This window comes from Haemophilus haemolyticus (assembly GCF_003352385.1).
Classification (GTDB): domain Bacteria; phylum Pseudomonadota; class Gammaproteobacteria; order Enterobacterales; family Pasteurellaceae; genus Haemophilus; species Haemophilus haemolyticus_I.
In genome coordinates this window covers 643,187-700,857 of the sequence record NZ_CP031243.1, presented here as the reverse complement: position 1 = coordinate 700,857, position 57,671 = coordinate 643,187, and the positions used below count along the sequence as shown (strand labels likewise).

Annotated in this window: 53 protein-coding genes, 2 pseudogenes and 1 riboswitch (2 of these 56 running past the window's edge); of the genes and pseudogenes, 31 read left to right on the top strand and 24 right to left on the bottom strand. The window is 37.0% G+C overall.

Features of this window, described 5'->3' with window-relative positions:
- The 5 genes in view from rppH to tadA are tightly spaced (at most 9 nt apart) and all read left to right on the top strand, a layout consistent with a single transcriptional unit that may run on beyond the window.
- Nucleotides 1-174, top strand: partial view of an RNA pyrophosphohydrolase gene (rppH, locus tag DV428_RS03625; protein WP_111696429.1) — the end only. 417 nt of this gene lie to the left of the window's left edge; 174 of the gene's 591 nt are visible here — the last part of the coding sequence; its start codon lies off the left edge, out of view; its stop codon occupies nt 172-174.
- Nucleotides 174-971 (top strand): sulfite exporter TauE/SafE family protein, encoded by a 798-nt coding sequence (locus tag DV428_RS03620; RefSeq protein ID WP_114908719.1) that lies wholly within the window; start codon nt 174-176, stop codon nt 969-971. Before rppH ends, DV428_RS03620 begins: the two co-directional genes overlap by 1 nt.
- 8 nt (nt 972-979) lie before the next feature.
- Nucleotides 980-1,786, top strand: a complete 807-nt coding sequence (gene lgt, locus DV428_RS03615) for a prolipoprotein diacylglyceryl transferase (protein WP_114908718.1) — start codon at nt 980-982, stop codon at nt 1,784-1,786.
- A gap of 9 nt (nt 1,787-1,795) precedes the next feature.
- Nucleotides 1,796-2,647 (top strand): thymidylate synthase, encoded by an 852-nt coding sequence (locus DV428_RS03610; protein WP_114908717.1) that lies wholly within the window; start codon nt 1,796-1,798, stop codon nt 2,645-2,647.
- Nucleotides 2,647-3,162: a tRNA adenosine(34) deaminase TadA gene (gene tadA / locus DV428_RS03605; protein ID WP_114908716.1), complete on the top strand. Its 516-nt coding sequence runs from the start codon at nt 2,647-2,649 to the stop codon at nt 3,160-3,162. The genes DV428_RS03610 and tadA overlap by 1 nt, the downstream gene beginning before the upstream one ends.
- A gap of 33 nt (nt 3,163-3,195) precedes the next feature.
- On the opposite strand, the gene DV428_RS03600 is transcribed toward tadA, so the two are convergent.
- On the bottom strand, nt 3,196-3,510 hold the full coding sequence (locus DV428_RS03600) for a DUF721 domain-containing protein (protein ID WP_114908715.1): 315 nt from the start codon (nt 3,508-3,510) through the stop codon (nt 3,196-3,198).
- A gap of 78 nt (nt 3,511-3,588) precedes the next feature.
- Here DV428_RS03600 and secM point away from each other — a divergent pair, with 78 nt between their 5' ends.
- The 3 genes from secM (at nt 3,589) to mutT (ending at nt 7,199) form a co-directional block, all read left to right on the top strand.
- Nucleotides 3,589-3,891, top strand: a complete 303-nt coding sequence (secM, locus tag DV428_RS03595) for a secA translation cis-regulator SecM (RefSeq protein ID WP_114908714.1) — start codon at nt 3,589-3,591, stop codon at nt 3,889-3,891.
- A gap of 124 nt (nt 3,892-4,015) precedes the next feature.
- Entirely contained in the window at nt 4,016-6,724 is a 2,709-nt protein-coding gene (secA, locus tag DV428_RS03590) for a preprotein translocase subunit SecA (protein WP_114908713.1), read from the top strand.
- Between the two features lie 61 nt (nt 6,725-6,785).
- Entirely contained in the window at nt 6,786-7,199 is a 414-nt protein-coding gene (gene mutT, locus DV428_RS03585) for an 8-oxo-dGTP diphosphatase MutT (protein WP_005627484.1), read from the top strand.
- A 48-nt stretch (nt 7,200-7,247) separates the two neighbouring features.
- On the opposite strand, the gene DV428_RS03580 is transcribed toward mutT, so the two are convergent.
- The 5 genes from DV428_RS03580 to yggU all read right to left on the bottom strand — a co-directional run bounded on the left by DV428_RS03580 (nt 7,248) and on the right by yggU (nt 12,236).
- Entirely contained in the window at nt 7,248-7,511 is a 264-nt protein-coding gene (locus DV428_RS03580) for a DUF5339 domain-containing protein (protein ID WP_032803225.1), read from the bottom strand.
- Nucleotides 7,512-7,601: 90 nt separating this feature from the next.
- Nucleotides 7,602-8,636: a DNA polymerase III subunit delta gene (gene holA, locus DV428_RS03575; RefSeq protein ID WP_114908712.1), complete on the bottom strand. Its 1,035-nt coding sequence runs from the start codon at nt 8,634-8,636 to the stop codon at nt 7,602-7,604.
- Entirely contained in the window at nt 8,636-9,139 is a 504-nt protein-coding gene (locus DV428_RS03570; RefSeq protein ID WP_114908711.1) for an LPS-assembly lipoprotein LptE, read from the bottom strand. Before DV428_RS03570 ends, holA begins: the two co-directional genes overlap by 1 nt.
- A 95-nt stretch (nt 9,140-9,234) precedes the next feature.
- Nucleotides 9,235-11,820, bottom strand: coding sequence for a leucine--tRNA ligase (gene leuS, locus DV428_RS03565; protein ID WP_114908710.1), 2,586 nt, complete (start codon nt 11,818-11,820; stop codon nt 9,235-9,237).
- Between the two features lie 128 nt (nt 11,821-11,948).
- Nucleotides 11,949-12,236 carry a DUF167 family protein YggU gene (yggU, locus tag DV428_RS03560; RefSeq protein ID WP_046942215.1) on the bottom strand — a complete coding sequence of 96 codons (288 nt, stop codon included), beginning with the start codon at nt 12,234-12,236 and terminating at the stop codon, nt 11,949-11,951.
- 152 nt (nt 12,237-12,388) lie between these two features.
- Between yggU and uppS the strand changes: the two genes are divergently transcribed.
- From uppS to lpxD, 6 genes are all read left to right on the top strand, one after another.
- A complete protein-coding gene (uppS, locus tag DV428_RS03555; protein ID WP_114908709.1) occupies nt 12,389-13,108 on the top strand; it encodes a polyprenyl diphosphate synthase in 720 nt (239 codons plus the stop codon).
- A 21-nt stretch (nt 13,109-13,129) separates the two neighbouring features.
- Nucleotides 13,130-13,996: a phosphatidate cytidylyltransferase gene (locus DV428_RS03550; protein WP_114908708.1), complete on the top strand. Its 867-nt coding sequence runs from the start codon at nt 13,130-13,132 to the stop codon at nt 13,994-13,996.
- Between the two features lie 9 nt (nt 13,997-14,005).
- Nucleotides 14,006-15,337 carry a sigma E protease regulator RseP gene (rseP, locus tag DV428_RS03545; protein WP_114908707.1) on the top strand — a complete coding sequence of 444 codons (1,332 nt, stop codon included), beginning with the start codon at nt 14,006-14,008 and terminating at the stop codon, nt 15,335-15,337.
- A gap of 19 nt (nt 15,338-15,356) precedes the next feature.
- Entirely contained in the window at nt 15,357-17,735 is a 2,379-nt protein-coding gene (bamA, locus tag DV428_RS03540) for an outer membrane protein assembly factor BamA (RefSeq protein WP_114908706.1), read from the top strand.
- 112 nt (nt 17,736-17,847) lie between these two features.
- A complete protein-coding gene (locus DV428_RS03535; RefSeq protein WP_114908705.1) occupies nt 17,848-18,456 on the top strand; it encodes an OmpH/Skp family outer membrane protein in 609 nt (202 codons plus the stop codon).
- A gap of 12 nt (nt 18,457-18,468) precedes the next feature.
- Nucleotides 18,469-19,494 (top strand): UDP-3-O-(3-hydroxymyristoyl)glucosamine N-acyltransferase, encoded by a 1,026-nt coding sequence (lpxD, locus tag DV428_RS03530; protein ID WP_114908704.1) that lies wholly within the window; start codon nt 18,469-18,471, stop codon nt 19,492-19,494.
- Nucleotides 19,495-19,681: 187 nt separating this feature from the next.
- Here lpxD and tsf read toward each other — a convergent pair whose 3' ends face one another.
- The 12 genes and pseudogenes from tsf to arcA form a co-directional block, all read right to left on the bottom strand.
- A complete protein-coding gene (tsf, locus tag DV428_RS03525; protein ID WP_114908703.1) occupies nt 19,682-20,533 on the bottom strand; it encodes a translation elongation factor Ts in 852 nt (283 codons plus the stop codon).
- Between the two features lie 133 nt (nt 20,534-20,666).
- Complete coding sequence (gene rpsB, locus DV428_RS03520; protein ID WP_005645552.1) at nt 20,667-21,389, bottom strand: 30S ribosomal protein S2; 723 nt, start codon at nt 21,387-21,389, stop codon at nt 20,667-20,669.
- 180 nt (nt 21,390-21,569) lie between these two features.
- Nucleotides 21,570-22,193: pseudogene (locus DV428_RS03515) on the bottom strand (class I SAM-dependent methyltransferase); the annotation flags it as partial.
- Nucleotides 22,190-22,816, bottom strand: coding sequence for an HNH endonuclease (locus DV428_RS09825; RefSeq protein WP_114908702.1), 627 nt, complete (start codon nt 22,814-22,816; stop codon nt 22,190-22,192). The pseudogene DV428_RS03515 and the gene DV428_RS09825, both read right to left, overlap by 4 nt.
- Nucleotides 22,806-23,402, bottom strand: a complete 597-nt coding sequence (locus DV428_RS03505) for a hypothetical protein (protein WP_153066472.1) — start codon at nt 23,400-23,402, stop codon at nt 22,806-22,808. Before DV428_RS03505 ends, DV428_RS09825 begins: the two co-directional genes overlap by 11 nt.
- A gap of 1 nt (nt 23,403) precedes the next feature.
- Nucleotides 23,404-25,542, bottom strand: a complete 2,139-nt coding sequence (locus DV428_RS03500; RefSeq protein ID WP_114908700.1) for a sensor histidine kinase — start codon at nt 25,540-25,542, stop codon at nt 23,404-23,406.
- A 10-nt stretch (nt 25,543-25,552) separates the two neighbouring features.
- Nucleotides 25,553-26,995 (bottom strand): Eco57I restriction-modification methylase domain-containing protein, encoded by a 1,443-nt coding sequence (locus DV428_RS03495; protein ID WP_204637048.1) that lies wholly within the window; start codon nt 26,993-26,995, stop codon nt 25,553-25,555.
- Nucleotides 26,976-27,836, bottom strand: a complete 861-nt coding sequence (locus DV428_RS03490; protein WP_114908699.1) for a KilA-N domain-containing protein — start codon at nt 27,834-27,836, stop codon at nt 26,976-26,978. Before DV428_RS03490 ends, DV428_RS03495 begins: the two co-directional genes overlap by 20 nt.
- Nucleotides 27,837-28,003: 167 nt before the next feature.
- Nucleotides 28,004-28,165, bottom strand: a pseudogene (locus DV428_RS09640) (SAM-dependent methyltransferase); the annotation flags it as partial.
- A gap of 420 nt (nt 28,166-28,585) precedes the next feature.
- Complete coding sequence (gene raiA / locus DV428_RS03480) at nt 28,586-28,909, bottom strand: ribosome-associated translation inhibitor RaiA (protein ID WP_009499739.1); 324 nt, start codon at nt 28,907-28,909, stop codon at nt 28,586-28,588.
- A 234-nt stretch (nt 28,910-29,143) separates the two neighbouring features.
- A complete protein-coding gene (locus DV428_RS03475; protein WP_114908697.1) occupies nt 29,144-30,514 on the bottom strand; it encodes an alanine/glycine:cation symporter family protein in 1,371 nt (456 codons plus the stop codon).
- A 111-nt stretch (nt 30,515-30,625) separates the two neighbouring features.
- Nucleotides 30,626-30,736: riboswitch (glycine riboswitch) on the bottom strand.
- Between the two features lie 198 nt (nt 30,737-30,934).
- Complete coding sequence (gene arcA / locus DV428_RS03470; RefSeq protein ID WP_005627543.1) at nt 30,935-31,645, bottom strand: two-component system response regulator ArcA; 711 nt, start codon at nt 31,643-31,645, stop codon at nt 30,935-30,937.
- Nucleotides 31,646-31,835: 190 nt separating this feature from the next.
- Here arcA and DV428_RS03465 point away from each other — a divergent pair, with 190 nt between their 5' ends.
- The 13 genes from DV428_RS03465 (at nt 31,836) to adk (ending at nt 46,213) form a co-directional block, all read left to right on the top strand.
- The gene (locus DV428_RS03465) at nt 31,836-33,575 is read left to right on the top strand and encodes a protein-disulfide reductase DsbD (RefSeq protein WP_114908696.1); all 1,740 of its coding nucleotides are present in this window, start codon (nt 31,836-31,838) and stop codon (nt 33,573-33,575) included.
- A gap of 111 nt (nt 33,576-33,686) precedes the next feature.
- The gene (locus tag DV428_RS03460) at nt 33,687-34,091 is read left to right on the top strand and encodes a DoxX family protein (protein WP_114908695.1); all 405 of its coding nucleotides are present in this window, start codon (nt 33,687-33,689) and stop codon (nt 34,089-34,091) included.
- A gap of 181 nt (nt 34,092-34,272) precedes the next feature.
- Nucleotides 34,273-35,871, top strand: a complete 1,599-nt coding sequence (gene purH / locus DV428_RS03455) for a bifunctional phosphoribosylaminoimidazolecarboxamide formyltransferase/IMP cyclohydrolase (protein ID WP_114908694.1) — start codon at nt 34,273-34,275, stop codon at nt 35,869-35,871.
- Nucleotides 35,872-36,053: 182 nt separating this feature from the next.
- Entirely contained in the window at nt 36,054-37,343 is a 1,290-nt protein-coding gene (gene purD, locus DV428_RS03450; RefSeq protein WP_114908693.1) for a phosphoribosylamine--glycine ligase, read from the top strand.
- Nucleotides 37,344-37,458: 115 nt separating this feature from the next.
- Nucleotides 37,459-39,030 carry a phosphoethanolamine transferase gene (locus DV428_RS03445; protein ID WP_114908692.1) on the top strand — a complete coding sequence of 524 codons (1,572 nt, stop codon included), beginning with the start codon at nt 37,459-37,461 and terminating at the stop codon, nt 39,028-39,030.
- Nucleotides 39,031-39,152: 122 nt separating this feature from the next.
- The gene (glyA, locus tag DV428_RS03440) at nt 39,153-40,418 is read left to right on the top strand and encodes a serine hydroxymethyltransferase (protein ID WP_114908691.1); all 1,266 of its coding nucleotides are present in this window, start codon (nt 39,153-39,155) and stop codon (nt 40,416-40,418) included.
- A complete protein-coding gene (locus tag DV428_RS03435; RefSeq protein WP_114908690.1) occupies nt 40,415-40,714 on the top strand; it encodes a DUF1294 domain-containing protein in 300 nt (99 codons plus the stop codon). Before glyA ends, DV428_RS03435 begins: the two co-directional genes overlap by 4 nt.
- Nucleotides 40,715-40,820: 106 nt before the next feature.
- On the top strand, nt 40,821-41,441 hold the full coding sequence (coaE, locus tag DV428_RS03430; RefSeq protein ID WP_114908689.1) for a dephospho-CoA kinase: 621 nt from the start codon (nt 40,821-40,823) through the stop codon (nt 41,439-41,441).
- Nucleotides 41,434-41,640: a DNA gyrase inhibitor YacG gene (yacG, locus tag DV428_RS03425; protein ID WP_005645697.1), complete on the top strand. Its 207-nt coding sequence runs from the start codon at nt 41,434-41,436 to the stop codon at nt 41,638-41,640. Before coaE ends, yacG begins: the two co-directional genes overlap by 8 nt.
- Before the next feature lie 116 nt (nt 41,641-41,756).
- Nucleotides 41,757-43,004 (top strand): ATP-dependent RNA helicase RhlB, encoded by a 1,248-nt coding sequence (rhlB, locus tag DV428_RS03420; protein WP_162790768.1) that lies wholly within the window; start codon nt 41,757-41,759, stop codon nt 43,002-43,004.
- A 43-nt stretch (nt 43,005-43,047) separates the two neighbouring features.
- A complete protein-coding gene (galE, locus tag DV428_RS03415) occupies nt 43,048-44,064 on the top strand; it encodes a UDP-glucose 4-epimerase GalE (protein ID WP_114908687.1) in 1,017 nt (338 codons plus the stop codon).
- 143 nt (nt 44,065-44,207) lie between these two features.
- Entirely contained in the window at nt 44,208-45,485 is a 1,278-nt protein-coding gene (locus tag DV428_RS03410; RefSeq protein ID WP_114908686.1) for an MFS transporter, read from the top strand.
- 83 nt (nt 45,486-45,568) lie between these two features.
- Complete coding sequence (gene adk / locus DV428_RS03405) at nt 45,569-46,213, top strand: adenylate kinase (protein WP_005631284.1); 645 nt, start codon at nt 45,569-45,571, stop codon at nt 46,211-46,213.
- 67 nt (nt 46,214-46,280) lie between these two features.
- On the opposite strand, the gene acrB is transcribed toward adk, so the two are convergent.
- From acrB to DV428_RS03375, 6 genes are all read right to left on the bottom strand, one after another.
- Nucleotides 46,281-49,361 carry a multidrug efflux RND transporter permease subunit AcrB gene (acrB, locus tag DV428_RS03400; protein ID WP_114908685.1) on the bottom strand — a complete coding sequence of 1,027 codons (3,081 nt, stop codon included), beginning with the start codon at nt 49,359-49,361 and terminating at the stop codon, nt 46,281-46,283.
- 17 nt (nt 49,362-49,378) lie between these two features.
- Entirely contained in the window at nt 49,379-50,575 is a 1,197-nt protein-coding gene (gene acrA, locus DV428_RS03395; protein WP_162790767.1) for a multidrug efflux RND transporter periplasmic adaptor subunit AcrA, read from the bottom strand.
- A gap of 31 nt (nt 50,576-50,606) precedes the next feature.
- On the bottom strand, nt 50,607-51,170 hold the full coding sequence (gene acrR, locus DV428_RS03390) for an efflux transporter AcrAB transcriptional repressor AcrR (RefSeq protein WP_114908684.1): 564 nt from the start codon (nt 51,168-51,170) through the stop codon (nt 50,607-50,609).
- A gap of 195 nt (nt 51,171-51,365) precedes the next feature.
- A complete protein-coding gene (locus DV428_RS03385) occupies nt 51,366-52,358 on the bottom strand; it encodes an amidohydrolase family protein (protein ID WP_005631292.1) in 993 nt (330 codons plus the stop codon).
- Nucleotides 52,359-52,749: 391 nt separating this feature from the next.
- Nucleotides 52,750-54,507 carry a DUF3413 domain-containing protein gene (locus DV428_RS03380; RefSeq protein ID WP_114908683.1) on the bottom strand — a complete coding sequence of 586 codons (1,758 nt, stop codon included), beginning with the start codon at nt 54,505-54,507 and terminating at the stop codon, nt 52,750-52,752.
- Between the two features lies 1 nt (nt 54,508).
- Nucleotides 54,509-54,727, bottom strand: a complete 219-nt coding sequence (locus tag DV428_RS03375) for a YejL family protein (protein ID WP_105881916.1) — start codon at nt 54,725-54,727, stop codon at nt 54,509-54,511.
- A 128-nt stretch (nt 54,728-54,855) separates the two neighbouring features.
- Between DV428_RS03375 and yejK the strand changes: the two genes are divergently transcribed.
- The 4 genes from yejK to cpxA form a co-directional block, all read left to right on the top strand.
- Nucleotides 54,856-55,872, top strand: a complete 1,017-nt coding sequence (gene yejK, locus DV428_RS03370) for a nucleoid-associated protein YejK (RefSeq protein WP_114908682.1) — start codon at nt 54,856-54,858, stop codon at nt 55,870-55,872.
- Between the two features lie 65 nt (nt 55,873-55,937).
- On the top strand, nt 55,938-56,351 hold the full coding sequence (bamE, locus tag DV428_RS03365) for an outer membrane protein assembly factor BamE (RefSeq protein WP_105905196.1): 414 nt from the start codon (nt 55,938-55,940) through the stop codon (nt 56,349-56,351).
- Between the two features lie 53 nt (nt 56,352-56,404).
- Nucleotides 56,405-57,088 carry a response regulator gene (locus DV428_RS03360; protein ID WP_114908681.1) on the top strand — a complete coding sequence of 228 codons (684 nt, stop codon included), beginning with the start codon at nt 56,405-56,407 and terminating at the stop codon, nt 57,086-57,088.
- A 4-nt stretch (nt 57,089-57,092) separates the two neighbouring features.
- Nucleotides 57,093-57,671 carry the 5' end (the start) of an envelope stress sensor histidine kinase CpxA gene (gene cpxA, locus DV428_RS03355; protein ID WP_114908680.1) on the top strand. 828 nt of this gene lie beyond the right edge of the window, so the window shows 579 of its 1,407 coding nt (coding positions 1-579); it begins with the start codon at nt 57,093-57,095; its stop codon lies off the right edge, out of view.

The following is a 57,671-nucleotide window of genomic DNA, read 5'->3' as shown; positions in this document are numbered from 1 at the left end:
AAAAAAGAAGTGTATCGCAAAGCGATGAAAGAGTTTTCGGGCGTGTTGTTCTCAGAAAATCCTCCTGTATATCAACCTGCACGAGAATTGGAGCAAAAATCTTATATTCATCCTAAAAAATATAATGGTTCAAAATTTCCAAAACGTTCTTTCAATAAAACAAGGAATTCATAATGCTTAGCTTTATTTTACTTTGTTTGCTTGTGGGTGCGGTTGCTGGCTTTTTTGCGGGGCTTTTTGGTATTGGCGGCGGATTGCTGATTGTTCCTGTGTTAGTGTACTTATTGCCAATGGTGGGCGTGCCTGAATCTTTATTAATGTCTACCGCACTTGGAACTTCTTTCGCAACGATTGTTATTACTGGCTTTTCTTCGGCTCAACGACATCATAAGTTAGGTAATGTTGTGTGGAGTGCGGTGAAAGTTCTCGCTCCGAGCATTATGCTTAGTGTCTTTATTTGTGGTTTATTTATCGGAAAACTTGATCGCTATATTTCTAGTAAATTATTTGCCTGTTTAGTAGTTTATCTTGCGGTAAAAATGGTTTTATCGATTAAACCTAAGACAAATAAAGCAGTTAAACCTTTGACTACTCAATCATCTATTATCGGGGGTATTTTAATTGGTATGGCATCCAGTGCGGCAGGTATTGGCGGTGGTGGATTTATTGTGCCGTTTTTAAATTCTCGTGGTATCGATATAAAAAAGGCCATTGGTTCCTCGGCTTTCTGTGGCATGTTACTCGGAACTTCTGGAATGTTCAGTTTTATGTTAAGTGGCTGGGGGAATGCTACAATGCCAGAATATTCTTTAGGCTACATTTATTTCCCTGCAGTGTTATGTATTACAGCAACATCGTTTTTCACGTCAAAACTTGGTGCAACAGCTACTTCAAAATTACCCGTGCCAACCTTAAAGAAAGGGTTTGCACTTTTCTTAATTATCATTGCTATTGATATGTTCACTAGATAGAGAAGATTATGAATTCAAATTATTTGCTTCTGCCTCATTTTGATCCAACTATTTTTACTCTTGGTGATAGCAATATCGGCTTACGTTGGTATGGTTTGATGTACCTTTTGGGTTTTATTTTTGCACGCTGGCTTGCGGTTCGCCGTGCTAATCGCCCAAATAGCGGTTGGACAGTGGATCAGGTTGATACCTTACTTTTCAACGGTTTTATGGGCGTATTTATTGGCGGACGTGTTGGCGATGTATTTTTCTATAATCTCGATCATTTCTTACAAGAACCACTTTATTTATTCCGTGTTTGGGAAGGTGGAATGTCGTTCCACGGTGGCTTAATTGGTGTAATTGTTGCTATGATTTGGACGTCTTATTCACAAAAACGTAATTTTTGGCAAACCGCTGATTTTGTCGCGCCTTTGATTCCGTTTGGTTTAGGTTTAGGTAGAATTGGTAATTTCATTAATCTTGAGCTATGGGGACGCGAAACGGATGTGCCTTGGGCAATGATTTTCCCAAATGATCCGCTCTTACTTCCTCGTCATCCATCACAACTTTATGAAGCCTTTTTAGAAGGAATAGTGTTGTTTGCAATTCTGAATATTTTTATTAAAAAACCACGTCCAATGGGCTCTGTTGCTGGCTTATTCTTAATTGGTTATGGCATCTTCCGTTTTATTGTGGAATATGTGCGTGAACCTGAAGTTGAAAATTTCTTTGGGGTCATTACAAGAGGACAAGCGCTTTGCTTACCGATGATTATTGGTGGTGCCTTAATTATGGCTTGGGCGTATTCACGCAAAAGTGCGGTAATAAAATAGGAGATTTTTATGAAGCAATATCTTGATCTTTGTCGTCGCATTATTAATGAAGGTGAATGGGTTGCCAATGAGCGTACAGGTAAGCGTTGTCTGACGGTTATTAATGCAGATTTAGAATATGATGTAGCGAATAATCAATTTCCGTTGATTACTACGCGTAAAAGTTATTGGAAAGCGGCCATTGCTGAATTTTTAGGTTACATTCGTGGATATGACAATGCCGCTGATTTCCGCACACTTGGCACTAAAACTTGGGATGCTAATGCGAATGAAAATGCCGCATGGCTTGCGAATCCGCACCGTAGAGGTATTGATGATATGGGGCGCGTATATGGTGTGCAAGGCAGAGCGTGGCGTAAGCCTAATGGAGAAACCATCGATCAGCTACGTAAAATTGTTAATAACTTAACGAAAGGTATTGATGATAGAGGAGAAATTTTAACTTTCTTTAACCCTGGCGAATTTGATCTTGGTTGTCTTCGTCCTTGTATGCACACGCATACTTTTTCTCTTGTGGGCGAAACCTTACATCTTACTAGTTATCAACGTTCCTGTGATGTTCCGCTTGGATTGAATTTCAATCAAATTCAGGTGTTTACTTTCTTAGCGCTTATGGCACAGATTACGAGTAAAAAAGCAGGCAAGGCATATCATAAAATTGTGAATGCGCATATTTATGAAGATCAGCTTGAATTAATGCTTGATGTGCAACTTAAACGCGAGCCTTTCCCATTGCCCAAATTAGAAATCAATCCAGATATAAAAACGCTTGAAGATTTAGAAACTTGGGTCACGATGGATGATTTCAAAGTCGTTGGCTATCAATCTCATGAGCCGATTAAATATCCGTTTTCCGTCTAATGGATGTAGCGAAAGTGCGGTCAGAATTTGACGAGAAAATGATGCGCTATGCCCTTACTCTTGCGGATAAAGCGGAAGCGTTAGGTGAGATTCCTGTGGGGGCGGTTTTGGTGGATGACGCTGGAAATATCATTGGAGAAGGTTGGAATCTCTCTATTGTTCAAAGCGATCCTACCGCACATGCTGAAATTATCGCTTTGCGAGACGGAGCAAAACATCTCCAAAATTATCGTTTACTGAATACTACGCTTTATGTGACATTAGAGCCTTGCACAATGTGCGCAGGGGCGATTTTGCACAGCCGTATTAAACGTCTTGTGTTTGGTGCTTTTGATTATAAAACTGGTGCTGTGGGATCACGTTTCCATTTTTTTGATGATTATAAGATGAATCATACTCTGGAGATTACATCTGGTGTATTGGCAGAAGAGTGTAGTCAGAAATTAAGCGCATTTTTTCAGAAGAGACGCGAAGAGAAAAAAATAGAGAAAGCATTGTTAAAAAAGTCTGATTGATATTAAATCTCCATTTTCTCCTATTCTTAGCTTTTAAAAACCAGGGTTTATTGTTATCTCAAGTCGTTTTACCTGCGGAAATTCTTCTTGAATGAGTTTCAACAATTCTGTCTGTCTGAATAAAATTCCTTGGCGAACGATCGCATTTGCTGTCTCAATAAAAATTGAGTTATCTATCATATTACCAATACGAAATTTGCCGTGAAATTCCTGTGGAAAAATGCGGTTAAATTTTTGATTGAGTTCATTGATAGCAAGACCTTTTTTCATTATTTTGGCAAAGGGCGATTGCTCAAGCACATCCATAATATTGACTGCTTTTTGATAACGCTCAGCCTTGTTTTCCATAAAGTCTGCCCCCAGTAAATGACATTAGTTTAGATTTCCGCTACAATACACGCAATTTTCATAATAAACAACGAGATGATGATTTCAGGCACTGTCAAACCGAATTTTTGGTCGCGATTACTTTTAAGTATCATCGCGATTTTTGCTTTGCCTAACGCACAAAGTTTTGAAAATCAAAATAATGCGGAAAATTATTCCTCGAGTGTTTCCATTCAACAAGCGTTAGAGACGGTAAAAGTTTCACGTGAAGTGCAACGACAAGCCATTCCTCAACCTTCAATTTCCCACCAAACTGAAAAACAACTTAAAATTCAACCGCACTTTTTTGCTGAAGCGTTGAATCTTAGTGCACCAATTCGAGCAGGCCCCTTGCTTATTTAATTTTTCTGTTTTTTGTGAAGAATATTGCTATTGAAATAGCGATATTTTAAAAAATTATTGTGCATGAAATAAAATATTTCATAAGCATTTAACTATTTAACTTATATATTTAAAAAGAGAAATTATGAGCATTTTAACAAGAATTTTTGGCAGTCGTAATGAACGCATTCTACGTAAATTAAAAAAACAAGTCGTTAAAATTAATAAAATGGAGCCAGCTTTTGAGGCATTAAGTGATGATGAATTAAAAGCAAAAACACAAGAGTTTCGTGATCGTTTAAGTGCGGGCGAAACTTTGCAACAAATTTTACCAGAAGCATTCGCAACAGTACGTGAAGCAAGTAAGCGCGTGCTTGGTATGAGACATTTTGATGTTCAGCTTATTGGTGGGATGGTATTGACTAATCGCTGTATCGCAGAAATGCGCACTGGTGAAGGTAAAACATTAACTGCAACTTTGCCTTGTTATTTAATTGCACTTGAAGGTAAAGGCGTTCATGTTGTGACGGTGAATGATTATCTTGCTCGACGAGATGCAGAAACAAACCGTCCATTATTTGAATTTTTGGGCATGAGTGTAGGCGTAAATATTCCTGGTTTACCGCCTGAAGAAAAACGAGCAGCTTATGCAGCAGATATTACTTATGCAACCAATAGTGAACTTGGTTTTGACTACTTACGTGACAACTTAGCCCACTCAAAAGAAGAACGTTTCCAACGTACTTTAGGTTATGCGCTGGTGGATGAAGTGGATTCCATCTTAATTGATGAAGCACGTACGCCATTGATTATTTCTGGTCAAGCTGAAGATAGTTCTGCGCTTTATATTGCAGTCAATAAACTGATTCCAAACTTAATTAAACAAGAAAAAGAAGATACGGAAGAATACCAAGGCGAAGGGGACTTTACTTTAGATCTTAAGTCTAAACAGGCACATTTAACTGAACGTGGCCAAGAAAAAGTGGAAGATTGGTTGATTGCGCAAGGTTTAATGCCAGAAGGTGATTCTTTGTATTCTCCTGGTCGAATCGTATTGCTTCATCATGTTATGGCTGCCTTGCGTGCGCACACATTGTTTGAAAAAGATGTCGATTACATTGTGAAAGATGGTGAAATCGTGATTGTTGATGAACATACGGGTCGAACAATGGCAGGTCGTCGCTGGTCAGATGGTTTACACCAAGCCATTGAGGCAAAAGAAGGGGTGGAAATTAAGAGCGAAAACCAAACTGTTGCGTCAATTTCTTACCAAAACTACTTCCGTTTATATGAGCGTCTTGCAGGTATGACGGGGACTGCGGATACCGAAGCGTTTGAGTTCCAACAAATTTACGGATTGGAAACTGTTGTGATTCCAACAAACCGCCCAATGATTCGTGATGATCGCACAGATGTGATGTTTGAAAATGAACAATATAAATTTAATGCGATTATTGAAGATATCAAAGATTGTGTAGAACGCCAACAACCAGTATTAGTGGGGACGATTTCAGTAGAAAAATCGGAAGAATTATCTAAGGCTTTAGATAAAGCGGGCATCAAACATAATGTATTGAATGCGAAATTCCATCAACAAGAAGCGGAAATCGTGGCAGAAGCTGGTTATCCTGGTGCGGTAACTATCGCAACGAATATGGCGGGTCGTGGTACGGATATTATCCTTGGGGGTAACTGGAAAGCACAAGCTGCTAAATTAGAAAATCCAACTCAAGAACAAATTGAAGCGCTTAAAGCTGAGTGGGAAAAGAACCACGAGATTGTAATGAAAGCAGGTGGTTTGCATATTATCGGTACAGAGCGTCATGAATCTCGCCGTATCGATAACCAGTTGCGTGGTCGTTCTGGCCGTCAAGGTGACCCTGGTTCTTCTCGCTTCTATCTTTCTTTGGAAGATGGCTTAATGCGCATTTATTTAAATGAAGGTAAACTTAATTTAATGCGTAAAGCGTTCACAGTGCCTGGTGAGGCTATGGAATCGAAAATGTTGGCGAAAGTGATTGCATCAGCTCAAGCAAAAGTTGAGGCCTTCCATTTCGATGGTCGTAAAAACCTACTTGAATATGATGATGTGGCAAATGACCAACGTCATGCAATTTATGAGCAACGCAATTATTTGCTTGATAATGATGATATTTCTGAAACTATCAACGCCATTCGCCACGATGTATTTAATAGCGTGATTGATCAATATATTCCACCGCAATCTTTGGAAGAACAATGGGATATTAAAGGGCTTGAGGAACGTTTGGCTCAAGAGTTTGGTATGGAATTACCAATTTCTCATTGGCTGGAAGAAGATAATAATCTACACGAAGAAAACTTGCGTGAACGCATCGTAGAAGTCGCCGAAAAAGAATATAAAGAAAAAGAAGCACTAGCTGGTGAAGAAACTATACGCAACTTTGAAAAAGGTGTCATGTTACAAACCCTAGATGAGCTTTGGAAAGAGCACTTAGCGGCGATGGATTATTTACGCCAAGGTATTCATTTACGCGGTTATGCGCAAAAAGATCCAAAACAAGAGTATAAAAAAGAATCTTTCCGCATGTTTACGGAAATGTTAGATTCTTTAAAACATCACGTTATCACGACGTTAACGCGTGTACGTGTGCGTACTCAAGAAGAAATGGAAGAAGCTGAACGAGCTCGTCAAGAAATGGCTGCTCGTATCAATCAAAATAATTTACCTGTGGATGAAAATGATCAGGCAATCCAAAATCCAGATTCTGAAGATTATTCAGAACGTCGTATTGGACGCAATGAGCCTTGTCCTTGTGGTTCGGGTAAAAAATACAAGCATTGTCATGGCAGTCGTGCTGCTCGTCATCAATGATTAGCCAAAGTGCGGTGATTTTTCACCGCACTTTTTTCATAGGTGCTATTGGATAGAAAAAATGGATAAAAAAATTATACAAGTCGCTGCAGGTATTATTCGTAATGAGTTTGGGCAGATCTATTTAACGCAGCGTTTAGAAGGACAGGATTTTGCCCAATCTTTAGAATTTCCCGGTGGAAAAGTGGATGCGGGAGAAACCCCAGAACAGGCTTTAAAACGTGAACTGGAAGAGGAAATTGGCATTGTGGTATTAAATGCTGAACTTTACGAGCGCTTCCAATTCGAATATCCAACAAAGATTATTTCTTTTTTCTTTTATGTCGTAGATGAATGGATTGGTGAGCCTTTTGGGCGAGAAGGGCAAGAAGGTTTTTGGGTTGAGCAACGCGCATTGGATGCCGGACAGTTCCCACCAGCTAATGCTAAATTAATTCATCGCTTATTGAATGAAGCTCTCCATCCCATAAAATAAAACCCTAGTCAGACTAGGGTTTATATAACATCTATTGATTTTTTCAAATTATTTCGGCATTGCGGCTTTCATTTGTTTAAGTTGCTCTGCCGCTTGATTACAAGCCTGATCTTGTGCCGCTACGGGCATTGATGCAAATTGTTGTTTGCTTGATTCATATTGAGCTTTCATCGCATTTGCTTGCGCAGCTGGCATTGATGCTAAGAAAGAATCAATTTCAGCGAAATAAGTTTTACAACTTGCAGACAAATCAGCTGCAGAAGCTGAAAAACCAAATCCCATTAAAATAAGTGTAGCTAGTGTTTTTTTCATCATGATATCCTCACGAAAGTTAATTAATAAAGTTATTGCCAAAGTGGCGACTTATTGTACCATTTTAGTGAAAAAAAAAAACAATAGCGATTACAAACAAATTTTCACAGACAAATCAGCGAGTTTAATCCACACTTCATCGCTAAATTCTTGTTTAGCAAGACGTTCAATATTGGCGAGCTCTTGGATAATTTCGTAGAGCTTTTGATAGGTTAAACGTTGAATCACACTTAAAAAGAGCGGTCGGCGATTTTGCCAGATTTTTAGACGGTCAAATTCAGTCTTAATTTGTTGAGTTGGAAGTTTTTCCTTTGTCACAATACGTTGCTGTGGTTTGGTAAGTTCAAGCAACGTAAATAATTCTCGCTGTAGTGTGCGTAATAAAATAACAGGTTGCACATCTTCAGCTTGTAACCCTTTTAAAATGCGTTTGGCACGATTTGCCTTTCCAACAAGCAACGCATCAATCCATTGAAATGGTGTAAAAATTGAGGATTGTTCCACCACGCTAATAACACGATTGTAATTAAGTTTATGATCGGGATGAAGTAAATCTAAAAGCTGCAAAGTTTGCTTGAGTGCGAGCAGATTGTTTTCATAACTATAACAAAGTTGTTGGATTGCTTCATCATCAGCGTCTAATCCCATCGCTTTGGTACGATTTTTTACCCAACGAGGGAGATTTTCAGCCGTAGGTGTTTGGCAATTTACAAGAATTGCACTGGTTTCATATTGGTTTAGTTCAACAAACCATGCTTGGTTTTCATTTGCTTTTGCTAGCTTTGCAATTTGTAAAATCAGCAAGATATCGTCATGTAGAACCGAAATAAATTCTTGCAGATTTTTCTGTAAAAGTGCGGTGAAATTTTCAGGTAAATTTAATACCATGACTTGTTTATTAAAAAACAATCCTATGGACTGACAGGATTCTATGAGTTGTGCCCAGTCAGTTTGGCTATCAATCTGTATGCTATTTTTTTCATCGAATCCTTGTTGGTTGGCTGTTTTATAAATGGCATCTTCATTTTCACTCAGTAACAAGGGATCTTGTCCTACCAAAAAGTAAACTTTGGCTAAACGTTGGGAAAGATGTTGATTAAGTTGCTCAGGGAAGATGCGATTCATTATTTGTTTTTCACTTGTTTTTCTAATGCAACCATTTTAGTAATGAGCTGACGTGCAGCTTGTTCCCGCATATCATTCCAAATTACTTCTCGTTCGGCGGATTTAGCTAATGCTGCGCGAGAGTTATCAAAGAAAGTGCGGTTGACTTTTGCCGTGATTGGGTGGCTTTCACCATTCGCTAAACGAATGCTTGCTTCCACTTCTAACATCAATACTTTTTCAGCTTCACGTCCGCGTTTAAATACAGACGCGACTTCATCATTTGTGCGGAATTTATTGATGCGTAAAACAGGAATGCCTTGAGTCGGATTGACGAGTTGAACATTGTTCGCTTGTAACTGATTACGCATCGCCACTGACATTTCGCTGTATGGATCAGGGCTTTCAAATGTAAGAGTACGTAATTCTTGTGGAATTAATGTACCGTTTTGAAAATGCCAGCCGCAAGCAGAAAGCGCGGTAATGCTTGCTACAATAAACAACGCTTTGATTGATTTAATCATAAAAATTACCTTTATTGTGAAGTGTATAAATTTAAAATTCATACACTAATAAAGATAGAATCTGTGAAATATCAATATTCCACAGATTCTACGGATTATGGTTTAACCACAAAATTCAACATTTTTAATGGAATATAGATTTCTTTAAGAATTTCTTTTCCATCAAGGAATTTTGCAACATTAGGATCTGCTTTAGCTGTCGCTTTAATTTCTTCTTCTGAAGAGGTTGCTGGGACAGTCACTTTTCCACGAACTTTGCCATTTACTTGCACAACAATGAGTTTTTCATCTTCTACCATTGCGGCTTCATCAGCTTTCACCCATTCAGCGGTATCGATGTTACTTTCATTTCCTAGCGCTTGCCATAATTCAAAGCAGATATGTGGCGTAATTGGATAAAGCATACGCACAACTGCACTTAATGCTTCCGCCATGACTGCACGATCTTGATCGCTTTCTAAGGAAGCCTTAGTCAGTTTATTCATCAACTCCATTACTGCTGCAATCGCAGTATTAAATGTTTGACGACGACCAATATCATCGCTCACTTTCGCAATGGTTTTATGTACTTCACGACGAAGCGCTTTTTGCGCGGCTGAAAGTGCGGTGATATCTAGGCTAGTTTTTGCTGGATTTTGTTGATATTGATACACCAAATTCCACACACGGCCTAAGAAGCGTTTTGCCCCTTCCACGCCAGATTCTTGCCATTCCAAAGTCATTTCTGCTGGAGAGGCAAACATCATAAATAGACGAACAGTATCAGCACCATATTTTTCTACCATTTCTTGTGGATCAATACCGTTATTTTTGGATTTCGACATTTTGGTCATGCCACTGTGGACTAGTTCACGCCCTTCAGGATCGGTGGCTTTAATGATGCGACCTTTCTCATCACGCTCAAGAGTCACTTGAGTTGGGCTCACCCAAATACGCTCGTTGGTTGGACTTGTGTAGTAGAAGGCATCAGCAAGCACCATACCTTGACATAATAATTTATCGGCTGGTTCGTCACTGGTTACAAATCCCGCATCGCGTAATAATTTGTGGAAGAAACGGAAGTAAAGCAAGTGCATTGTTGCGTGTTCAATACCACCGATATATTGATCCACAGGTAACCAATAGTTTGCTTCTTCCGCATCAAGCATGCCATTTTGATATTGTGGGCAAGTGTAGCGCGCGTAATACCAAGAGGATTCCATAAAGGTATCAAAGGTATCCGTTTCTTTTAACGCTGGTGCGCCGTTAAGGGTTGTTTTTGCCCAGTTAGGATCTGCTTTAATTGGACTTTTTACGCCATCCATGACCACATCTTCAGGCAGAATAATAGGTAAATCTTCTATTGGTGCAGGTACTACATCGCCATTTTCAAGGGTTAGCATCGGAATTGGTGCACCCCAATAACGTTGGCGAGAAACGCCCCAGTCACGTAAACGATAATTCACTTGACGTTTTCCAACACCTAATTTTTCTAATTTATCTGCAATACCATTGAAAGCACCATCAAAATTTTTACCATCAAATTCAGCTGAATTAACGAGTTTGCCGTGTTCAATAAAGGCTTGTTTGGTTAAATCAATTTCTTCATCTGCAAGCGGTGCGATCACTTGTTTAATTGGCAAACTGTATTTTTGAGCAAATTCAAAGTCACGTTGGTCGTGAGCTGGAACCGCCATTACCGCGCCAGTACCGTAATGCATTAACACGAAATTCGCAATCCAAATTGGTAATTTTTCACCTGTCAATGGATGAATGGCAAATAAGCCTGTTGCCATTCCTTTTTTCTCCATTGTTGCAAGATCAGCTTCTGCTACTTTGGCGTTTTTCGCTTCTTGGATAAAGGCGGCTAATTCAGGATTATTTTGAGCCGCTAAACTTGCTAATGGATGTGCTGCCGCAATCCCTAAATAACTTACGCCGTAAAAGGTATCTGGACGCGTGGTGTAAACCGCTACTTTTTCGTTGGTATCTGCAACATCAAAGGTAATTTCTACCCCTTCAGAACGACCGATCCAGTTTCGCTGCATGGTTTTTACCATGTCAGGCCATTGTGGAAGGGTATCTAAACCACCTAATAATTGCTCTGCATAGTCAGTAATTTTGATAAACCATTGTGGGATTTCTTTTTGTTCCACAGGTGTATCACAACGCCAGCAACAACCTTCGTGTACTTGCTCGTTTGCGAGTACGGTTTCATCGTTCGGACACCAGTTTACGGTTGAGGTTTTTTTATACACCAAGCCTTTTTTGTAAAGCTCAGTGAAGAACCATTGTTCCCATTTGTAGTATTCTGGTTTACAGGTTGCGATTTCACGATCCCAGTCGAAACCAAAGCCTAAAAGCTGAAGTTGTTTTTTCATGTAGGCAATGTTTTCGTACGTCCATTTAGCAGGCGCAGTTTTATTTTTGATTGCGGCCCCTTCCGCCGGTAAGCCGAAAGCATCCCAACCAAATGGTTGTAATACGTTTTTGCCTAGCATGCGTTGATAACGAGAAATTACATCACCAATAGTGTAGTTGCGCACATGCCCCATATGCAGGCGACCAGAAGGATATGGGAACATAGAAAGACAGTAATATTTTTCTTTAGATTCGTCTTTGATTGCTTTGAAAACTTTATTTTCTGCCCAATATTGTTGAACCTTTGGTTCGATCATATCGGGGCGATATTGTTCTTGCATAAAATCACCTTAAATTTTAACCGCACTTTTGCAGCATTTTGACAATAGAAAATGTGGCATAGAATACCGTAAAACGGCATAAATTGATAGGGTATGAGACCAAAGTACGGTGATTTTTTTCTTTGTTTTTACAATAGATTTTGAATTTCTTTTGGAATTAATTTGGGTTCAGGAATCCAAACTTGTTTGTGTCGGCTCAATTCCCCTTTTTCTAAAATAATACTGCTTTTGGGCACTTTGAAGGATTTACTTAAAAATTTCAATAAATGAGCATTTGCTTGACCATCAATGGGTGGCGCAGTAATGGTAATTTTTAATTCATCATCGTGAATGCCAGCAATATGATCTTTACTGGCTTTTGGCTGTAAGAATATTCTTAATCTAATACCGTCTTTATTTTGTTCAATCGCAGACATAAATTCTTCGTTTTGTTTATTTTTCTTTATTATAAAAATGAATTATGTAAAAAATAAAGTGTGGATTAGGGCTCGCTAATCCATAGCAAGCAAATACAACTTATGATATAGTTCACAGCCGAATTTATAGGGATCTTTTTATAATAAAAATAATGATAGAACTCGATCAAAACAATATTCCAAAACACGTTGCCATTATTATGGATGGTAATGGGCGGTGGGCAAAACAGAAAAATAAAATGCGCATTTTTGGCCATACCAATGGCGTATCTGCAGTTCGCCGTGCGGTAAGTTATGCTCGCCAAACTGGAGTAAATTTTCTTACACTTTATGCCTTTAGTAGTGAAAATTGGAATCGACCTGAGCAAGAAGTCAGCGCGTTAATGACGCTTTTTATGCAAGCTTTAGATCGTGAAGTGAAAAAATTACATAAAAATAATATTCGTTTGAAAATTATTGGTGATGTATCTCGTTTTAGTGAATCTTTACAAGAAAAAATTGCAAAAGCGGAAAATTTAACAGAAAAAAATACCGCACTTACCCTTAATATTGCTGCAAATTACGGCGGTTGTTGGGATATTGTTCAAGCGACAAAACAACTCGCAGAAAAAGTAAAAAATAATGAAATGAGCGTTGAAGAGATTGATGAAATTACTTTTCAGCGTCATTTGGTTACACAAGATGAACCACAAGTGGATCTATTGATTCGTACCAGTGGTGAACAACGAATTAGTAATTTTTTATTATGGCAAATTGCATATGCAGAACTTTATTTTTCCGATGTGCTGTGGCCAGATTTTGATGAGGCGGAATTTAACCGCGCCATCGCCTGTTATCAACAACGTCATCGCCGTTTTGGTGGGACAGAATAATTCAATAAATGGATTAAAATTATGCTTAAACAACGAGTTTTATCTGCCATTGTGTTAATCGCAGCGGTGTTATGTGCGCTATTTTTATTCACGCCTTTTTATTTTGCCCTCGCGTTAGGTGCTGTGGCGACTTTAGGCGTTTGGGAATGGACTCAGTTTGCTCGCCTTAAACAGCCTTTAGCGCGTTTTTGTGTTGCTGCTTTTTTAGGTGCCTTTATTTTTTTATGGCTCTATACTGAGGGCAACTATTTAGATGCAGGTCGTGTGTTTGAACAGCATCTTCAGCTTTTATTGATGAATGCTGTTGGTTGGTGGATTTTAGCTTTATTGCTTGTAGTGAGTTATCCTAAATCAGCTAAATTTTGGTCTAAAAATCCTCTTTTACAGCTTTTATTTGCCTTTTCTACTTTAATTCCATTTATCGCGGGTGTATTACGTTTACGTTTAGAACACTATAACAATGATCCTTATCACGGCTTATTTTTATTACTTTACGTGTTTGTGCTTGTTTGGGCGGCTGATTCTGGTGCTTATTTTAGCGGACGCGCATTTGGTAAACGTAAACTTGCGCCAAAAGTTTCACCAGGTAAAAGCTGGGAAGGCGTTGTTGGTGGCTTAATTACTGCGTTAGTGCTTGCTTTTGTATTTATTCATTTCTCTGGCGATGCTTTAGTTGGTGAGCGAAATATCACTGGATTCGTTATTCTTTCCGTTGCAACAGTTGCAATTTCGGTATTGGGTGATTTAACTGAAAGTATGTTTAAACGTGAGTCAGGAGTTAAAGACAGCAGTCAATTAATTCCGGGGCATGGTGGTGTATTAGATCGCATTGATAGCTTGACTGCCGCAGTACCTTTTTTCAGCTACTTCTATTTCTTTGTGTTATAAGGATTTTGAATGTCATTTTTGTGGTCGCTAGGTTCTTTTATCATTGCTATTGCGGTATTAGTATCCGTTCACGAATATGGTCACTTTTGGGCTGCTAGAAAGTGCGGTATAAAAGTCCATCGTTTTTCAATCGGCTTTGGTAAGGTAATTTGGAAACGTATTGATAAGCATGGTACAGAATTTGCGGTTTCAATGATTCCTTTAGGCGGCTATGTAAAAATGCTTGATGGACATAATGAAGCGGTTCCAGCTGAACAAAAGCCACAAGCATTTGACAGTAAAAGCGTATTACAACGCGCATTTGTGATTATTGCAGGCCCTTTGGCGAATTTTATTTTCGCGATTTTTGCCTATTGGGTCATCTACCTTTATGGAATGCCAAGTGTTAAACCTGTAATTGAATCGATAACGCCAAGTTCAATCGCGGCACAAGCGCATATTGAACCCAATACACAAATTCTAGCGGTTGATGGCGAAGAAACTCAAGATTGGGAAACCATCAATATGCTACTTGCCACAAAAATGGGAGAGTCTAATGTTGAGATTACCCTTTCTCCTTTCGGTTCTAATGTTGAACAACAACGTACTTTAAATTTGACAAATTGGACTTTTGATCCTGAAAAAGAAAGTGCGTTTGAGGCATTAGGGATTATGCCTATGCGTCCTAAAGTTGAAATGGTGCTTTCTAAAGTTGTTCAAGATTCTCCAGCTGAGAAAGCAGGTTTACAAATCGGTGATAAAATTTTAAAAGAAAATTTAACCGCACTTCCTTGGCAAGATTTTATAAAACAGGTCGAACAAGGCGAATCTTTTTCTATTAAAGTTGAACGTAATGGGGAAACGCTTGACAAAATTATTACTCCAGTGCGTAATCAGAGTGGAAAATGGTTTGTAGGTTTAAGCCCAACTTTCGTAAAATTATCTGATGAATATCGTACTGAATTAAAATATGATATTCTTAACTCTTTGCAAAAAGGCATTGAAAAGACTGGCCAACTTTCTGTGTTAACCTTGAAGGTGTTAGGAAAGTTAATCACGGGTGATTTGTCATTAAACAATTTAAGCGGCCCAATTTCTATTGCTAAAGGTGCTGGTGCATCCGCTAATATTGGATTGGTGTATTTTTTAAGTTTTATGGCATTGATTAGTGTTAATTTAGGCATTATGAATTTATTCCCATTGCCTGTATTGGATGGCGGTCATTTAGTTTTTTTAGCAATGGAAGCTGTTAAAGGAAAACCTGTTTCTGAGAGGGTGCAAAGCATCTGTTATCGAATTGGCGCAGCACTGTTATTAAGCTTAACGGTGTTTGCATTATTTAATGATTTTTTACGTCTATAATTTATATAGGATACAATCGATGAAAAAACTTCTAATCGCAAGTTTATTATTCGGTACGACAACGACTGTGTTTGCCGCACCTTTTGTGGCAAAAGATATTCGTGTGGATGGTGTTCAAGGCGACTTAGAACAACAAATCCGAGCAAGTCTACCTGTTCGTGCCGGTCAGCGTGTGACTGACAATGATGTGGCTAATATTGTCCGCTCTTTATTCGTAAGTGGTCGATTCGATGATGTGAATGCGCATCAAGAAGGCGATGTGCTTGTTGTTAGCGTTGTGGCTAAATCGATCATTTCAGATGTTAAAATCAAAGGTAACTCTGTTATTCCAACTGAAGCACTTAAACAAAACTTAGATGCTAACGGTTTTAAAGTTGGTGATGTTTTAATTCGAGAAAAATTAAATGAATTTGCCAAAAGTGTAAAAGAGCACTATGCAAGTGTAGGTCGCTATAACGCAACAGTTGAACCTATTGTCAATACGTTACCAAATAATCGTGCTGAAATTTTAATTCAGATCAATGAAGATGATACTGCAAAATTAGCATCATTAACTTTCAATGGTAATGAATCTGTTAGTAGCAGCACGTTGCAAGAGCAAATGGAATTACAACCTGATTCTTGGTGGAAATTATGGGGTAATAAATTTGAAGGCGCTCAGTTCGAGAAAGATTTACAGTCAATTCGTGATTATTATTTAAATAATGGTTATGCCAAAGCACAAATCACTAAAACTGATGTTCAGCTAAATGATGAAAAAACGAAAGTGAATGTAACCATTGATGTAAATGAAGGTTTACAGTATGACCTTCGTAGTGCTCGTATAGTTGGTAATGTGGGCGGTATGGCTTCTGAACTTGAACCTTTGCTTTCTTCATTACATTTAAATGACACTTTCCGTCGTAGCGATATCGCAGATGTTGAAAATGCGATTAAAGCAAAATTGGGTGAACGTGGTTACGGTAGTGCAACGGTGAATGCTGTACCTGATTTTGATGATGCGAATAAAACCTTAGCAATTACTTTTGTTGTTGATGCTGGTCGACGTTTAACTGTTCGTCAACTACGCTTTGAAGGAAATACTGTTTCAGCAGATAGTACTTTACGTCAAGAAATGCGCCAACAAGAGGGGGCGTGGTATAACTCGCAATTAGTTGAGTTAGGTAAAATCCGTTTAGATCGTACAGGATTCTTCGAAACCGTAGAAAATCGAATTGATCCTGTAAAAGGCACTGATGACGAAGTAGATGTGGTGTATAAAGTTAAAGAGCGTAATACAGGTAGTATCAACTTTGGTATTGGTTACGGTACAGAAAGTGGTATTAGCTATCAAGCTAGTGTTAAACAAGATAATTTCTTGGGAACAGGGGCAGCAGTAAGTATAGCTGGTACGAAAAATGATTATGGTACTAGTGTCAATTTAGGTTATACCGAACCCTACTTTACTAAAGATGGCGTAAGTCTTGGTGGAAATGTTTTCTTTGAAAACTATGATAACTCTAAAAGTGATACATCTTCTAATTATAAACGTACGACTTACGGTGGTAATGTCACTTTAGGTTTCCCTGTAAATGAAAATAACTCTTACTATGTTGGATTAGGTTATACTTATAATAAGATTAGTAACTTTGCTCCAGAATATAACCGTGAATTATATCTTGATTCCATGAATTTTAATGGAAATTCAATCAAAACCAGTGACTTTGATTTTTCTTTTGGTTGGAACTATAACAGCCTTAATAGGGGATATTTCCCAACTAAAGGGGTAAAAGCAAGTCTTGGTGGACGAGTTACAATTCCAGGTTCGGATAACAAATACTACAAACTAAGTGCAGATGTACAAGGTTTCTATCCATTAGACAGAGATCACCGTTGGGTTATATCTGCAAAAGCATCTGCAGGATATGCAAATGGTTTTGGAAACAAGCGTTTACCGTTCTATCAAACTTATACAGCTGGTGGCATTGGTTCATTACGTGGTTTTGCTTATGGTAGTATTGGACCTAATGCAATTTATGCCGATCAACATGGTAATTTTAATAAGATCAGTTCTGATGTGATTGGTGGTAATGCAATCACAACTGCGAGCGCAGAACTTATTGTACCAACACCGTTTGTGAGCGATAAGAGCCAAAATACAGTCCGAACTTCCTTATTTGTTGATGCGGCAAGTGTTTGGAATACCAAATGGAAATCGGATAAGAGTGGGTTAGATAACAATGTATTGAAAAGCTTACCCGATTATGGAAAAGTTAGTCGAGTTCGTGCCTCTGCGGGTGTAGGCTTCCAATGGCAATCCCCTATTGGACCATTAGTATTCTCTTATGCCAAACCGATCAAAAAATATGAAAATGATGATGTAGAACAGTTCCAATTTAGTATTGGTGGTTCTTTCTAATTAGATTGAACTTTTTTCATCATTCGAATGTCAAAGATAGCATTCTCTGCCTGATTTTGTTAGGCAGAGAAAATACTAAACTAACCACAATTTAATTAAGGATCTTTATCAAATGAAAAACATCGCAAAAGTAACCGCACTTGCTTTAGGTATCGCACTTGCTTCAGGCTATGCTGCAGCTGAAGAAAAAATTGCTTTCATTAATGCAGGTTATATTTTTCAACATCACCCAGACCGTCAAGCTGTAGCGGATAAACTCGATGCTGAATTTAAACCTGTAGCTGAAAAATTAGCAGCAAGCAAAAAAGAAGTTGATGATAAAATTGCAGCTGCTCGTAAAAAAGTAGAAGCAAAAGTTGCGGCTTTAGAAAAAGATGCACCTCGCTTACGTCAAGCAGATATTCAAAAACGCCAAGAAGAAATTAATAAATTAGGCGCGGCTGAAGATGCTGAATTACAAAAATTAATGCAGGAACAAGATAAAAAAGTTCAAGAGTTCCAAGCGCAAAATGAAAAACGTCAAGCAGAAGAGCGTGGTAAATTATTAGATAGTATTCAAACTGCTACAAATAATTTAGCAAAAGCGAAAGGTTATACTTATGTGCTTGATGCAAATTCAGTTGTATTTGCGGTAGAGGGTAAAGACATCACAGAAGAAGTGTTAAAATCTATTCCTGCTAGTGAAAAAGCAGCACCTGCTAAAGCAGAAGAGAAAAAATAATAGGTTCTCATAATGCAAAAATCCTATTCTTTACAAGAATTGGCAACTCAAATCGGCGCTACCGTTCGCGGTAACGCCGATGTTGTTGTTGAGAATATCGCTCCACTCGATAAAGCCCAATCAAATCAACTTACTTTTATTTCTAACGCAAAATTCCGTGCATTATTGAAAGATTCTAAAGCAGGAATTTTGGTTGTTTCTGAAGAGGATGTCGAACATTGTTCTTCAGAAAGCAATTTACTTATTGTGAAAGATCCTTATGTAGCTTACGCCATTTTAGCGCAATATATGGATAGCACGCCAAAAGCAGCGCAAGGCATTGCAAAAAGTGCGGTAATTTCTGATAGTGCTTCTTTAGGTGAGAATGTATCAATTGGTGCGAATGCTGTGATTGAAGAAGGTGTTGTACTTGGTGATAACGTGATCATTGGTGCAAATTGCTTTGTTGGTAAAAATACCAAGATCGGTTCAGGCACTCAACTTTGGGCTAATGTAACTGTTTACCATAACGTTGAGATTGGCGCTAATTGCTTAATTCAATCAGGAACAGTCATCGGTAGTGATGGTTTTGGTTACGCAAATGATCGTGGTCGTTGGATTAAAATTCCACAAGTAGGGCAAGTAATAATTGGTAATAACGTTGAGATTGGTGCGAATACGTGTATCGATAGAGGCGCATTAGACGCAACAATTATTGAAGATAACGTGATCATCGATAACCTTTGTCAAATTGCACATAATGTTCATATAGGCACAGGTACAGCGGTTGCGGGTGGCGTTATCATGGCGGGTAGTTTGACTGTTGGACGATATTGCTTAATTGGCGGTGCAAGTGTGATTAATGGCCATATGGAAATTTGTGATAAAGTCACGATTACTGGAATGGGAATGGTTATGCGCCCAATTACAGAGCCTGGAGTATATTCCTCTGGTATTCCATTGCAAACGAATAAAGAATGGCGTAAAACAGCGGCACTGACGTTAGGTATTGATGGAATAAATAAACGTTTAAAAGCGTTAGAAAAGAAAATTTCTTAATTTCTTCTGAAGTTTTATTACAAAATCCACACTTTAAACGTTTACTATTTAAGTGTAGATTTTTTTATTTTACTAAACGTAACTAAAAAGTTTAAGCCTGTTAATTCAGCGGCTTATCCTATTATTCTATAAAACAAATAAGCCCAACTTAAGTTGGGCTTATTAACATATCGTTATCTTTAAAGAATTACGCGTTACCGCCAGTGATTTTTGCTACTTCAGCAGCAAAGTCTTCTTCTTTTTTCTCGATACCTTCACCAACTTCTAAACGGATGAAGTTAGAAACTGAAGTGTTTACTGATTTTAAGAAGTCACCTACAGATACAGAAGGATCCATTACGAATGGTTGGCCAGTTAATGAAACTTCACCAGTGAATTTCTTCATACGACCTTCAACCATTTTCTCTGCGATTTCTTTTGGTTTACCAGAGTTAACTGCGATGTCGATTTGGATTTGGCGTTCGTGTTCAACTATTTCTGCTGATACATCTTCTGGATTTACGAATTCAGGTTTAGATGCAGCTACGTGCATAGCTACTTTTTTAAGTTCGTCAGCTGAACCTTGACCTGCAACTAATACACCGATTTTCGCGCCGTGTAAGTATTGAGCAATTACTTGACCATCTAAGTAAGCAACACGACGGATGTTCATGTTCTCACCGATTTTAGCTACTAATGCAGCACGTTTTTCTTCGAATTGTGCTTGTAATGCTTCGATAGTTGTACCTTTGTTTGCTGCTGCGAAATCAGCTACTTCGTTTGCTAAACCTAAGAAACCAGCATCTTTTGCCACAAAGTCAGTTTCACAGTTCATTTCAACTAATACACCGAAACCATTTTCTACACGAGCAAGGATAACACCTTCAGCTGCAACACGGCCTGCTTTTTTAGCTGCTTTAGCTTGACCAGATTTACGCATGTTGTCGATTGCTAACTCAATATCACCGTTTGCTTCAACTAATGCTTTTTTACATTCCATCATACCGGCACCGGTACGTTCACGAAGTTCTTTTACTAATGATGCTGTGATTTCAGCCATTTTTAAAATCCTCTGTCGAAAATGCGATTTATTTTGACCGCACTTTTAGATAAAAATATAGGGGCTAAACTTTAGCCCCTATGCCAATTAATCGTTTGATTATTAAGGGCTTCGCCTTATTGCAAAACTTAAATTATTCTGCGTCAGCTGCTAATTCTTCAGCAACTTGAGCTTCGTTACCACGACCTTCTTTAACTGCTGCTGCAGCTGCAGAAACGTAAAGTTGGATAGCACGAGTCGCATCATCGTTACCAGGGATAACGAAATCTACGCCAGCTGGAGTTGAGTTAGTATCAACGATAGCAAATACAGGAATACCTAGGTTGTTTGCTTCTTTAACTGCGATATGTTCGTGGTCTGCACCGATAACAAATAATGCATCTGGTAAGCCGCCCATATCTTTGATACCGCCAAGGCTTAATTCAAGTTTTTCCATCTCACGGCTACGCATTAACGCTTCTTTTTTGGTTAATTTATCAAAAGTACCGTCTTGAGATTGGGTTTCTAAATCTTTTAAACGTTTAATTGATTGACGAACGGTTTTCCAGTTAGTCAACATACCACCTAACCAACGGTGGTTTACGTAATATTGCTGACAATCTAATGCTGCTGCTTGAACTGCTTCAGACGCTGCACGTTTTGTACCAACGAATAATACTTTACCGTTGTTGCTAGCAATGCGAGTTAATTCCGCTAAAGCTTCGTTGAATAAAGGTAAAGTTTTTTCTAAGTTGATGATGTGAACACCGTTACGAGCACCAAAAATGAAAGGTTTCATTTGTGGGTTCCAGTAACGAGTTTGGTGTCCGAAGTGTACGCCTGCGTTGATCATGTCGCGCATTGAAACTTGTGCCATAATATTTTCCTTTATGTTGGGGTTGAGCCTCCACATATCAGCTAATCGACCGTTTGGCACCCCGATTAAGCCTTGTTGATATGTGTGTGTGTTGTTAGTAATTAAAAAGCTGCTTTTGAAAGGCAAAAACAGCGGGGCGATTTATACCATAAAGTGCGGTTAAAAACCAGTTTATTTTGTTTATTTCTCCACTTTTCTTACTTTGATAAATAACAATGATGGGCGGTGTGATAAATCTTTAAATTCATTATGCCATTGCGGTTGGTCGGCAAGCATTGGTTCTTCCATTTGCTCGATTTGAAACCCTGCATGAATTAAATTATTGATAATTGTCGCTGTTGTTCGATGATAGGTTTGAAAAGGTTGTTTGAACCAATTTCTATTGCGTTCGCCCTCTTCTCGGTAATGATTTAAACGATAAGCAACTTGCTGTTTTTTGTCATTTTTTTCCCAGCGTTCCCCTTCTTTGTGGCAAGTGGTTATCGGATGTTCTTGGGAAAAAACTAATGCGCCGTTAGGCTTAAGCTTGTTGGCAATAGAAGCTAATAAAGCGGGAAAATCTTCAATATAATGAAAAGCAAAAGAGTTGGTAATGACATCAAAATTACTTTCTGGAAATTCCGTTAATTTTTCCATCGGTAACTGATATAACGAAAAACGCCCTGAAAAATGACCGCACTTTTGCATATCTTTTTCAGCTTGTTCGAGCATTTTTTCGGAAAGATCGGTTCCAATCACTTTAGCAGCCCCTCGTTCTAAATAAAGTTGTAAATGACCTCCGGTACCACATGATACATCAACTACAACTCATTTCTTTTTTGTTGCAAAAGAACAACGCATTTTGATATTTTTTCAGATATTCTATCACTAGAATGTTTTTTAGAGAAGCCATACATATTCATGAGCAAAAAATCTAATCTCCTAATTTCTTCGTCCAATTTCAACTTTCTATAGAATTCACAAATAGTTTTATCTGTAATAAATTTATTCTCCACTTTTATATAGTAGTTCTTATCTCTATAAAATAATTCTGTTATACTTCCATCATCAACATTAAATTTCGAAGAATATACTTCATCCCATATAAAATCTTTCTTTGCTCTGTTACATTTTTTACACGAAAGCACTAAATTTTTTATTTTACCTGCATTTATAGAATCTCCATTAAATGATGATTCACATAAAAAATGATCGATCTCAAATAATTCAGAACTTACTACATCCGTTGTTATTCCACAATATGAACATTTATTGCTGTATATGTTTCTAAATAACTTATTATAAACACTATATTTTTTATTTATTTGATTATATATTATTTTAGTTCGAGAATGTTCAGCTTTTATTTTATTTTCTAAAGCGTCTTTTTCAGATACAATATTTTTTTTCGAAACCCAATATATCGTATTTCTATAATCATTCTTCATATAAATTTCTCATTTCTTCAAAAGCCTTAATAAGACTATCTATATCAGCCTTTGTTAAATTATCGTAATTTGATAATCCATTAATAGAATTCTCCATTTTTTCAAATAGATATTTTTCAACATATCTTTTTGAAGAAATATTTTTTAAAATATTCCTATTTAAAATGATATTTTTCGTAGCATTAACTATTTCTTCATTCCAGTTATCTTGAAAAAATGAATCCTCATCACAATGATACGTATTAGAATTATATTTTTTTAATGTACTATATTCCATCTTGTCTTGGTATTGGGTAATTACTATTATTTCTTTAAATGGAAAAATTTTTTTAATTATTAACCCAAGCTCTTCACCAGAAATTTTATTATCTTGTACATTTCCATTTTCAAAAAGCATTGAATCCAAAAATAATATATCAGCTTTTTGAATTTCATTATTCTCAAGTAAGTCTTTATAGGAATATTTATTTTCAAATTTCAATTCTGAATATTTATATTCAGCCTTATTATTTGAATATGAATTTAAATATTTCGAAACATACAAATCAATTTTATCATCTACATAAAGCATAGTTATTGATTCCATTTTAAATCGTTTCCTCCATTTCAAAAATAAATTCAAATCCATTCTCTCCTGAAATAGAAAGAACTTCTCCTTTTTGTAAATTAATTGTATTATTAATTATCCACATTCCGAGACCATGCCCATTGGTTCTACTTGTTTCATGTGGTTCTAAAATAATTCTTGGGTTATCTAAATATTTTTTTGGTAATCCCTTCCCATTATCAGAATATGATATTCTCAGCTTGTTATTATTCCTACTTATTGCTATTTTTATTTTTAATTCATTAGTTTCGATGTTTTGTTGAACACTGTTTAATATTAAATTATCAAATATAGTATAGAACGTATCTTTTGATATATTAAATTCAACTTTATCATCTATACAAATTTCTACATTCAACCAAGAATAATCTTTTTTCCAACCTTTCAATATCGAATTTACAATTTCGTTTATATTTAAGTGCTCTGCGAAAAATTGTTTCTTTTCTACTTTTTCTAAAATTGCATCAATAAAACTAAGGATTTTTTTTACTGCTCTATGGTTATTTTCTAATAAACCAGGTATGTCTTCACATGCAATTTTTCTATTCTCTGGACTATTAACAATATCCCATACACAATATTTTTTTAAAGCAGTGATAATATCATCATAGGATGGTTCCATTTGATTTCTATCGTTATTTATCTCATGCGCTATAGATGTAGCCTTCATTCCAGATGTTGCTAAAGCATTTAAAATTCTAACATCATATTTGTATCTTGCTTCTACATTTGCCTTCTCTTGTTTGAATTTTTTACTATCTTGTTTAAATAATTTAATTTCATTAACAAGCTTATTTTTTTCACTTGTATTTAAGTTCTCTATCCTTTTAGGGTTTTTTACTATTTCATCTGATATTTTTATTGCATACTCTTCTTCATTTTTATTTTTTTCGTTTATTTTTCGAATTATTTTTTGTCTATACCTTTCAAATTCTTTAATTCCAGTTAATATAATTTGTACAAATAATTGATAGGATATATTTTCATCCAATCCTTGTCTATTCATAAGATCTTGCAACACTATATTTTGTTGCTTATCAATCAATACATAACCCGATACTTGATTTTCTCTAACTCGCCAAGCACCTGTAGGATGCGACGCAGCTGCGGGGGATTTTCTTGATCTTTTTCCTAAACCCAGCCAATCTTTTTCTCCTTCAAACGATGATATGCTAAAAGCATTTCTATAAAGAATCACACCACTATCGACACTTTCATCTGTACTTAGATACTTATATAGAAATTTTTCTTTGTCATGCTTTGTTACATTAAGATTGAAAAATAGGTTTGCAGAAAACTCTCCAAGTTTATCTAATTCAGAAGATAATTCTTTGCGTCCCCCCTCATAAATTTCATTACCTTCAAATTCATCTAAAATGTTGATTTCACTATTATATGTTTTTATATCTACTTCCGGACAATATTTAATAGCATCATTAGAAAATTCGTCTGAAAATACAGACACAGATAGCATTCCTTTATTATGTTTGAGGATAATATTCGCTCTGCAATTTTTCCCTGGTTCAGGTTTTGGAAAATGCAACTTCACAAATTTATCATATTCATTAGCTATAATTCGTATCTTCATAGCTGTATCATTATACGTTTTCTCTAAGTATTTATTTAATTTTTCAATCCTCTTAGGGGTCCATTTTTCTCTAAGATTGTTTATTACTATACAAGTGCCTTTATTATCTATGCTAGAATCTAAATCTAAGGTAGATTTATTCCAATCTGTTTTCCAAACAATTCCATCTTTTTGTTCTTTTTTACTATATAATTGTATATTCTTGCCTAATCTTGATAGGGCAAACCTACCTACTCCTTTAGCTCCGGCTTGCACCCTAACATTATTATTTGTATCAATAAAATTATATCCTTTATTGCTTTTCCCAATATGCATCCAATGTTTCCTTATATCCTCTGAATCCATACCATCTCCATCATCAATTATTTTCAGAGTTGTTTTATCTACAAATTCTAATTTGACAACCGACGCCCCCGCATCATATGCATTTTTAACTAATTCTAAAACTGCAGCCTCATCATTGGAAAAGTTTTGTACACCTAAAAGCTCTGAAATTGTACTATCTTCAATACTGTATTTAAGATATTCCATATTTCCTCCGTTAAAAATTAAATTCTTCAATATCCTTTGATGTAATTCTCAATGAACTTCCGCTAATATTTATCCCCACTTTCTTTACATATTCCATAAAATTTTCACTTTCAAGAATTTCTTTTGCAAAACCAAAATTATATTCCTGATGTTCATCTCTCAAAGAAATGTACATCCCTGCATATGGAATACATGCCTCATCTAGTCTATATACAGCGACTTTATCTGTAATGATAGTTGATATAAGTAATTTTTCACACTTAATTCCTAAAAGTGCTTGCGTTCTTCCGTACTCAAACCACTTTGATTTTTTATCTGATTTCCTTTTTATTAAGTCTTCTTTGAATTTTGTTAAGTAAGAAAAAGCCCCAGGATATAAGTTTTTAAATTCTTTTTCTGTATATTTTATTAATTGATTATCAATATACTTATAAGGAAAAATAATTTTTTCCTCTTTACCATATCTCATATTTCTTGGTGTTGCAGTTGGCATAATTACATCCTTTTCGATCATAAATTTTCCAACCTTATAGTATTCATCTGCCTCATCGTACATATCTTCATTAATTACATACGCTTTATTCAACAAGGTTGCTACCACGTGAGATACTTTGAAATAATCTCCAAACCGTTTCTTACCAATGTTAAATTCATTAGAAAAAACCCATTTCTTTCTAATTGTTTTTTTACAAATATATAACCCATCATCATTACTCATATTTATATATTTGATTTTTTCACTGCAATCCTTTTTATCTACTATTATAATTGCTGACTTTACCAACGCATTATCGAATATTTTTTCTTTTGTATAATCTTTTATTTCAACAATATACTTAACCATAAATTCTCTAAGCTTATTCCCAAAAACAGTTTTAAAAATACTACTAGGTATTAAATAAGACATTTTTCCTTCACTTGATAATGACTTAATACTATGTTCTATAAATGCATAGCAATAATCAAATTTTCCTTGTCTGCAAGTTTCATATTTATCCTTAATAAATGTTCTTTCCTCTTGAGATAAATTACTGTAAGTTATATATGGAGGATTACCCACTATAAAATCAAATTGTATATTTACCTCACTTTTTAAATAATCTTCATTATAGATTTTCCATTCAACATCCTGTATCCCATTTTTTTTAACAAGTAAATTCAAGTTACAGATACACTTTTCAAATTGATTTTTGTCAATTTCAAACCCAAAAATATTGTTTTCTAAACCTTTTTTTATTTTTTTATTAGAAAATTTAAGTTCTATTGCTTCTTCAATGTACCTATTAACTATTTCAACAAGTATATTGCCATCACCACAAGAATTTTCTAATATTGTTTTATTTACTATATTTTTATGATAACCAACAGAGTCCAGTAACTCTTTAACATAATTTGTGGGAGTAAAAATTTGACATTTATTCGCTATTTTTTTTTCATTTGTTTTTTTCATCATCGAAATACTCCAGTTTTTTTATTGCTTTCTTATTTAATTTTTCCAAGGACACAATTTGAGTTCTCGCAAGCTTTCTAAGTTCTATCATTCTTTCTTTTTGTTCCATACCTTTTCCAATAAGAATTGCATTATAACTTTCCATATTGGCAAGCACCAGTAACTCATTCAGACTTGCATAATCTCTCATATTGCCTTTCAAATCTGGATTTTCTTCACACCACTGTTTTGCTCGCTTGTTAAATAAGGCAACATTGAGCATATCTGCTTCACTTGCATATTTATAGGATAACTGTTCGTTGGTAAGATCCTTTAATAGATATTCTTTGATTGCATCTGTATGGATTTTATAGTTAATCTTAGAAATTTCTCTATTCAAATTCCAACCTAATGATAGCTTAGAATTTTCATCTAACTTAAGCCTTTTGTAATCTTGGATTAAATAGAGCTTAAACTCTGCTGAAATCCACGAAGCAAATTCCATTGCTATATCAGGATGAGCGAACGTTCCTCCGCCTCTCCCAGATTTAGAAACAATACCGATTGCATTTGTATTTTCAATCCATCTTTGAGGCGATAATGTGAATGCATTTGTTCCTGCTTCCTTTCTAAAGGAGTCGAATTCGACCCCTTTAAAATTAGGATTATGAATAGTCTCCCATAGACCAAGGAATTCAATTGTATCTCTTACTCTTAGCCAGTTTTTAACAACATCTTTAGGTTCATACACATTTTTGTATCTTGCAATATCCGTTAAACTTATATAGTCATTTTTAAAGTCTTCAGTATAAATTTGAATAGCAAAACCTTTTGCTTCAATCGTGTCTTTTTTCACCTTAGACATGTGAGTGCCTCCTTTATGCTGATGTACTGTTTACAACATTTATTTTCGTAATAACTGCTCTAAACAGCACACCAACGATTCATTTTTTTGATTTTAAACTTTGGTAGAAGCTCTAAAACTATTGTATTTACTTGAGTATTTGCCTGTGTCATTATTATGATACGAAACCCACAGCCTAAATCGAGTAATTTTTTCCCTTTTAAATCAGGCAACAGTGAGAGCATGGTGGGCTTTTCAACAATTTCATTGAGGCTAATTGGATTTGCGCGGAGTTTCTGATAAAGCTCAAAGAAGTTTTCTTTGTCATAAACGCTAGTTTTATTATTCATCTCGTATCCTATATTACAAATAAAAAGGAGAATATTGATCTGCTGCCCCAAATTTATATTAGACAACTAATTGATTAAAGTGTAGATTTTTTGTGACTAACTACAACCAACTCTTCAAACAACAAGTGAGCAATGTTTATCTTCAATGCAATAAAAATCATTCTCTCCCCTAAGGCATCTTAAACGTCCCGAACAAACATTACATCGTTGAATGTAAATAATTTAAGGGGCTGACGTAGATTAGCCCTAAATAACCAAATGAAAGGTGAGTATTCATTCACCATGAGAGTATTCGGTGTAAACTAAAAAACTAAGCCCTGTGAATCACAGAGCTTAGTCCTCGATTTAATAACCTAACTTTTTTGGATGGATAAAATTTCACCGCACTTTTGCTTTTCTTTCTTTAGTTTATTTTCAATATTAACTTTCAAACGAATCTTTTAATCGTTCATCTGCTCGACGAGATTCACTTTTATGTTGAAGTTTATTAAGCTGGCGCTCCAATTTTTCCTCAACTTCATTAATTGCTTTATACATATCATCTGAGGTTGCACTTGCCAATAAATTGCCCAGTGGTGTGCCAATAGATGCTTCTACAGTAAATCCATTCGGTACTTTGTTTAAAACAAAATGTGGGTTAATTAACTGTGTTTGCCATTTACCTAATTTCGCGAGTCTTTCCTCCACGTGTTCACGAATTGCAGGGGTGATTTCCATTTGTTTGCTGGTGATATTAAGTGTCATAGCATTTACCTCTTTGTTGCGTGATTTACAGTTTTGTTTAATTACAAAATAGCTTTCTTAATTCAGGTTTTCAAGGGCTTTAAGAGAAAATGTCAAAGTAATTTTTAAAAATATGATCTATGTCTAATTTCTGAAAAAAGCTGCTTTTCTTTCTAAGATAAGTTGTTAAGATAGGAAATTGTGATAAGAAAAAAAGTGTGGATACTGATTGTATCCATACCTTTTTTCATTTGATTATTCTACGATTTCGTCTTGATCGTGATGATTTATTTTCAAGCGTTGGAAATAATCTTTTGTTTCTTCAATCACAACTTTTCGCAATCCAATGAGTGCGATGAGATTTGGAAAGGCCATTAAACCATTTACGATATCGGCGATAATCCAGATTAAATTTAAGTGTAAGAATGAGCCTAACCCTACCAACACAATATAAGCTAAACGATATAGTTTTACGCCACGAATACCAACGAGATAAACAAAGCAACGTTCACCGTAGTAACACCAGCCTAAAATAGTTGTAAACGCAAAAAATAATAAACCGACGGTTACAATCGTTGCGCCAATTGATGTTCCTAAACCTTGTGCAAAGGCATAGTTTGTGACTGTTGCACCCGCTAATTCAGGATTGTTCCACGCTCCAGTTAATACCAATACAATTCCAGTCATTGTACAAACGATGATGGTATCCAAGAATGTACCTGTCATAGAAATTAAGCCTTGTCGAACAGGTTCACGAGTTTGTGCCGCTGCGGCTGCAATTGGTGCGCTTCCTAAACCTGATTCATTGGAGAAAATGCCTCGAGCGACGCCTGATTGAATTGCCTTCATTACGGTAAAGCCAACAGCCCCGCCTAGCGCCGCTTGCGGATCAAAAGCACTATAAATAATTAATGAGATTGCATCTGGTACTTTTTCTATATTTAAAAGGATAATAACCAGTGAAGTAGTGACGTATAAAATCGCCATAAACGGCACAATTACCGATGATGCGGTTGCGATACGTTTTACACCACCAAGAATGATTAAGCCGACTAAAAGCGTAACAATAATGGCAGTAACTAAAACCGGAATATTAAAAGTATCTTGCATTGCATGGGTAATCGCATTGACTTGTGGGAATGTACCGATCCCGAAAAAGGCCACCATTACACCAAATAATGCAAATAATTTTGCTAGCCATTTGATACCTAATCCACGTTCAATGTAATACATTGGACCGCCAGCCATAAAGCCATTTTTATCGCGAACACGGTATTTAACCGCGAGTAAACATTCGGCATATTTTGTTGCCATTCCTAACAAGGCGACTAGCCACATCCAAAAAATAGCGCCAGGCCCACCTGCTTGTACAGCAGTTGCAACGCCCACAATATTACCAGTTCCGATTGTTGCTGCTAATGCGGTACAAAGTGCGGCAAAAGATGACACATCGCCTTTCCCGCCTTTATCTTTTTTAAATAAATAACCCAGCGCACGTGGTAAATAGCGAATTTGAATAAAGCCTAAACGTAAGGTTAAGTAGAGCCCCGTGCCTGATAAGAGTATGAGTAGCGGTGCGCCCCAAATAAAGCTATCAATAGCTGAAAGAATTGACTCAATTGTCATGTGATTCCTCGTCGTTTAAATCAAAAATAAACACGACAAGAAGACGAAAAGATACAATGGAAAAGAAAGTGCGGTGAAAAGATTGATAATTTCCACACTTACGATAGATTGTCTTTTGCCCCTGTCCTTTTGCCTGAGCGTTTGAAAAACGATTGAAAAATTAACCGCTCTTTTGCGCCTTCGGCGTCCATTTCTAAAATGGATCTCTCCAAGGGTTCGTCCAGTAACAGTCCCTGCCATCGCACCTGAAAGATTTTACATCGTCGGTGTGGGGTCAATTCCCCGCTCTCCAGCTACCTTCATCCGAACTCACTTTTCATGGTGACAATCACAATGAAAGCGTATGGATTCTATCAAAATGGGAAATTAATTTCAAAAAGGAATTTTAAAATAGTCTCTCAGTTGATAGAAATAATAACTTTATTCTATATCCCCACAAAAACGATATCCTTCACCATGCACCGTCATAATGATATTTGGGGTATTAGGATGATCTTCAAAATGTTTTCTGATACGTCGAATTGTGACATCCACCGTACGATCCTGAGGTTTTAATTCACGTCCCGTCATTTTTTTTAGTAATTCTTCGCGAGTTTGTAATTTTCCTGGATTTTCACAGAAATGTAGCATTGCACGAAATTCACTGCGCGGAAGTTTAAATTCTTGACCTTCTGGCGTAATTAAACTGTGGCTATTTAAGTCTAATTTCCAACCATTAAAACGATAGAATTCTCGACCAAATGTATTTTCTTTTTCTTGATGTGGCATTGTGCGATGCAATAAATTCCGTGCACGGATAGTCAATTCTCGAGGGTTAAAAGGTTTGGTTAAATAATCATCGGCACCGATTTCTAGCCCTAGAATTTTATCGACTTCATTATCACGACCAGTTAAAAATATAAGCGGCAAGTTGAGTTCTTCGCGGAGCTCTCTTGCTAATAATAAACCGTTTTTACCCGGTAAATTAATATCCATCACCACCAAATTAATATTGTGGTTTTCTAACATGTGATGCATTTCTGCGCCATTTTCTGCTTCAAGCACATCATACCCTTCCGCTTCAAAAATCCCTTTAAGCGTATTTCTGGTAACGATTTCATCTTCAACAACGAGAATTTGTGGAGTAGCCATTTTCCATCCTTATACTTATTTTGGTGTATGCTATCATGATTCCATTCTAGCGGTGTAACATTGTTGTAACAATAAAAAAGTGCGGTTATTTTTTATAAGATTTTCTTTTTTATGATCTAAATCATAGTTTTAGATATTCAAATTTCTTTGTGATAGAATTTTGCGCATTTTTACTTTTCCTTTCAATTCTATGAAAAAACTTTTTCTTTTTTTTACACTGATTTTTACCGCACTTGCAGCTAACGCTGGTCTATTTGATAAAAAACAATCTTTCTTGAAAGTAGATGATGCTTTTGCATTTTCTGCCACTTTATCTGCGGATAAAAGCCAATTAGAAGCTCATTGGGATATTGCCGATGGCTATTATCTATATCAAGATAAGATTAGTGCTGAATTAGTTGGTAAATCGGATGCTCTTACTTTACATGCTCAACAAGCAGCTGAATTACATCAAGACCCTTATTTTGGTAAAGTGAAGGTGTTTACTCGCTCAATTGATGGCGTATTTAGCGGCGCATTTAGCAATGCTGATGAGCAGGTTGAAATCAGTTATCAAGGATGTACCGAAGGTTTTTGTTATCCGCCTGAAACTAAAGTATTACGAATTGGGGATTTAGCCGTTTCTCAAGAGAAAATTGTCGAAAAAACAGTTGAAAAAAATACCGCACTTTTATCTGAACAAGATCGTTTAGCTGATGGTTTATTCCATAGTAAATGGGCGATTTTGGGTTTCTTTTTATTGGGATTGGGACTGGCTTTTACACCTTGTGTATTGCCAATGTTACCGTTGCTTTCTGCTATTGTTATTGGTCAGCAACAACGTCCAAATATGATGCGAGCGTTTAGTTTAGCTTTTCTTTATATTCAAGGCATGGCACTGACTTACACCTTGTTAGGGCTAGCGGTAGCGGCTATCGGTTTGCCGTTTCAAATCGCCTTGCAACATCCTTATGTGATGATCGGGCTTTCTATTTTATTTGTTGTTCTTGCCCTTTCAATGTTTGGCTTATTTACTATTCAATTGCCAAATAGCTTACAAAATAAATTGAATACATGGAGTCAAAAACAAACCTCGGGCGCTTTTGGCGGTTCCTTTGCGATGGGAATGATTGCTGGGCTTGTGGCATCACCTTGTACATCTGCACCACTTTCTGGCGCTTTACTTTATGTGGCGCAAAGCGGTGATTTATTCACAGGCGCAGCAACCCTTTATTTACTCGCACTTGGTATGGGCGTGCCGCTCATGTTAATCACATTGTTTGGTAATAAAATTTTGCCAAAATCAGGTGAGTGGATGAACACAGTGAAACAAACATTCGGCTTTGTTATGTTAGCGTTACCTGTGTTTTTACTTTCTCGTATTTTGCCTGAAGTATGGGAGCCTCGCTTATGGGCTGGATTAGCAACAGCATTCTTTATTTGGTTTGCGTTGCAGATGCCTAAGAGTGGTTTTGGCTATGCCATTAAAATTATTAGTTTTGCGTTGGCTATGGTTTCCGTACAACCTTTGCAAAATTGGATTTGGCAAACTCAGATAACAATACAAAGTGCGGTAGAAAATAAGTCTGTTTCTCAGGTTAAATTTAAGCAAATTAAAAATATTGAAGAACTTGACCGCACTTTAGTGGAAAATCCGCATTCGATCGCGATGTTGGATTTATACGCGGATTGGTGTGTGGCTTGTAAAGAATTTGAAAAGCTGACTTTTTCAGATCCAAAAGTGCAACAGCAGTTTCAAAATATCTTATTGTTACAAGTGAATATGACAAAGAATAGCCCAGAAAATAAAGCATTAATGGAACGCTTTAATGTGATGGGATTACCCACAATTTTATTTTTTGATAAGCAAAATAATGAGATTCAAGGAAGTAGAGTAACGGGCTTTATGGATGCTGATTCTTTTTCTAATTGGATTGAAAAGCTACTTTAGTTATTTTTTACTTTTGGTAAAAAGTATTTTTCGATTTTGATTATTGTTTGACTATCCGTTAAAGATTAATATGACGCCGTTTTAATTCATCTTTAAACAAAAGGAAAGCAAATGAACAATCTTGAAAAATATCGCCCTTATGTATTAGCGCTATTACGCATCACTGCTGCTTACATGTTTATCTTACATGGCACAGCAAAATTCTGGGAGTTCCCAATTTCCATGACGGGTGGAAATGGCCCGGTCGGTGACTCAATGATGATTGTAGGTGGCGTGATTGAAATTATCGGCTCAATCTTATTAATTTTAGGATTATTTACGCGCCCAGCTGCGTTTATTTTATCTGGTCAAATGGCTTTTGCGTATTTCTTTATGCATGTGGCTGGAAAAGGGAATTTACTATTCCCAATTGCAAATGGCGGTGAGCTTGCGTTACTTTACTCTGTACTTTTCTTCTATTTTGTATTCTCTGGTGCAGGTGCTTGTGCCTTAGATAACAAGTTTTTTAAAAAGTAGTTTAGTTGTAGTTTCATAATTTAATCCTTTTATTTGCCCACATCTATGTGGGCTTTTTATGCTTGAAATTTACCGCACTTTATTCTGATTACATTTTATTTAATCTTTTCTATATTTGCGCAAACGTTTGCGTTATAATTCACCCCGCTTATTTTTAACCATTTAATTAAAGGAAAATGTAATGACAGATCGTCCAATTCGTCAGGCTTTACTGAGTGTTTCTGATAAAACTGGTATTGTAGAATTTGCTCAAGGCTTAGTACAGCGTGGTGTAAAACTACTTTCCACAGGTGGTACCGCAAAATTATTGGAGCAACATGGTTTGCCGGTGACTGAAGTGTCTGATTATACGGGGTTCCCAGAAATGATGGACGGTCGTGTGAAAACCTTGCATCCCAAAGTACATGGCGGGATTCTTGGTCGTCGTGGTACAGATGATGCCATCATGCAGCAACATGGTATTGAAGGCATCGATATGGTCGTCGTGAATTTATATCCGTTTGCCGCCACCGTGGCTAAACCAGATTGCATGTTAGAAGATGCTGTGGAAAATATTGATATCGGCGGCCCGACGATGGTACGTTCCGCTGCGAAAAACCATAAAGATGTGGCGATTGTCGTGAACAATAAGGACTTTGATGCCATTCTTGCCGAAATGGATCAACATCAAAACGGCTTAACGCTTGAAACCCGTTTTGATCTTGCCATCAAAGCATTTGAACACACCGCTCAATATGATTCCATGATTGCCAACTACTTTGGACAAATGGTGAAACCTTATCACGTTGCCGCTGAAGAAGATGCGAATGCGAAGTGCGGTCAATTCCCGCGGACTTTAAACCTTAACTTCGTGCGTAAACAAACCATGCGTTACGGTGAAAATTCTCATCAAAATGCAGCCTTTTATGTTGATTTAAATGTGAAAGAAGCGAGTGTGGCGACTGCAAAACAACTGCAAGGTAAGGCTTTATCTTATAACAATATTGCCGATACTGATGCAGCCCTTGAATGTGTAAAAGAATTTGACGAGCCAGCCTGCGTGATTGTTAAACACGCTAATCCATGTGGCGTGGCTTTAGGTAAAGATATTTTAGAGGCCTACAATCGCGCTTACCAAACCGATCCAACTTCTGCATTTGGCGGCATTATTGCGTTCAACCGTGAATTAGATGAAAAAACGGCGAATGAAATTGTGGAGCGCCAATTCGTTGAAGTGATTATTGCGCCGAAAGTTTCTGCTGAAGCGCAAGAAGTCGTGAAACGTAAGAAAAATGTTCGTTTGCTTGAATGTGGTGAATGGACGTCACGTTCCGAACGTTTAGATTTCAAACGCGTGAACGGTGGCTTGTTAGTACAAGATGCAGATTTAGGCATGGTTGGCGTGGATGATTTGAAAGTAGTAAGCAAACGTCAACCAACCGAACAGGAATTAAAAGATTTATTGTTCTGCTGGAAAGTCGCGAAATTCGTGAAATCCAATGCCATTGTTTACGCCAAAGATAACCAAACCATCGGCATTGGTGCAGGTCAAATGAGCCGTGTGTATTCTGCTAAGATTGCGGGTATTAAGGCACAGGACGAAGGCTTAACCGTAGCCGGTTGTGTAATGGCATCTGATGCGTTTTTCCCATTCCGTGACGGTATTGATGCAGCGGCGAAAGTAGGGATTCAATGTGTGATTCATCCAGGTGGCTCAATGCGTGATCAAGAAGTCATCGATGCCGCAGATGAACATAATATGGTGATGGTATTAACTGGAATGCGTCATTTTAGACATTAATTTACTAACTACCCCCTCTTTAGCAAAGAGGGGAAGGGGAGATTTGGCAGAAGTGATTTCAAGCTCATACTAAATTCAATATCGTTTAAATCTCCCCCTAGCCCCCTCTTTACAAAAGAGGGGGAATTGCAGGTAAAAAATAGCCGCACTTTTTTAAATTAAGCATACACAAGGACTACAACATGAACATCCTCATCATCGGAAATGGCGGTCGTGAACACGCTCTGGCCTGGAAAGCAGCACAATCTCCACTAGCAGATAAAGTTTTCGTTGCACCGGGCAATGCAGGGACGGCGTTAGAACAAAAGGTTGAAAACGTGAATATTTCTGCAACAGATATCCCCGCATTAGTGAAATTTGCTCAAGATAAGCAAATTGGATTAACCATTGTTGGCCCTGAAGCACCGCTAGTGATTGGGGTAGTTGATGCATTTCGTGAAGCTGGATTGAAGATTTTTGGTCCAACTAAAGCGGCTGCGCAATTGGAAGGTTCAAAAGCATTCACCAAAGACTTCCTCGCTCGTCATAAAATCCCAACAGCGGAATATCAAAACTTCACTGAAGTAGAACCTGCCTTGGCTTACTTGCGTGAAAAAGGTGCGCCAATTGTCGTCAAAGCGGATGGTTTGGCGGCGGGCAAAGGGGTAATCGTTGCAATGACATTGCAGGAAGCGGAAGTGGCTGTGCGTGATATGCTTTCTGGCAATGCTTTTGGCGAAGCGGGTAGCCGAGTGGTGATTGAAGAGTTTCTAGATGGCGAAGAAGCAAGTTTTATCGTCATGGTAGATGGTAAAAACGTCGAACCAATGGCAACTAGTCAAGATCATAAACGCGTAGGCGAAAATGATACAGGCTTAAATACTGGCGGTATGGGCGCGTATTCACCAGCGCTAGTGGTGACGCCTGAAATTCATGATCGCATTATGCGAGAAGTTATTTATCCAACGGTCAACGGCATGGCGGCAGAAGGCAATGTTTATACTGGCTTCCTGTATGCAGGATTAATGATTATGCCAAATGGTCAGCCGAAAGTAATCGAATTTAACTGCCGTTTCGGTGATCCGGAAACCCAACCGATTATGCTGCGTTTAGAATCGGATTTGGTGGAACTTTGCCTTAAAGCCTGTAATGGAAAATTAGACGAAGTGAAATCCCAATGGAATCCGAAGGCTTCTTTAGGTATCGTATTAGCAGCAGAAGGTTATCCGGGCAATTATCGCAAAGGTGATGAAATCAGCGGTTTGCCTCAAAGTGCGGTCGAAAATGAGAAAGTTTTTTTGGCAGGTGTAGAAGTGAAAGCGGGAAAATTAGCCACCAACGGCGGTCGTGTGCTTTGTGTTACTGCGTTAGGCGAAAGTGTATTTGAAGCGCAACAAAAAGCCTTAAAACTCGCTGAGCAAATTCAATGGTCTGGGCGTTTTTATCGTCGAGACATTGGTTACAGAGCTGTGGAACGAGAACACGCAAAATAGTTAGAAAATTTGCTAGGTCTAATAGAGAAATAATATTATATAGCAATTGTAATTTATCTATTTTTTGTAATACACTGGAACAGTTTTCTTATCACTTTATGGAACCATATCATTCATGCGGCAATTTTTTATCACATTATTATATTCTTCAATTCTACTTTCCTTAGAAATAGTTTATCGCAAATTATTTAATATACCTAGTATTGAAAAATATATTGAAAGCTATATTTTTAATTATTTATTTGTTGTCTTGTTTCTTTATTCAAAATATAAGTTTACAAAAATACTAGTTAGTGCTTTATTTGCAATAAGCATTTTATTTAATAATGTACATTATGCTCTGTACCAATCTTGGATAGGACCTGTTAGTTACTTGCTTGCATTTAAAGAAATTAATGAAGTAACAAATGCAGGTATAACGATGGTAGATAAATTTATTTTTCCATTTTTATTTGGGGTGTTTGAAATTTTATTTTTTCTAAGCTTAAGTTTTATAAGGAGAAAAGAATATAAATTCTCTTGGCTATTTGACTTTATTTTTTATATTGCAATGGTATATGTTTCTGTTCGAGCATACACAACAAAGTCTCACGAACGTTTCATTTCACCTAACACAGCTTATTCAAGGCTAAAGTCTAATTATTTTTCTTTTGGATATTTTGTAGGAAGGTTATTGCCATATGAGATACTCTCATTGTCAGACACCCCTATTTACTTGAAAAGTAAACCTGAAAAGACGAATGAACCTAAAATTAAGAATATTATTTTAATAATGGGGGAAAGTGCATCAGCAAGCCATTTTAGTGTATTTGGATACGATAGAAACACCTCTCCGTTTCTAAATTTGTTAAAAAATGAAAAAGGAGCAATTGTTAGAAAAACTTATTCAGGAGGTTTATTTACAGCAATATCCTTACCAATGTTTTTTAATTCTATTCCTTATCCAAATGGAATGCAGCAAATAGCTAAAGGTGATACAAATTTATTTAATTTAGCAAAAGATCAAGGATTCCAAACATTTTTTTACTCAGCTCAAGCTAGGGATGATATGCATATGATCAATTTTTTAGGAGGAGCTTGGGTTGATGATATTCGTTTTCCAGATAATGAAGGGTATTCTTTAAGAGATTCAATGCCTGATAATAAATTACTTCCTGCTTTTAAAAATATTAATTTAGATAATGGTTATCATTTTGTTGTTTTACATCATAGAGGGAGTCATATTCCTTATGGGGCATTATTAGATGAGAAAGAGAAGGTGTTTGGAAAAAATAACGCAACAGATAATTATGATAATACTATTCTAAATACTGATAACTTTATCTCAGAGGTTTACCATTACCTATCTAGTAAATCTTCTAAAGATTGGATAATTGCCTATACATCAGATCATGGTCAATATGTAAAAGGTGATACTTATAAGCAAGGGACATTTGATGAAGATAATTATATTGTGCCATTAGTTCTATATAGTCCAAATGACGAAATACAGAAACTAGTATTAGACAATTTTTCATCATGTAAGGTTTCATTTCATAATCAGTTATCTAGTTTTATTATTAATATAATGGGATATAACTACTCAGTTAGCACTTGCGATAAAGGGGTTGTTAATGGAAATATTCTAACAGGTGATGCTGGATACCTAAAAATAGAATCTAATGGTAAACAAGAATATGTTCATTAAATTAGACTCTATGATGAATTAATTTCATTTAAGTGATGAAAATTTAGGAATGAAATTTTAATTAAGTTTTTATCTATAAACAGTTAAACTATCTGCCATAAGTTACATAACAGGAGAACACAATGTTTACAAGAAATATGACTATCGCTGATTACGATCCCGTATTGTGGCAAGCGATCCAAGATGAAAATCGTCGTCAAGAAGAACATATCGAACTAATTGCATCTGAAAACTATGCTAGTCCGCGTGTGATGGAAGCTCAAGGTTCACAATTCACTAATAAATACGCTGAAGGCTATCCAGGTAAACGTTATTACGGCGGTTGTGAGTATGCAGACATTGTGGAGCAATTAGCAATTGACCGTGCGAAAGAATTATTTGGTGCAGATTACGTGAATGTTCAACCGCACTCTGGTTCACAAGCAAATGCTGCGGTGTATGGTGCATTGATTAATGCGGGCGATACTATTTTAGGTATGGATTTGGCTCACGGTGGGCACTTAACTCACGGTGCAAAAGTAAGTTTCTCAGGCAAGATTTATAACTCTGTGCTTTATGGAATCACTGCGGATGGCTTAATTGATTATGAAGATGTTCGTCAAAAAGCATTAGAATGTAAGCCAAAACTTATCGTCGCTGGTTTCTCGGCTTATTCACAAGTTGTGGATTGGGCGAAAATGCGTGAAATCGCAGATGAAGTTGGTGCATATTTATTTGTGGATATGGCGCATGTAGCAGGATTAATTGCTGCGGGGTTATATCCAAATCCATTGCCTCATGCACATGTTGTTACAACAACAACCCATAAAACATTGGGCGGTCCGCGTGGTGGTTTAATTCTTTCATCTTGTGGTGATGAAGAAATCTACAAAAAATTACAATCATCCGTATTCCCTGCAAACCAAGGTGGTCCATTAGTTCATATTATTGCGGCAAAAGCAGTTTGCTTTAAAGAAGCATTAGAGCCTCAATATAAAGAATACCAAGCAAATGTGTTGAAAAATGCAAAAGCGATGGTTGAAGTATTTAAACAACGTGGTTATGACGTTGTGTCAAATGGTACTGAAAACCACTTGTTCTTAGTAAGTTTCATCAAACAAGGATTAACGGGTAAAGCAGCAGATGCGGCATTAGGCAAAGCAAATATTACCGTGAATAAAAATGCTGTACCAAACGATCCGCAAAAACCATTTGTTACTTCAGGTATCCGTGTAGGTACACCATCTGTGACTCGCCGTGGTTTCAATGAAAATGATGTGCGTGAATTAGCTGGCTGGATGTGTGATGTTTTAGATGCTTTAGGCAAAGAAAATGAAGAACAAGTGATTGCTGAAACCAAAGAAAAAGTATTAGCAATTTGTAAACGTCTTCCAGTTTATCCGAAATGATTTATTATCTTTCGTTGATTATATGGTTAGCGGCGATAAATATCGCCGCTTATTTTTTTATGTGGAGAGATAAAATTCGGGCCGTGCGTAATGACTGGCGAATTCCTGAAAAAACATTTTTCCTTCTAAGCCTTTTAGGTGGTTTTATGGGAATGTATTTGGCCATGAAACATTTTCGTCATAAAACCCTGCATTTTAGTTTTAAATTTATTGTTGTCATTAGTGCATTTCTTTGGGTTGTTATTTTTCCATGGTTATATTTTTCTTTTATTTTTCAATATGTAAAGGCTATCTAATGTAGACAAACTAATTTGTTATGCCTCACTGAACATTGTGCTTGGAGAACTGATTCTTACTAGCGTTATTTTGTATAATATTGGAAATTTTTTTATGGAAAATCATATGACTTATATTGTTGGCTTAACTGGAGGCATTGGTAGTGGTAAAACAACGATTGCTAATTTATTTGCCGATCTTGGCGTACCTCTAGTAGATGCGGATGTGGTTGCTAGAGAGGTCGTCGCGAAAGATTCCCCCTTATTGTCAAAAATTGTTGAACATTTTGGATCTAAAATTTTAACGGAACAAGGCGAGCTTAATCGTGCGGCTTTACGAGAGCGAGTGTTTAACCATGATGAAGATAAATTGTGGTTAAATAACCTTCTACATCCCGCTATTCGTGAACGAATGAAACAACAACTCGCTAAACAAACTGCGCCTTACACATTATTTGTCGTCCCTTTATTAATAGAAAATAAATTGACCGCACTTTGTGATCGTATTTTGGTGGTGGATGTGAGCCCACAAACTCAACTTGCTCGTTCAGCTCAACGAGATAACAATAATTTTGAACAAATTCAACGAATTATAAATTCTCAAGTTTCTCAACAAGAGCGTTTGAAATGGGCGGATGATGTGATTAACAATGATGCTGATCTGGCCCAAAACTTACCGCACTTGCAGCAAAAGGTGCTAGAATTGCACCAGTTTTATTTACAACAAGCGGAAAATAAAAATGTCTGACGAAATTATTGAAGTACCTTGTCCGATTTGCCAAAAATCTGTGCCTTGGACAAATGAAAGTACTTTTCGACCTTTTTGTAGCAAACGTTGCCAGTTAATCGATCTTGGCGAGTGGGCAGCTGAAGAAAAAGCGATTCCAAGTGATACTGCAGATTTTGCAATGGATCCAAATGTGAGTGACGAATGGAGCATTAAATAGAGATTAACCGATAGGAAACCCTATCGGTTAATTTTTATAAGTGCGGTCCTTTTTTGAGGATTTTCCCTAAGCATGCTATGCTAAACGCAATTTTATTATTCTAAAATGTGATTTTTATGCAACAAGATTATTTAAGCCAACAACGATTCTCCGATCTTCCTCTACATCCGATTGTGCGAGATGCTTTGGCAAAAAAAGGCTTTGATTTTTGTACCCCAATTCAGGCTTTATCCTTGCCTATCAGTTTAAATGGACGAGATGTCGCAGGACAAGCTCAAACTGGTACAGGCAAGACAATGGCTTTTTTAACAGCTACTTTTCACCATCTTTTAACTCACCAGGATCCTAATCTTGAATATCCTCATCCAAGAGCTTTGATTTTAGCACCTACACGAGAATTAGCGGTGCAGATTAGTAATGACGCAGAATTTCTTGCAAAAGCGAGTGGATTAAAGACCGCACTTGCCTATGGTGGCGATGGTTATGATAAACAGCTACAAGCGATTGAGCGTGGCGTCGATATTTTGATTGGTACGACGGGGCGAGTCATTGATTATGTTAAACAAGGTGTAATTTGTTTAGATGAAATCCAAGTTGTCGTGCTAGATGAAGCGGATCGAATGTTTGATCTTGGGTTTATCCGTGATATTCGTTATTTATTGCGTAAATGCCCCGCTCCGCAAGCGCGTTTAACGATGTTATTTTCAGCAACGCTTTCTTATAAAGTGCGTGAATTAGCATTTGAGGATATGAATGACCCTGAATATATTGAAATTGAACCAGAACAAAAAACAGGACATCGCATTAAAGAAGAACTTTTTTATCCATCTAATCAGGATAAAATGGCACTTCTCTTAACCTTAATGGAAGATGAATGGCCTGAGCGCTGTATTGTATTTGCGAATACGAAACATCGTTGTGAAGAAATTTGGGGTTATTTGGCGGCTGATGGGCATCGTGTTGGTTTACTGACTGGCGATGTAGCACAGAAAAAACGTTTATCGTTATTAAAACAATTTACCGACGGCGATTTAGATATTTTAGTAGCAACAGATGTGGCTGCTCGTGGCTTGCATATTTCTGATGTGACGCATGTTTTCAATTATGATTTACCCGATGATCGAGAAGATTATGTTCACCGAATCGGCCGCACTGGACGAGCAGGGGAAAGTGGCGTTTCGATTAGTTTTGCTTGCGAAGAATATGCGATGAATTTACCCGCTATTGAAGAATATATTGGCCATTCTATCCCAGTGAGCCAATATGAAACAGAAGCCTTGCTTGAACTGCCGAAACCATATCGGTTAAAACGTGCGGTGCCACCGCAAGGGCATACAAGACATCGTTCTTATCACACAAAATAGTGATATAATTTTTTTAGTTTCAATAATTAATAAGGAAATCATTATGGCCATTTTAGTGACAGGTGGTGCCGGTTATATCGGTTCTCACACAGTTGTAGAATTATTAAATGCTGGCAAAGAGGTGGTGGTATTAGATAATCTTTGCAATTCATCGCCAAAATCCCTTGAGCGCGTAAAACAAATTACGGGCAAAGAAGCAAAGTTTTATGAAGGTGATATTTTAGATCGTGCTTTGTTACAAAAAATTTTTGCAGAAAATGAGATTAACTCCGTTATTCACTTTGCTGGATTGAAGGCCGTAGGTGAAAGTGTTCAAAAGCCGACAGAATATTACATGAACAATGTCGCTGGCACCCTTGTATTAATTCAAGAAATGAAAAAAGCAGGTGTTTGGAACTTTGTATTTAGCTCATCTGCAACGGTTTATGGTGATCCAAAAATTATTCCAATTACAGAAGATTGTGAAGTCGGCGGTACAACCAACCCTTATGGTACCTCTAAATATATGGTTGAGCAGATTTTACGCGATACAGCAAAAGCGGAACCAAAATTTAGCATGACTATCTTGCGTTATTTTAATCCAGTAGGGGCGCATGAAAGTGGCTTAATTGGTGAAGATCCAAATGGTATTCCAAATAATTTATTACCTTATATTAGCCAAGTTGCTATCGGTAAATTAGCACAACTTTCTGTATTTGGTAGTGATTACGACACTCATGATGGAACAGGTGTGCGTGATTATATTCATGTAGTGGATTTAGCTGTGGGGCATTTAAAAGCGCTTCAACGTCATGAAAATGATGCTGGCTTACATATTTATAACCTAGGTACAGGCCATGGTTATTCTGTATTAGACATGGTAAAAGCCTTTGAAAAAGCCAACGACATTACCATTGCATATAAACTTGTAGAACGCCGCCCTGGTGATATTGCGACATGCTATTCTGATCCTAGTTTAGCGGCAAAAGAGCTTGGTTGGGTGGCAGAACGCGGTCTTGAAAAAATGATGCAAGATACGTGGAATTGGCAGAAAAATAATCCAAAAGGGTATCGAGATTAATATTCTCTGATATTTGTTTTTCTTTTTTAGGAAGAAGAATGCTAAACATTGGGGGATGTGATTAAAAATCCCCCTAATTTTTACACTTGTCCTTTAATTGAAAGGCGAAGTTTCTAAAATACAACCAAAATTAACCGCACTTTATGTCAAATTCCCTTTCTTCCCAAATTTTTACGCGCAAGATGTTGATTTGCGTATTCACAGGTTTTAATTCTGGTTTGCCATTATTTGTGTTATTGCAAATGTTGCCTGTTTGGCTGACGGATAAACATCTTTCAATTGAGCTTATTGGTGCGGTAACCGGTGTGATGTTGCCTTATGGATTAAAATTTTTGTGGGCACCATTATTAGATCGTTATTTCCCGAGTTTTTTAGGGCGTCGTCGTAGCTGGATGCTGCTTTCACAAGTAGCATTATTGATCTTACTTTACATAATTAGCCTTTTTGATCCGCTCACACAATTGAGTACAGTAGCAAATATTGCGTTGCTTATCGCCTTTTTTTCAGCCACACAAGATATCGTGTTGGATGCGTATCGTCGTGAAATTTTGAGTGATCATGAATTAGGTTTGGGAAATACTATTCATATTAATGCTTATCGAATTGCGGGATTAATTCCTGGTGGGCTGTCGCTATATTTGGCGGCGATTTATCCCTGGGAAACCGTCTTTTTGTGGACCGCACTTTGTATGTTAGCAGGCATCTTTATGACGCTATTCTTAGCAAAAGAGCCAAAAATAGACATGCAGCAAACTAATCAGCCGTTCTATCAAGCATTTTGGATTCCATTACAAGAATTTTTCCAACGTAAAGGCGTTATTCAAGCTATCGGTTTTTTACTGTTTTTGTTTTTGTATAAGTTTGGGGATTCTTTTGCTACAACGCTACAAACCAAATTTATTTATGATATGGGGTTTAGCAAAGAGGATATAGCCATTGTTGTAAAAAGCACTGCACTTTGGTCAAGCATTTTATCTGGGCTTGCTGGTGGTGTGATAATGCTAAAACTGGGTATTAACCGTGCATTGTGGCTATTTGGGCTTGTACAGATGGTAACAATTGGTGGGTTTATTTGGTTGGCTGCTTTCGGTCATTTTGATGTTATTACATCAGCCGAGTTATGGAAACTAGGTGTTGTGATTGCTGCAGAATATATCGGCGTTGGACTTGGCACCGCAGCTTTTGTGGCTTTTATGGCGCGTGAGAGTAATCCTCTTTATACCGCAACACAGCTTGCACTTTTTACAAGCCTTTCAGCTTTGCCAAGTAAAGTTTTAGGTATGCTTTCTGGTTATGTTGTGGGAGCAGTGGGGTATTATCAGTATTTTTGGTTTTGTTTATTTTTAGCGATTCCAGGTATGCTTTGTTTATTTTGGGTAGCGCCTTGGAATCAAGAAAATAATACGACCAATTCACTATAAAAGTGCGGTAAAAATTATAAAAAATTTGACCGCACTATGCTTTATCAGTATCTTAATCACGTTTTTATTAATGGAGATTTTTTATGAAAATTATTCTTTTAGGTGCACCGGGCGCAGGTAAAGGCACTCAAGCACAATTTATTATGAACAAATTTGGTATCCCGCAAATTTCAACTGGTGATATGTTCCGTGCTGCAATCAAAGCGGGGACTGAACTTGGCAAACAAGCCAAAGCATTAATGGATGAAGGTAAATTAGTACCAGATGAATTAACCGTTGCCCTTGTAAAAGATCGTATTGCACAACCTGACTGCGCAAATGGTTTCTTATTAGATGGTTTCCCTCGTACTATTCCACAAGCGGATGCATTGAAAGACTCAGGTGTTAAAATTGATTTTGTTTTAGAATTCGATGTGCCAGACGAAGTGATTGTTGAACGTATGAGTGGCCGTCGTGTACACCAAGCATCTGGCCGTTCTTATCATATCGTCTACAACCCACCAAAAGTGGAAGGTAAGGATGATGTAACTGGTGAAGATTTAATTATTCGTGCAGATGATAAACCAGAAACTGTGTTAGATCGTTTAGCCGTATATCATAAACAAACCAGTCCATTAATTGATTATTACCAAGCAGAAGCGAAAGCGGGGAATACTCAATATTTCCGTTTAGATGGTACACAAAAAGTAGAAGAAGTTAGCCAAGAGTTAGATAAAATCTTAGGCTAAAAATAATCTAAAAAAATAAACCGCACTTTGGGTGACCTAAGTGCGGTTTGTTTTTTCTATGTTTTAATTAGTGGGTTGTTTTATTTTCATCAAAAACCGGTAATGGTTTGTGTTCGGTTGCGACATAGCTATATACCACAGGCAATACGAACAAGGTGAAAATAGTACCAATGGATAATCCCGCTACAATCACTATTCCCATACTAAAGCGAGATACCGCTCCTGCACCTGTTGCATAGAGTAATGGAATTAAGCCTGCTACCATTGCCGCCGTTGTCATTAGGATTGGGCGTAAACGTACTTTGGCTGCATGAGTGATTGCCTCAATTCGCGTTTTACCATGGTTTAGCTGCTCTTCTTTTGCCACTTCACACATTAAGATACCGTGTTTGGTGATTAATCCTACGAGAGTAATCAACCCAACTTGAGAGTAGATATTTAATGTTGTTCCCGCTATGCCAAAGAAGGATAAAATATTTAAGCTCACTAATGCACCACTTACGGCTAATGGTACGGAGATCATAATTACCATTGGATCCCGTATAGATTCAAACTGAATGGCAAGTACCAAGAATATGATGATAACAGCCAATGCAAAAGTGACGGCTAATGCGTTACCTTCTTGTACTAATTGACGTGCTTCAGATTTAAAGTCAAACGTATAGCCTTGCGGTAAATTGTCAGTCGCATATTGTTGTAACCATGCAACAGCATCACCCGTTGATGAACCTGGCATTGGTACGGCACTGATTTCAGCAGAATTTAACTGACTGAAACGTGGTAATGATGTTGGTTGTGTTTCTAGCTTCATCGTGATTAAACTGCTTAATGGCACGGATTGCCCATTACTTGCCGTTAAGTAATAGTTTTTGAATGCTTCGGGCGATAAACGGTCGTCACGTTTTACTTGTGAAATGACCTTATAGGCACGCCCATCGACATCGACTCGCGTAATTGTTGCTCCAGATAAGAAACTACCTAAAGTATTACTAATTTGTTGCATCGTGATACCGTAAGTACCAGCTTTCTCTTTATCTACTGAAATTGTCATTTGCGCAGTGTCATAGGTCAAATCTAAATCCGTATAAATAAATTTACCCGAGTCTTTCATCGCACTTAGGAATTTCTCTGCGGTATTTGCCAAAGATTTATAATCTTGTGCAGTTTTCAACACGATAGAGACTGGAGGTCCTTGTTCTCCCGTATCAATTTCAGGAAAGTTAAATGCAGATACGGAGACTTCTGGAATTGATTTCGCTTTTGCGTTGATTTCATTCATTACGGCAGATTGCTTGCGTGAGCGTTCTTTCCAGTCTTTCAATGTGATGATATTTAACGAGCTATTAGAAGTTAGCGCGCCCGCAATACTCATACCAAAAGAGACTTCAGGTGTTTCCATTACATTTTTCATGTATGGTTGCATTGCATTTTGAATATAATCCACATTCACACTAGATGGCGCGTTACCAATGGCAATAAATGCACCTTTATCTTCATTTGGCGTTAATTCACTAGAAAGTGAATTAAACAAAAATGGGAGCGTTGAGAAAATCACCACCGCAAAAGCCAGCATTGATTTACGATTGAGCATAACGAGATCAAGCATGTATTCGTAAATACGATTTACTTTACCTAAGGTATGTTCTACGCGTTCTTCCATCCATGTTGGTTTAGCGTTGGATTTAAGTAATTTACTACTCATCATTGGCGATAACGTTAATGCCACGATACCAGAAATAAATACCGCACCAGCAAGGGTTAAAGCAAATTCTTTAAACAATGTGCCAGTAATGCCCCCCATTAAAGCCATCGGTGAGTAAACCGCGATCAATGCGATAGTCATGGAAATTACAGGCACGGCAATTTCACGAGTACCAATAATTGCAGCACGGAATGGTGTTTCCCCTTCTTTAATATGGCGATCCACGTTTTCTAACACGACAATCGCATCATCAACTACTAAGCCGATAGCTAGAATAAGTGCTAATAATGTCATTAAGTTAATAGAAAAATCTAAACTTTGTAGCATCATTAAAACACCGATCAACGAAATCGGAATGGTGAGAACTGGAATTAAAATTGCGCGAAGCGATCCGATAAACATCAAAATAACCACTAATACAATAACAGTCGCTTCCACAATAGTTTTAATTACTTCATGGATTGAACTATTAATCGCAATAGTGCGGTCATAAAGAATGTCAGTTTCCATACTATCCGGTAGTTGCTTTTTAATATTGTCAAAGAGCGGTCGGATTTTTTCTGCCACTGTTAATGGGTTAGCCGATGAAGTTGGATTGATTCCTAATACGACAGAATCCGCACCATTTGCCGTTGCACGAGAATTATCACTTTCTTTGTTCAATTCAATGGTGGCAATATCGCGTAGGCGTACTAAATCATCACCACGAGAAGCAACAATTAAATTACCTAATTGATCAACGGATTTGGTCGTTGTTTCAACTTTGTTGCGGTAAGTGACGTAGTAGCCGTTATCATTACCAGCTGCAGTTTGTACATTATTTGCAGAAAGGGCAGACATCACTGTTGGTGCAGAAAGATTTTGTGACGCCATTTTTTGAGGATCTAGCCAAATACGTAATGCATATTCAGCCGCACCAAATACTTGTACTTCTGCCACACCTTCAATCGTAAAGAATTGAGGTTTGACTACGCGGTTAATGTAGTCTGTTACTTGACTTGAGTCGAGTTTGTTGGAGCGGAAACTTATATACATAATCCCCGTACCACCTGATGAAGAGGCTACGGTTGGCGCTTCAATTCCGCTTGGTAATTTTGAGCGCACAGCATTTACTTTGGCTAATACATCGGCAAGTGCTCCGGCAGGATCCGTATTCAGTTTCATTTTGACTGTAATAGTCGATGAATTTGGCGCACTGCTAGATGACATATAATCAATGTTATCCGCTTGGGCGATAGATTCTTCTAATGTAGAGGTAACAAATGCTTGAATTAGATTTGCATCAGCACCAGGGTAGGCGGTTGTTACCGTAATTACCGTGGTGGTCATTTTTGGGTATTCACGCACTGCCAATTTCGAAATAGCTTGCAAACCTAAAATAATAATAAGCAAGCTAATTGAAATCGCTAAAACAGGACGACGAATAAATATATCGGTAAATTTCATTCGTATTTCCTAGTTAATTAAAGGTTAGTTTTATTTACTGGCTCTGTTGCACCTACAATGTCTTTTTCAATCCATTCTACAAGACTGCCATTGCCGATACCTTGCTGACCACCAGTGATAATTTTATCACCCGGTTTTACTTCATTACCTTGTAATTGAGAATAAATGCCTTGGCGATCTTTAGTGAATACAGTGATTTGTTTTGCTCGATATAAACGATCTAATTTTTTATTCTCAGCCATTTTCTCTTTGTCTTCATCAGATAATGGTTTGAGTAAATAAGCAATTTCACCATACATGTTGTAGCTAATAGCTACTTGTGGAACGACAACTTGATTTGTTTCAGTTGGAAGCGCAATGCGTAAGCGAGAGAACATACCTGAAAGCAATTTACGCCCATCTTCAGGATCAAATGTAGCCTGAACATCAACTAAACCAGTTGATGAATTAATGGCTGGTTCAATAGCCGTGATTCGAGCTGAAAATGTTTCGCCCAAGCGAGCATCTGTTGTCACTGTGACGCGTTGACCGATATGCAATTTATCTAAATCATTTTGTGAAAGGGCAAAATCCACTTTCATTGAGCTAGTATCTTCTACACGCACAATTTCTGTTCCTACATTCACATATTGACCTACGTTTACTTTCACAATACCTGCTTTGCCATCAAATGGCGCAACAATTTTACGGCGCTCAATTGCTGCTTTTAAAGATTCGATATTGGCTAGTTGAGCGTCATAAGCCGCTTTTGCGTTATCCATTTCTTGTCGTGAAACAGCATTGCTTTTCAATAAATTAGCATAACGTTGATAAGTTTGACGAAGAGCTGGGAGTTGTGCCTGTGCGGCTTGAAGGCTTGCATGTTCAACAGAACTATCGAGTTCAATGAGTAAATCGCCTTTTTTCACTTGTTGGCCATTTCGCACGAGCACTTGAGAAATCGTACCTGCATTTTGTGTACTGAGCATCGCGCCTTGATTTGGACGCACAAGACCTGTTGTGTTGATAACTGGCGTCCATTCACGGGGTTGAACTTCAAGTGCGGTTACTGGGCTTGAAGGTTCTGGCATTCCCGCAATGGCTCGGCTTATCATTACGCCTTTTATCATATTAAAAGCGATGACACCGGCAAAAATTAAGACAAATACCACTAAAATTATTTTCATAAAGAAAATATGTGAGCGTTTTGGTCTTTGATGTTGAGTTTGACTCATGTTTAAAGCTCCGTTATAAAAATAACAACAATTATTTCTGAATTGCACGCCAGGAGCGTTTAATCACAGATTCTAAAATTTCAGGATTAAGATCAAAATCGATAAATTTTGCATCAGAGGCTAAATTTATCGCCGTTTTCAAACTTAATAAAAAGAGAATATCTTCAGATAATTCCGCTAATAAGCCAGCTTTTTGTGCTTGATGACAAAATAAATCCCAACGGCAATTTTTAACGTTTTTACAAATATCCTTGAAATTAGGCAGAGATTCATATTGCTTTAAATTGGATAGAATGGTGGGATTTTCTTGTAAGAAATACCAAATGTTTTTCCACATTTGTCGATACTGTTCGAAAAAAGGCTTAGATTCATCAAAATCTTTTTCAAGTGTTGCCATAAACATTGAAAACACTCTGTGTGCAAATTGTTCAAGCAACTCATCTTTGTTTTTAAAATAAAGGTAAATCGTTCCCGCGGCTACATTCGCTTCTTTCGCAAGTTTGTGCATAGAAAGTTGATTCAACCCTTCTTTTGCCATTAAACGATCTGTCACTGAAAAAATCTGTTCAGCTAAGTCTGTTTTAGCTTGTCGCATAAGATCCTTGAGTAAAATAAGGAGCAATAATTGCTCAAAAATGAATGAGCGTTCATTTTAGTTATTTTTTGTTTTTTGGCAAGTTAAAAAACACAAAAGCACAACAAAATGGGCAACATTTAAAAGCTAGATTTTGTAATCAACTTTTAAATGTTGCCCATTTTGACCGCACTTTTGATTGTGGGGAATAAAAATCTAAATTGGTTCTAGTCCTAACACTTTACGACCGTTAATACTTGCGATATTGACCATCTCATCTAAGTGTGGGAAACGGCAGCCCGCAGCCAATAGGCTTAATTCTTGCCATAAATCGCCTTCACATAGAGGAACCATGTAATCACAAATATTATCTGTGCCTAGGGCAACAGTGATACCTTCGGGAATCATTTCATCTGCAGGCGTTAATGCATTATGGAATGGCATAAGATCTTCTTTGCGATTACTGTCAATCCATGCCATCGGACAGGCGATCATCATCATTTTGGCTTTACGCATTTTTTCGTAAAGTTTGTAGCGATATTCTTTTGAATGTGAGCCAATGGAAATTCCGTGGATACCCACAACTCGCCCCTCCATTCCGTGTTCAATGGTTTTGTCGCAAAGTTGCTCAGTTTCTTTTTCGCTTGGATTGTTGAATTGGTCTACATGTACATGACACATAATTCCAAGAGATTTGGCCTTATCTAACAAGATATCCATCGCTTCTAGGCCACGACCATAATCCAATTCATCACGATATGGTAAGCCGCCAATCATATCCACCATTTCCGCACCAATATCAAACCATTTACGCGCAGTGGGTTCGATTACCCCTTTTAAAGTTTGATTGGCAAATTTCAAAATAATGTCATGTTTATACACTTCGCGGGCTTTATGTGCGGCAATAATTGCACGATCTTCACAAATTGGGTCTATATCGACAAAAGTACCAAATGCGGTTACACCTTGGGATATCATTAATTCAATCGATTGGCAAAAACGTGCGTAATAATCATCAACACTGGAAGTGCGTTTTACTTCATCCACTAAATCCCATTTTTGTTGCAAATTACTACTATGATAAATCCCAATTTTCTCTGGCGTCATCGTAAAAGCGCGGTCAGCATGTGCATGGGCATTTACCCATCCGCCTTTTTTGATAATTTCATCGCGAATATAGGTTTTAAAACTACGAACGTGGCTTTTCATACAAACTCCGTAAAAAAGAAAGGATAAAAAGACGAGAATGTATATTAATTGAAAGGTGCTGTAAGTACGGCGAGAAGCATTATGATAATGTTATGAAAAACTCACGGATTTTCATTAATAACATTTTTCAGTCTTAAACTGAGGCGTGAGTATAAAGACTTAAGGGCAAAAAATCTATTCTTTTATGCACTTATAGGTTATTTGTCGTAACGCGGGCATTCACATATCTAATTAGATATAATCACTATTCTATAAGAACTTAATAAACGCGTGGGCTAACGCCCACCCTACATAACTTAGACTTATCTACACAACTTCCATAGAAGCCCACGAGATGAATAAAAGGATATAAAATACTGTCAAAATTAACCGCACTTTTTACCTTTATAGATTATTTTTCAAAGAAGAAATTTTGTAATTGGAAGGCTTCTAAGAAGATTCCAAGTGGCGGTCTGTCTGAAGATTGCTCGATATAATCTTTATCAAATTTTTTGTAATTACCTTTGCGATCAATGTGATATTGTGTTCCATCAGGTTGAATCACCACATTCCAGTGGAAATTAGAGGCAAGTACCCAATCATCCCCTTTAAGATCAAAGAGATTACGTCCCTGACTATAATCCATCAACGGGTTTTCTACACGGAATACTGTCTGCATTAATGCAGAGAAAATATCCGCATGATTACTTAATTCATTCTGTTTGCCTACTGGTAAATCTTTCCAATATACAAGTAATGGCACTTGAACCTCATCGCGCCCAAAGTAGTTTTCTCGCTCTTTTTCATTCATTTCATTAAAGGTTAAACCATGCTCTGACGTGATGATGACTAATGTATTTTCAAGCGGTGTATTTTCTAACGTTTTTTCTAAAAGAGAATCAATATCCTGCAAAGTGCGGTCATAATCTGATGGTTTTTTAGCCTCCAAGGCTAAATCCAAATAAGCAAACCAAGGTGAGTCTATTTTTTGTGCTTTAATAAAATCATTGAGATTTTTTACCGCACTTTCATTATTTGGTTTGTTGGTTTTATTCGATGAAAGTTTTATTTCACGAAATAATGCCTGGCGGAAGACGCTATCTTTGAAATTCGTAGCAGAAAATAAACCTAGTTGATAATTTTCAGCACGTAATTTTTCGATTAAAACAGATTGGGTATGATTGCTTAAAATGCTATCGGTGTAATTTGCATTTAAGCCATAAAATAATCCTACTAATCCTGCATTATTACTATTACCAGTACTGTAATGATTCGTAAATTCTGTTGCGCTCGTTGCAAATTCAGCTAACTTGGACATTTTGCCTTGAGAAATGGCATCGTAACGTAATCCAGAAACAGTGATCATCAAAATGTTTGGTTTACTGTCAATTGGTGTAAAAGTGAGCGTTTTTTTAGGATAATCAATCTTTAAGGCCTCTAAACGTCCCTCTTGTTTTAATGTTTGTGCGTACTGCTCGCCATCAATGAAACCGTGTTTTTCTAAAAAAGAACGGGCTGTCATTGGATAAGAAAGAGGAAAATTAGAGCGTTGCATCGTAATTGGGCGATATAAATAAGCATCTGCCCAAGCATAAATTAAGTGCGTAGTAATAAACATGGAAGTTAAGAATACACCGACAGCTTTTAGCCATTTTTGGCGTTCAAGACTACGTAATTTTTCCCAACTCCAGCGAGAAAATAACATCTGCGCTAATAAAATAATCGGCATTGGTGCAAAGAAAATCTGCCAATCGCGTGACATTTCGCCATTTTCTGGATTGACCAGCAAATTCCATACCACAGAGGATAAATGCAGATTAAAACGATTGAAAACAGCGGTATCAAATAATAATAAGGTTGTACAAATGGTACAAAAAATCACGGTTAATCCGCGAAAAGTGCGGTGATTTTTAACAATGAAACTCAGAGGAAAGACAACGAGTAAATACAACGCAAAAACGTTAAAACTGAAATGCCCGAGCAAACTTACAAAGAAATAAAGTTTTCCTGCGAGAGTATCTGGCCAGTCAATGATAAAGGCATAACGTGCGCCAATAAGAATAGCAACAATAATATTAAAAAAGGCAAACCAATGACCCCACGAAATTTTTCGTGAAACGTCATCGCGGTATTGTTTGCCGCTGAAGGTGCCTTTTTTAATCCATTTCATATTAACGTGTTTTTACTGCATTGATTAAGGAATTAGAAAACGCTTGAGCCAATGCCTCACGTTGAGTTTGCGGCACACTGCTAGTTAATAGATTACTTGCCATATTACCCAATGCGATTAAGGAGAGATCTACTGGTGCTTTATGTTTTTCTAATACTGCGATCATATCGTTTACAATCGCACTTAATTGAGCATCAGAATATTTAGAATGTTGAGCCATAATGTCAAAAATAAAACAAAAAATTTGGCTTATGATACCCGATTATTTGGTAGAACCTAAATAATTTCTTTTTTCTTGCTGAAAAAGTGCGGTTATAATTTGCAACAAATTTTTCAAAGGTGACAAAAATGAGTATTACCGTTAATCAAATTGTTTTGCATCAGTTAGTCAAAAATGTGGATGGCGATAGCATAAAAATGGGAAGCGTATTACGCGATGAGTTGCTGTCAATTACGCCAGAAGTAGAACAAATGATGTTGCAACTTCATCAAGGCTATCAAAATAAAGCTAAGGCTTTTGGTGTGTTTCAGGAAAAGTCTATATTTGCACAACATTTAAATCGTTTATTGGAACAAGAAATTGAGTTTTTAGGATTTAGTCAATATTCAACAAAATTGCTTGCAGATGAATTAGGTAAATATAACTTTGCAGAAAGTGGAACCTTGATTTTATGCCAATATAATTTCTTAGCGACAGATTATTTGTTTATTGCATTGCTTGATAGCCGCCATAGTATGTTAGTCGATGAGCATTTAGATATTCACCGTACAGAATATCTTGATATAACTCAGTTTGATATTGCGGCACGGATAAATTTGACGGATTTGCAAGTAAATGCGAACTCTAATCGTTATTTAACTTTCATAAAAGGCCGTGTAGGTCGCAAAATTAGTGATTTTTTCATGGATTTCTTAGGTGCTGAAGAAGGATTAAATCCACAGGTTCAAAATCAGTGTTTATTGCAAGCGGTGAGTGATTACTGCGATCAAGGCGAACTCAACAAAGAGCAAACTCAAGCGGTAAAAAAACAAGTGTTTGAATATTGTAAAGGTCAGCTTTCAAACGGTAACAATATTGAATTAAGGGAACTTTCTGATTCATTACCCACTCTAAACGAACAGCCTTTTGTCGCCTTTACGGAAGAACAGAATTATGGTTTGGAAGAGAGCATTCCGCCTGTTCATTCAACATTGAAATCGCTAACAAAATTCTCTGGGTCAGGAAAGGGCGTTACCCTAAGTTTTGATGCGGAATTATTGAATACGCGTATTCAATGGGATCCTATGACAGATACCCTAACCATCAAAGGTTTACCGCCAAATTTAAAAGATCAATTACAAAAGGCTTTAAAATCAGAGAATTAATTTGGAAACATAGCCAACTTTGGGTATTATTTGACAGTACTTTTGCACAAATTAAGGTAAAGAAAATGCAAGTTAAAACACTTTTAGGCGCAACATTTTTAGCATTAAGCCTCGCTTCTTGTTCCACCGTTGAAAAAGTTGTATATCGAATTGATGTACCGCAAGGCAACTATTTAGAGGCGACTACAGTTGCTCAGGTTAAAGAAGGCATGACTGCTCAACAAGTACAATATTTGTTGGGTACGCCAGTATTAATCGACCCTTATAATAACTACACTTGGTACTACGTATTCTTACAACAACGTGCTTATGAAACACCTGTTCAACACACTTTCACAGTAAAATTTGATCAACGTGGGATTGTGACAGAAACCCATCTTGATAAACCTTTACCAGAGGTTTCACAACAAGGCGAAAATAACACCATTATTGAAACAGGTGAGAAACCAAAATCAAGTTGGTGGAAATTCTGGAAATAATCTTTTTATTTTCACCGCACTACAATAAGAATAATTGGTAAAAGGAATCTCCAATGTCAAAACTCTTGCTCGTTGATGACGATGTTGAACTGACAGAATTACTTTCATCCCTTTTAACGCTAGAAGGGTTTGACGTTCAAACAGCAAATAATGGATTAGAGGCATTACAAAAACTTGATGAAAGCCACGAGTTGGTTTTGCTTGATGTAATGATGCCAAAGTTAAATGGTGTCGAAACACTAAAAGAAATTCGTAAAGTCTCTAACGTGCCAGTGATGATGCTGACAGCAAGAGGCGAAGACATTGATCGCGTATTAGGCTTAGAATTGGGAGCGGATGATTATTTACCCAAGCCTTTTAACGATCGTGAGCTTATTGCAAGAATTAAGGCGATTTTGCGTCGTAGTGCATCTCCTTCAAATAATACCGCAAATGTAGAAATCCTTTCTTTTGACGGAATTATTCTCAACTTTTCTCACGGAATTGCAACCTATAATGAAGAAAATCTCAATTTAACGGATTATGAGTTTAAGATTCTTTGTTTATTGCTTAAATCTAAGGGAAATGTTATTAGTCGAGAAGAATTAAGTTTAGAAGTAATGGAAAAACCACTAACCCCATTTGATCGTTCTCTTGATATGCACATCTCTAATTTGAGACGCAAATTACCAGAACGAAAAAGTAAACTGCCTTGGTTTAAAACTTTACGTGGAAAAGGATATCTTTTAGTGACCTAGTTTTATGAAATTGCGCAGTCTTTTCAGTTTAAATCAACTTGCGATCAGAACATTTGCTATATTCTGGTTTACTTTTTTTGCCATGATGAGTCTTGTGATCGCTGTGCCTACTCTCGATCTCAGAGTCTATTCGCCTTTAAAAGAAGCAGATGTTGTTACCTATCAAAAAAAAATTATCGATATTATCCGCAACGGTCAATTAAAAGGGCTTATTGCAAAAGTTCCCGTTTTACATACAGATAAATTTCAACCCTCCAGACCCATTCTTATTAATTTACAAACTAAAGATATTCTAGGGGAACTACCAGAGGAAGTACCTTATATCCGAAGATTTGCGGATGTATCAGGTGATTTTTCAGAACCCAAACGTAAAAATTTCAATGAAGTTCAGATTTCAGGTCCATTTCAAGTGTATTTGGGAGATGAGACAAATTCTTATGCCTTGTACTTTATCTCTTACGTTAATCCACAACGAGAAATGTTTAATTACATTTTTGATAGACCGATTATATTGATTTTGCTTATTCTTTTAATCACCAGCCCATTGCTTTGGTGGTTCACAAGAATGCTGACTAAGCCTATT

Excerpts from the sequence above, each read along its gene's own strand:
- DV428_RS03620 (WP_114908719.1), top strand. The coding sequence starts at position 174 with ATGCTTAGCTTTATTTTACTTTGTTTGCTTGTGGGTGCGGTTGCTGGC.
- lgt (WP_114908718.1), top strand. The coding sequence starts at position 980 with ATGAATTCAAATTATTTGCTTCTGCCTCATTTTGATCCAACTATTTTT.
- DV428_RS03610 (WP_114908717.1), top strand. The coding sequence starts at position 1,796 with ATGAAGCAATATCTTGATCTTTGTCGTCGCATTATTAATGAAGGTGAA.
- tadA (WP_114908716.1), top strand. The coding sequence starts at position 2,647 with ATGGATGTAGCGAAAGTGCGGTCAGAATTTGACGAGAAAATGATGCGC.
- DV428_RS03600 (WP_114908715.1), bottom strand. The coding sequence starts at position 3,510 with ATGGAAAACAAGGCTGAGCGTTATCAAAAAGCAGTCAATATTATGGAT.
- secM (WP_114908714.1), top strand. The coding sequence starts at position 3,589 with ATGATTTCAGGCACTGTCAAACCGAATTTTTGGTCGCGATTACTTTTA.
- secA (WP_114908713.1), top strand. The coding sequence starts at position 4,016 with ATGAGCATTTTAACAAGAATTTTTGGCAGTCGTAATGAACGCATTCTA.
- mutT (WP_005627484.1), top strand. The coding sequence starts at position 6,786 with ATGGATAAAAAAATTATACAAGTCGCTGCAGGTATTATTCGTAATGAG.
- DV428_RS03580 (WP_032803225.1), bottom strand. The coding sequence starts at position 7,511 with ATGAAAAAAACACTAGCTACACTTATTTTAATGGGATTTGGTTTTTCA.
- holA (WP_114908712.1), bottom strand. The coding sequence starts at position 8,636 with ATGAATCGCATCTTCCCTGAGCAACTTAATCAACATCTTTCCCAACGT.
- DV428_RS03570 (WP_114908711.1), bottom strand. The coding sequence starts at position 9,139 with ATGATTAAATCAATCAAAGCGTTGTTTATTGTAGCAAGCATTACCGCG.
- leuS (WP_114908710.1), bottom strand. The coding sequence starts at position 11,820 with ATGCAAGAACAATATCGCCCCGATATGATCGAACCAAAGGTTCAACAA.
- yggU (WP_046942215.1), bottom strand. The coding sequence starts at position 12,236 with ATGTCTGCGATTGAACAAAATAAAGACGGTATTAGATTAAGAATATTC.
- uppS (WP_114908709.1), top strand. The coding sequence starts at position 12,389 with ATGATAGAACTCGATCAAAACAATATTCCAAAACACGTTGCCATTATT.
- DV428_RS03550 (WP_114908708.1), top strand. The coding sequence starts at position 13,130 with ATGCTTAAACAACGAGTTTTATCTGCCATTGTGTTAATCGCAGCGGTG.
- rseP (WP_114908707.1), top strand. The coding sequence starts at position 14,006 with ATGTCATTTTTGTGGTCGCTAGGTTCTTTTATCATTGCTATTGCGGTA.
- bamA (WP_114908706.1), top strand. The coding sequence starts at position 15,357 with ATGAAAAAACTTCTAATCGCAAGTTTATTATTCGGTACGACAACGACT.
- DV428_RS03535 (WP_114908705.1), top strand. The coding sequence starts at position 17,848 with ATGAAAAACATCGCAAAAGTAACCGCACTTGCTTTAGGTATCGCACTT.
- lpxD (WP_114908704.1), top strand. The coding sequence starts at position 18,469 with ATGCAAAAATCCTATTCTTTACAAGAATTGGCAACTCAAATCGGCGCT.
- tsf (WP_114908703.1), bottom strand. The coding sequence starts at position 20,533 with ATGGCTGAAATCACAGCATCATTAGTAAAAGAACTTCGTGAACGTACC.
- rpsB (WP_005645552.1), bottom strand. The coding sequence starts at position 21,389 with ATGGCACAAGTTTCAATGCGCGACATGATCAACGCAGGCGTACACTTC.
- DV428_RS09825 (WP_114908702.1), bottom strand. The coding sequence starts at position 22,816 with ATGAAGAATGATTATAGAAATACGATATATTGGGTTTCGAAAAAAAAT.
- DV428_RS03505 (WP_153066472.1), bottom strand. The coding sequence starts at position 23,402 with ATGGAATCAATAACTATGCTTTATGTAGATGATAAAATTGATTTGTAT.
- DV428_RS03500 (WP_114908700.1), bottom strand. The coding sequence starts at position 25,542 with ATGGAATATCTTAAATACAGTATTGAAGATAGTACAATTTCAGAGCTT.
- DV428_RS03495 (WP_204637048.1), bottom strand. The coding sequence starts at position 26,995 with ATGATGAAAAAAACAAATGAAAAAAAAATAGCGAATAAATGTCAAATT.
- DV428_RS03490 (WP_114908699.1), bottom strand. The coding sequence starts at position 27,836 with ATGTCTAAGGTGAAAAAAGACACGATTGAAGCAAAAGGTTTTGCTATT.
- raiA (WP_009499739.1), bottom strand. The coding sequence starts at position 28,909 with ATGACACTTAATATCACCAGCAAACAAATGGAAATCACCCCTGCAATT.
- DV428_RS03475 (WP_114908697.1), bottom strand. The coding sequence starts at position 30,514 with ATGACAATTGAGTCAATTCTTTCAGCTATTGATAGCTTTATTTGGGGC.
- arcA (WP_005627543.1), bottom strand. The coding sequence starts at position 31,645 with ATGGCTACTCCACAAATTCTCGTTGTTGAAGATGAAATCGTTACCAGA.
- DV428_RS03465 (WP_114908696.1), top strand. The coding sequence starts at position 31,836 with ATGAAAAAACTTTTTCTTTTTTTTACACTGATTTTTACCGCACTTGCA.
- DV428_RS03460 (WP_114908695.1), top strand. The coding sequence starts at position 33,687 with ATGAACAATCTTGAAAAATATCGCCCTTATGTATTAGCGCTATTACGC.
- purH (WP_114908694.1), top strand. The coding sequence starts at position 34,273 with ATGACAGATCGTCCAATTCGTCAGGCTTTACTGAGTGTTTCTGATAAA.
- purD (WP_114908693.1), top strand. The coding sequence starts at position 36,054 with ATGAACATCCTCATCATCGGAAATGGCGGTCGTGAACACGCTCTGGCC.
- DV428_RS03445 (WP_114908692.1), top strand. The coding sequence starts at position 37,459 with ATGCGGCAATTTTTTATCACATTATTATATTCTTCAATTCTACTTTCC.
- glyA (WP_114908691.1), top strand. The coding sequence starts at position 39,153 with ATGTTTACAAGAAATATGACTATCGCTGATTACGATCCCGTATTGTGG.
- DV428_RS03435 (WP_114908690.1), top strand. The coding sequence starts at position 40,415 with ATGATTTATTATCTTTCGTTGATTATATGGTTAGCGGCGATAAATATC.
- coaE (WP_114908689.1), top strand. The coding sequence starts at position 40,821 with ATGACTTATATTGTTGGCTTAACTGGAGGCATTGGTAGTGGTAAAACA.
- yacG (WP_005645697.1), top strand. The coding sequence starts at position 41,434 with ATGTCTGACGAAATTATTGAAGTACCTTGTCCGATTTGCCAAAAATCT.
- rhlB (WP_162790768.1), top strand. The coding sequence starts at position 41,757 with ATGCAACAAGATTATTTAAGCCAACAACGATTCTCCGATCTTCCTCTA.
- galE (WP_114908687.1), top strand. The coding sequence starts at position 43,048 with ATGGCCATTTTAGTGACAGGTGGTGCCGGTTATATCGGTTCTCACACA.
- DV428_RS03410 (WP_114908686.1), top strand. The coding sequence starts at position 44,208 with ATGTCAAATTCCCTTTCTTCCCAAATTTTTACGCGCAAGATGTTGATT.
- adk (WP_005631284.1), top strand. The coding sequence starts at position 45,569 with ATGAAAATTATTCTTTTAGGTGCACCGGGCGCAGGTAAAGGCACTCAA.
- acrB (WP_114908685.1), bottom strand. The coding sequence starts at position 49,361 with ATGAAATTTACCGATATATTTATTCGTCGTCCTGTTTTAGCGATTTCA.
- acrA (WP_162790767.1), bottom strand. The coding sequence starts at position 50,575 with ATGAGTCAAACTCAACATCAAAGACCAAAACGCTCACATATTTTCTTT.
- acrR (WP_114908684.1), bottom strand. The coding sequence starts at position 51,170 with ATGCGACAAGCTAAAACAGACTTAGCTGAACAGATTTTTTCAGTGACA.
- DV428_RS03385 (WP_005631292.1), bottom strand. The coding sequence starts at position 52,358 with ATGAAAAGCCACGTTCGTAGTTTTAAAACCTATATTCGCGATGAAATT.
- DV428_RS03380 (WP_114908683.1), bottom strand. The coding sequence starts at position 54,507 with ATGAAATGGATTAAAAAAGGCACCTTCAGCGGCAAACAATACCGCGAT.
- DV428_RS03375 (WP_105881916.1), bottom strand. The coding sequence starts at position 54,727 with ATGGCTCAACATTCTAAATATTCTGATGCTCAATTAAGTGCGATTGTA.
- yejK (WP_114908682.1), top strand. The coding sequence starts at position 54,856 with ATGAGTATTACCGTTAATCAAATTGTTTTGCATCAGTTAGTCAAAAAT.
- bamE (WP_105905196.1), top strand. The coding sequence starts at position 55,938 with ATGCAAGTTAAAACACTTTTAGGCGCAACATTTTTAGCATTAAGCCTC.
- DV428_RS03360 (WP_114908681.1), top strand. The coding sequence starts at position 56,405 with ATGTCAAAACTCTTGCTCGTTGATGACGATGTTGAACTGACAGAATTA.